The sequence below is a fragment of the uncultured Paraglaciecola sp. genome (assembly GCF_963977085.1).
Classification (GTDB): Bacteria; Pseudomonadota; Gammaproteobacteria; order Enterobacterales; family Alteromonadaceae; genus Paraglaciecola.
Genome location: NZ_CAXBNC010000013.1, coordinates 57672 through 115342 on the forward strand (window position 1 = coordinate 57672; position 57671 = coordinate 115342).

Annotated in this window: 53 protein-coding genes and 1 pseudogene (1 of these 54 only partly in view); 38 read left to right on the forward strand and 16 right to left on the reverse strand. The window is 40.3% G+C overall.

All coding sequences use genetic code 11. The features are described from left to right. Nucleotides 1-102, forward strand: the end of a protein-coding gene (locus AAC000_RS15015; RefSeq protein WP_339723679.1) for an SRPBCC domain-containing protein. Its footprint begins 318 nt before the window's first position; the window shows 102 of its 420 coding nt (coding positions 319-420); the start codon falls outside the window, past its left edge; its stop codon occupies nt 100-102. A 261-nt stretch (nt 103-363) separates the two neighbouring features. Here AAC000_RS15015 and AAC000_RS15020 read toward each other — a convergent pair whose 3' ends face one another. Together AAC000_RS15020 and AAC000_RS15025 are read right to left on the reverse strand one after the other, a co-directional pair. Further along, a complete protein-coding gene (locus AAC000_RS15020) occupies nt 364-1575 on the reverse strand; it encodes an acyltransferase family protein (RefSeq protein ID WP_339723683.1) in 1212 nt (403 codons plus the stop codon). A 76-nt stretch (nt 1576-1651) separates the two neighbouring features. Next, nucleotides 1652-2278 (reverse strand): CIA30 family protein, encoded by a 627-nt coding sequence (locus tag AAC000_RS15025; RefSeq protein ID WP_339723685.1) that lies wholly within the window; start codon nt 2276-2278, stop codon nt 1652-1654. A gap of 227 nt (nt 2279-2505) precedes the next feature. On the opposite strand from AAC000_RS15025, the gene AAC000_RS15030 reads away from it, so the two are divergent. Together AAC000_RS15030 and trpS are read left to right on the forward strand one after the other, a co-directional pair. Next, entirely contained in the window at nt 2506-4107 is a 1602-nt protein-coding gene (locus AAC000_RS15030; protein WP_339723687.1) for a sigma-70 family RNA polymerase sigma factor, read from the forward strand. A 228-nt stretch (nt 4108-4335) separates the two neighbouring features. Beyond that, a complete protein-coding gene (gene trpS, locus AAC000_RS15035) occupies nt 4336-5394 on the forward strand; it encodes a tryptophan--tRNA ligase (RefSeq protein WP_339723689.1) in 1059 nt (352 codons plus the stop codon). A gap of 18 nt (nt 5395-5412) precedes the next feature. Here the strand turns inward: trpS and AAC000_RS15040 are convergent, their stop codons facing one another. After that, nucleotides 5413-6651 (reverse strand): saccharopine dehydrogenase NADP-binding domain-containing protein, encoded by a 1239-nt coding sequence (locus AAC000_RS15040; RefSeq protein WP_339723690.1) that lies wholly within the window; start codon nt 6649-6651, stop codon nt 5413-5415. 119 nt (nt 6652-6770) lie between these two features. On the opposite strand from AAC000_RS15040, the gene AAC000_RS15045 reads away from it, so the two are divergent. Next, nucleotides 6771-7883 carry a DUF2855 family protein gene (locus AAC000_RS15045; RefSeq protein ID WP_339723692.1) on the forward strand — a complete coding sequence of 371 codons (1113 nt, stop codon included), beginning with the start codon at nt 6771-6773 and terminating at the stop codon, nt 7881-7883. A 53-nt stretch (nt 7884-7936) separates the two neighbouring features. On the opposite strand, the gene AAC000_RS15050 is transcribed toward AAC000_RS15045, so the two are convergent. Beyond that, a complete protein-coding gene (locus AAC000_RS15050; RefSeq protein WP_339723694.1) occupies nt 7937-8416 on the reverse strand; it encodes a DUF4920 domain-containing protein in 480 nt (159 codons plus the stop codon). Nucleotides 8417-8704: 288 nt separating this feature from the next. On the opposite strand from AAC000_RS15050, the gene AAC000_RS15055 reads away from it, so the two are divergent. After that, nucleotides 8705-9343, forward strand: coding sequence for a hypothetical protein (locus AAC000_RS15055; RefSeq protein ID WP_339723696.1), 639 nt, complete (start codon nt 8705-8707; stop codon nt 9341-9343). A gap of 252 nt (nt 9344-9595) precedes the next feature. Here the strand turns inward: AAC000_RS15055 and AAC000_RS15060 are convergent, their stop codons facing one another. Further along, the gene (locus AAC000_RS15060; RefSeq protein ID WP_339723698.1) at nt 9596-10567 is read right to left on the reverse strand and encodes a hypothetical protein; all 972 of its coding nucleotides are present in this window, start codon (nt 10565-10567) and stop codon (nt 9596-9598) included. Nucleotides 10568-10977: 410 nt separating this feature from the next. Between AAC000_RS15060 and AAC000_RS15065 the strand changes: the two genes are divergently transcribed. Further along, complete coding sequence (locus AAC000_RS15065; protein WP_339723700.1) at nt 10978-11880, forward strand: redoxin; 903 nt, start codon at nt 10978-10980, stop codon at nt 11878-11880. A gap of 221 nt (nt 11881-12101) precedes the next feature. Then, nucleotides 12102-12998 (forward strand): formate dehydrogenase accessory sulfurtransferase FdhD, encoded by an 897-nt coding sequence (locus AAC000_RS15070; protein WP_339723702.1) that lies wholly within the window; start codon nt 12102-12104, stop codon nt 12996-12998. Nucleotides 12999-13019: 21 nt separating this feature from the next. Here AAC000_RS15070 and dsbB read toward each other — a convergent pair whose 3' ends face one another. Next, nucleotides 13020-13553 carry a disulfide bond formation protein DsbB gene (gene dsbB, locus AAC000_RS15075; RefSeq protein ID WP_339723796.1) on the reverse strand — a complete coding sequence of 178 codons (534 nt, stop codon included), beginning with the start codon at nt 13551-13553 and terminating at the stop codon, nt 13020-13022. Next, entirely contained in the window at nt 13553-15130 is a 1578-nt protein-coding gene (gene nhaB, locus AAC000_RS15080; RefSeq protein ID WP_339723704.1) for a sodium/proton antiporter NhaB, read from the reverse strand. The genes dsbB and nhaB overlap by 1 nt, the downstream gene beginning before the upstream one ends. 225 nt (nt 15131-15355) lie before the next feature. Here nhaB and fadR point away from each other — a divergent pair, with 225 nt between their 5' ends. The 3 genes from fadR (at nt 15356) to AAC000_RS15095 (ending at nt 17472) form a co-directional block, all read left to right on the forward strand. Continuing rightward, nucleotides 15356-16066, forward strand: a complete 711-nt coding sequence (gene fadR, locus AAC000_RS15085) for a fatty acid metabolism transcriptional regulator FadR (RefSeq protein ID WP_339723798.1) — start codon at nt 15356-15358, stop codon at nt 16064-16066. A gap of 214 nt (nt 16067-16280) precedes the next feature. After that, complete coding sequence (locus AAC000_RS15090; RefSeq protein ID WP_339723705.1) at nt 16281-16634, forward strand: hypothetical protein; 354 nt, start codon at nt 16281-16283, stop codon at nt 16632-16634. A gap of 106 nt (nt 16635-16740) precedes the next feature. After that, a complete protein-coding gene (locus AAC000_RS15095; protein ID WP_339723707.1) occupies nt 16741-17472 on the forward strand; it encodes a hypothetical protein in 732 nt (243 codons plus the stop codon). Nucleotides 17473-17675: 203 nt separating this feature from the next. Here AAC000_RS15095 and AAC000_RS15100 read toward each other — a convergent pair whose 3' ends face one another. The 4 genes and pseudogenes from AAC000_RS15100 to AAC000_RS15115 form a co-directional block, all read right to left on the reverse strand. Beyond that, on the reverse strand, nt 17676-18422 hold the full coding sequence (locus tag AAC000_RS15100) for a TMEM175 family protein (RefSeq protein ID WP_339723709.1): 747 nt from the start codon (nt 18420-18422) through the stop codon (nt 17676-17678). Between the two features lie 21 nt (nt 18423-18443). Beyond that, complete coding sequence (locus tag AAC000_RS15105; RefSeq protein WP_339723710.1) at nt 18444-18719, reverse strand: hypothetical protein; 276 nt, start codon at nt 18717-18719, stop codon at nt 18444-18446. Nucleotides 18720-18850: 131 nt separating this feature from the next. Further along, a pseudogene (locus AAC000_RS15110) lies at nt 18851-19162 on the reverse strand (GNAT family N-acetyltransferase); the annotation flags it as partial. A gap of 102 nt (nt 19163-19264) precedes the next feature. After that, a complete protein-coding gene (locus tag AAC000_RS15115) occupies nt 19265-20737 on the reverse strand; it encodes a DUF3336 domain-containing protein (RefSeq protein WP_339723711.1) in 1473 nt (490 codons plus the stop codon). 259 nt (nt 20738-20996) lie between these two features. On the opposite strand from AAC000_RS15115, the gene AAC000_RS15120 reads away from it, so the two are divergent. Beyond that, a complete protein-coding gene (locus AAC000_RS15120; RefSeq protein WP_339723713.1) occupies nt 20997-22214 on the forward strand; it encodes a DUF445 family protein in 1218 nt (405 codons plus the stop codon). 64 nt (nt 22215-22278) lie between these two features. After that, nucleotides 22279-22818 carry a CIA30 family protein gene (locus AAC000_RS15125; RefSeq protein ID WP_339723715.1) on the forward strand — a complete coding sequence of 180 codons (540 nt, stop codon included), beginning with the start codon at nt 22279-22281 and terminating at the stop codon, nt 22816-22818. 23 nt (nt 22819-22841) lie between these two features. Here the strand turns inward: AAC000_RS15125 and AAC000_RS15130 are convergent, their stop codons facing one another. Continuing rightward, nucleotides 22842-23609: a ParA family protein gene (locus tag AAC000_RS15130; RefSeq protein ID WP_339723717.1), complete on the reverse strand. Its 768-nt coding sequence runs from the start codon at nt 23607-23609 to the stop codon at nt 22842-22844. An 83-nt stretch (nt 23610-23692) separates the two neighbouring features. Between AAC000_RS15130 and AAC000_RS15135 the strand changes: the two genes are divergently transcribed. The 3 genes from AAC000_RS15135 (at nt 23693) to AAC000_RS15145 (ending at nt 27602) form a co-directional block, all read left to right on the forward strand. Continuing rightward, nucleotides 23693-24382 (forward strand): TetR/AcrR family transcriptional regulator, encoded by a 690-nt coding sequence (locus AAC000_RS15135; protein ID WP_339723718.1) that lies wholly within the window; start codon nt 23693-23695, stop codon nt 24380-24382. A gap of 39 nt (nt 24383-24421) precedes the next feature. Continuing rightward, nucleotides 24422-25885, forward strand: a complete 1464-nt coding sequence (locus tag AAC000_RS15140) for a wax ester/triacylglycerol synthase domain-containing protein (RefSeq protein ID WP_339723720.1) — start codon at nt 24422-24424, stop codon at nt 25883-25885. 262 nt (nt 25886-26147) lie between these two features. Further along, nucleotides 26148-27602, forward strand: a complete 1455-nt coding sequence (locus AAC000_RS15145; RefSeq protein WP_339723722.1) for a hypothetical protein — start codon at nt 26148-26150, stop codon at nt 27600-27602. 6 nt (nt 27603-27608) lie between these two features. Here AAC000_RS15145 and AAC000_RS15150 read toward each other — a convergent pair whose 3' ends face one another. After that, nucleotides 27609-28325 (reverse strand): hypothetical protein, encoded by a 717-nt coding sequence (locus AAC000_RS15150; protein ID WP_339723724.1) that lies wholly within the window; start codon nt 28323-28325, stop codon nt 27609-27611. A 264-nt stretch (nt 28326-28589) separates the two neighbouring features. Between AAC000_RS15150 and AAC000_RS15155 the strand changes: the two genes are divergently transcribed. The 3 genes from AAC000_RS15155 (at nt 28590) to AAC000_RS15165 (ending at nt 32622) form a co-directional block, all read left to right on the forward strand. Then, nucleotides 28590-30206 (forward strand): choline dehydrogenase, encoded by a 1617-nt coding sequence (locus AAC000_RS15155; RefSeq protein WP_339723725.1) that lies wholly within the window; start codon nt 28590-28592, stop codon nt 30204-30206. Between the two features lie 107 nt (nt 30207-30313). Continuing rightward, entirely contained in the window at nt 30314-31489 is a 1176-nt protein-coding gene (locus tag AAC000_RS15160) for a hypothetical protein (RefSeq protein WP_339723726.1), read from the forward strand. 11 nt (nt 31490-31500) lie between these two features. Further along, nucleotides 31501-32622 (forward strand): DNA alkylation repair protein, encoded by a 1122-nt coding sequence (locus AAC000_RS15165; RefSeq protein ID WP_339723728.1) that lies wholly within the window; start codon nt 31501-31503, stop codon nt 32620-32622. Nucleotides 32623-32661: 39 nt separating this feature from the next. On the opposite strand, the gene glpQ is transcribed toward AAC000_RS15165, so the two are convergent. Continuing rightward, nucleotides 32662-33642 (reverse strand): glycerophosphodiester phosphodiesterase, encoded by a 981-nt coding sequence (glpQ, locus tag AAC000_RS15170; protein WP_339723729.1) that lies wholly within the window; start codon nt 33640-33642, stop codon nt 32662-32664. A gap of 10 nt (nt 33643-33652) precedes the next feature. Next, on the reverse strand, nt 33653-34036 hold the full coding sequence (gene gloA / locus AAC000_RS15175) for a lactoylglutathione lyase (RefSeq protein ID WP_339723731.1): 384 nt from the start codon (nt 34034-34036) through the stop codon (nt 33653-33655). Nucleotides 34037-34326: 290 nt separating this feature from the next. Here gloA and AAC000_RS15180 point away from each other — a divergent pair, with 290 nt between their 5' ends. Continuing rightward, on the forward strand, nt 34327-35070 hold the full coding sequence (locus AAC000_RS15180; RefSeq protein ID WP_339723733.1) for a peptidase: 744 nt from the start codon (nt 34327-34329) through the stop codon (nt 35068-35070). Between the two features lie 88 nt (nt 35071-35158). Here AAC000_RS15180 and AAC000_RS15185 read toward each other — a convergent pair whose 3' ends face one another. After that, a complete protein-coding gene (locus AAC000_RS15185; protein ID WP_339723735.1) occupies nt 35159-35701 on the reverse strand; it encodes a GspH/FimT family pseudopilin in 543 nt (180 codons plus the stop codon). A 242-nt stretch (nt 35702-35943) separates the two neighbouring features. Between AAC000_RS15185 and nadE the strand changes: the two genes are divergently transcribed. The 19 genes from nadE (at nt 35944) to AAC000_RS15280 (ending at nt 57544) form a co-directional block, all read left to right on the forward strand. Next, a complete protein-coding gene (nadE, locus tag AAC000_RS15190; RefSeq protein ID WP_339723737.1) occupies nt 35944-36774 on the forward strand; it encodes an ammonia-dependent NAD(+) synthetase in 831 nt (276 codons plus the stop codon). Between the two features lie 39 nt (nt 36775-36813). Continuing rightward, nucleotides 36814-37152: a nitrogen regulatory protein P-II gene (gene glnB / locus AAC000_RS15195; protein ID WP_339723739.1), complete on the forward strand. Its 339-nt coding sequence runs from the start codon at nt 36814-36816 to the stop codon at nt 37150-37152. Between the two features lie 149 nt (nt 37153-37301). Continuing rightward, nucleotides 37302-37616, forward strand: a complete 315-nt coding sequence (locus AAC000_RS15200) for a hypothetical protein (RefSeq protein ID WP_339723741.1) — start codon at nt 37302-37304, stop codon at nt 37614-37616. Nucleotides 37617-37690: 74 nt separating this feature from the next. Continuing rightward, complete coding sequence (locus tag AAC000_RS15205; protein ID WP_339723742.1) at nt 37691-38554, forward strand: DUF692 domain-containing protein; 864 nt, start codon at nt 37691-37693, stop codon at nt 38552-38554. Then, a complete protein-coding gene (locus AAC000_RS15210; protein ID WP_339723743.1) occupies nt 38554-39315 on the forward strand; it encodes a putative DNA-binding domain-containing protein in 762 nt (253 codons plus the stop codon). Before AAC000_RS15205 ends, AAC000_RS15210 begins: the two co-directional genes overlap by 1 nt. A 270-nt stretch (nt 39316-39585) precedes the next feature. Continuing rightward, complete coding sequence (apt, locus tag AAC000_RS15215; protein ID WP_339723745.1) at nt 39586-40122, forward strand: adenine phosphoribosyltransferase; 537 nt, start codon at nt 39586-39588, stop codon at nt 40120-40122. 9 nt (nt 40123-40131) lie between these two features. Next, entirely contained in the window at nt 40132-42678 is a 2547-nt protein-coding gene (dnaX, locus tag AAC000_RS15220; RefSeq protein WP_339723746.1) for a DNA polymerase III subunit gamma/tau, read from the forward strand. Nucleotides 42679-42719: 41 nt separating this feature from the next. Beyond that, on the forward strand, nt 42720-43049 hold the full coding sequence (locus AAC000_RS15225; RefSeq protein ID WP_339723800.1) for a YbaB/EbfC family nucleoid-associated protein: 330 nt from the start codon (nt 42720-42722) through the stop codon (nt 43047-43049). Nucleotides 43050-43132: 83 nt separating this feature from the next. Further along, entirely contained in the window at nt 43133-43735 is a 603-nt protein-coding gene (gene recR / locus AAC000_RS15230; protein WP_339723748.1) for a recombination mediator RecR, read from the forward strand. A 284-nt stretch (nt 43736-44019) separates the two neighbouring features. Continuing rightward, nucleotides 44020-46011, forward strand: coding sequence for a metallophosphoesterase (locus tag AAC000_RS15235; RefSeq protein WP_339723749.1), 1992 nt, complete (start codon nt 44020-44022; stop codon nt 46009-46011). Between the two features lie 492 nt (nt 46012-46503). Then, on the forward strand, nt 46504-46761 hold the full coding sequence (locus AAC000_RS15240; RefSeq protein WP_339723750.1) for a DUF3081 domain-containing protein: 258 nt from the start codon (nt 46504-46506) through the stop codon (nt 46759-46761). Nucleotides 46762-46956: 195 nt separating this feature from the next. Continuing rightward, entirely contained in the window at nt 46957-48912 is a 1956-nt protein-coding gene (locus AAC000_RS15245) for a DNA topoisomerase III (protein ID WP_339723751.1), read from the forward strand. A 485-nt stretch (nt 48913-49397) separates the two neighbouring features. Next, nucleotides 49398-51338, forward strand: coding sequence for a molecular chaperone HtpG (htpG, locus tag AAC000_RS15250; RefSeq protein ID WP_339723753.1), 1941 nt, complete (start codon nt 49398-49400; stop codon nt 51336-51338). Nucleotides 51339-51528: 190 nt separating this feature from the next. Next, on the forward strand, nt 51529-52173 hold the full coding sequence (gene adk, locus AAC000_RS15255; protein ID WP_339723755.1) for an adenylate kinase: 645 nt from the start codon (nt 51529-51531) through the stop codon (nt 52171-52173). Nucleotides 52174-52253: 80 nt separating this feature from the next. Beyond that, a complete protein-coding gene (locus AAC000_RS15260) occupies nt 52254-52643 on the forward strand; it encodes an MAPEG family protein (RefSeq protein ID WP_339723757.1) in 390 nt (129 codons plus the stop codon). Between the two features lie 406 nt (nt 52644-53049). After that, nucleotides 53050-54270 (forward strand): efflux RND transporter periplasmic adaptor subunit, encoded by a 1221-nt coding sequence (locus AAC000_RS15265; RefSeq protein WP_339723759.1) that lies wholly within the window; start codon nt 53050-53052, stop codon nt 54268-54270. Nucleotide 54271: 1 nt separating this feature from the next. After that, complete coding sequence (locus AAC000_RS15270; RefSeq protein ID WP_339723761.1) at nt 54272-55015, forward strand: ABC transporter ATP-binding protein; 744 nt, start codon at nt 54272-54274, stop codon at nt 55013-55015. Nucleotides 55016-55046: 31 nt separating this feature from the next. Continuing rightward, entirely contained in the window at nt 55047-56285 is a 1239-nt protein-coding gene (locus AAC000_RS15275; protein ID WP_339723763.1) for an ABC transporter permease, read from the forward strand. Between the two features lie 14 nt (nt 56286-56299). Continuing rightward, complete coding sequence (locus AAC000_RS15280) at nt 56300-57544, forward strand: ABC transporter permease (protein ID WP_339723765.1); 1245 nt, start codon at nt 56300-56302, stop codon at nt 57542-57544. Nucleotides 57545-57671: the final 127 nt, after the last annotated feature.

The window sequence follows — 57671 nt, forward strand, 5'->3', positions numbered from 1 at the left end:
ACCTTTGAGGCTGAAGACGAATTTTCGGCCGAGCAACAGCGGTTAGGTTGGTTAGGTATATTAAGTCATTTTAAACAGCATGTAGAAAGCAAGCATCATTAACACACAGCCAAAGGAGTCTAGTTAGTTAAGTAAAACATTCCCCTTACAAGGGTGGGGAATACTTGATACTTTTCATAGAATAAAAAGCATAGTTATTTTTACATGCATCACAACATCTTGAAGGCACTCTCTTTTTAAATAACGCTACTGAATATTTTTGTTTATCCATACTGAGCAGGATTAGGTCAGGTTAAACAAGCCTTTGGGCTAAACCTGTTTTAATAGGCTTGTTTAACAGTGACATGCTAAAAAGCAAACATTCTAATGCTGTTTATCAAGGTTAAATATTAATCGAGATTGGCGCTTTCCATTTAAGGTTGCACCTATAAAGGTTGAGCGCACAAACCCGTCATAAACTAGAATTGAGATGAGTATTGTTATGGCAACTATGCACACAAGTTTAATTAACCAATACATAGCCAGTTCTGCGAAGGCTATTTGCAACCCTATTACTAAAGGTAAATGAATAAGGTAAAGCCAGTAAGACGAGTCGGCAAGGTAACGAATATACTTATTAGGAGCGGTGAATACCCGCTTGCATAACCCTATAGATATTGACACGAGCAACCACATCATCAAAGCGTAGCTCAGCATATAGCCAGCTTTAAATAACATAAAGTTAGGATGGCTCAGTTGCATTTCAAACGCAGACAGTTTAAGTGTCACCAGTATTGAGATTACGCAGAGTATAAACTTGAGCCAAGTTAACTCAGAAAAACCTGCCATTAAGGATGATTGGCGCTGCAGTAACCAGCCAAACAGGAAGAAACCAGCATACAATAATGCAACAGGAATAAGTGGTACTAGCGATTTATCAGGAGTATCTATGCCCCAATGTTGCATAAACCAAAGACAGGCTGCTGTAGGTAAACAAAGCACCACAATCGAAAATTGCGAGTGGCAGAACCAAGTTATCGCTTTATCAGCTAGTTGTGTCATTCGGGTTTTAAGTGATGGAAGTAATCCTAATAAAAGCCGAATCAAAAGTACGCCGGCGCAGATTAACAATAGGTAATATAAAAACCATAGATGTGTACCAATCAGCAACCCACTTGGTAAGTCGCTTAAACTAGTTATAGCGGCAGAAAATGCGCTCTTAAATTCGACTTCACCACGCATACTCTGGGTACCCATGGTCCAACATAATACCAAAAGCGGACGCAATAAAAACCAGCCAATAACCAAGGGAATGCCAATTCTAACTAAGCGTGATTTAAGAAAACCATGGGCGCCTTGTTGATGAAAGGTCATGTGGCTAAAAAATCCGGCAATGAGAAAAAACAATGCCATTCTAAAAGAGTGACTAACCAACATAAAAATAGGTACGGCCTCATTGGTGGAAATGTCCATCACTGCCCATCCTATGAAAATAGGCATAAATGAGATGCTGGCATGAAAGACAATCCCCAGCAGCAAGGCAATCGCCCGAGCAGCATCAAGGTAATCAAGCCTAACATTATTGTGTGTTTGCATATTTACGCTCCAGCTTTTAAAGGAGTGAGTGAACTAGGGCTTGCCTATACAAGCCCACTTTTTATGTTGTTGTGGATCAATAAAAGCTGACTTCGTCTACTGCAAAGTCGAAGTTGGCTTTTTGTAGGTCGAAGGCTACGATGCTGACACCATTAATTGTTTTAGTGTTAAGCGACGTTTGCTCAGACCAAGCCCGCTTCATTGAATCAAAAGGTATTTTTACCTCATGAAACTTACCATCTGCTGCCACTGGCACTTGCGCTGTGTGGTAATCAAAATTGGTCACTTCAATGCTATTGGCAGAAATTGAAATATTACCGGCGTTGACCTTAACCAAGAGTCGAATACCAGCAAACTCGCTGGCATCCATAGGTTGGCCTTGTGGATCTAAAAGTAGAACAGAGCTCGCCCAACCTGGCTGCCCACGGGCGGGAGCAATTTTACCTTTCAGGTGCATTACACCGTCAGCCACATTCAGTTCAGTTGTGGTATTTCCGCCTGATACTGTGTCATTAAAAAACTGGCGTGGGATGCCATAGGTGTTATTGCTTGGGTCGTCAAAATTGTCAATCATAGCGTTTGAACTAGTGCTGCTTGCTTCTGGCATAGCGGGTGCCGCTATGCTTAAGCCAGAGAAGGCAAGAAGTGAGGCTATGGCAAAATAGCTTGGTAGCTTAGATATTTTTTTAAATTGAGTATTCATTTGTCTCTTCCTAATTAAATAGTTGTGGGTAATCCACGAGTTGTTTTACATTGAACACCTTAATGCAGTGTCTACCATTAAGTGCCTAGCCGAGATGAATAGGTGACAGCAAAATTGCAGATATTTTAGAAAAAACAAAAAATTTAAATTTTCTAAAAAAAGTTGTCACCTTTACGTAAAAACAGGGCACTTATTAGTTTGCCGCTTAAAAATTGAAAGCTATCGATATGTTTAATAAGAGAAAAAAAAAGGTTAACTGTGACGACACGTTTTTGGTGATGGCCTCGTTGGGAGGCGATCGCGATGCATTTTGCGAAATTGTCAGTCGCTACCAGAATTTACTGTGTTCATTGGCTTATTCGTCAGTGGGCGACATCAAACACAGTGAAGACATCGCTCAGGAAGTGTTTGTTGAAGCATGGAAGAAACTCGATTCGTTACTCGCCCCAGAAAAATTAAAATCTTGGTTATGCGGCATATTGCGCTTTAAGTTAAGTCATCATCGTCGAAAAGAAGAAAAGCAACCTTTAAAAGACGCAGATGAAATAGAAAATGCCGACTTCCAAGCGAAGGATAGCGAAATGGACAATGCTGCTATCCGTGAGCAAGAACAAGCACTCCTTTGGAAAGCCTTAGATAAGATGGATGACATCTATCGTGAGCCGCTTATTTTATTTTATCGAGAGCAGAATTCTGTTGAACATGTCGCCCTAGAGTTAGACCTATCTGAAGATACCATCAAACAACGGCTGTCTAGAGGTCGTAAGTTACTGCAAAAGTCGATGATCAAATATGTGGAAGATGCATTGGTGAAAAGTAAACCTGGCGCAGGGTTTACCGCTGCTGTGTTGTTAGCGATTAGTGGCATTGCTCCCCCAGTCAAAGCGGCGGCCTTAGGGGCCGGAGCTGTTAAAACAGGTTCTTTATTTAATTTGGCCAGTGTGTTGACTTTGTTGGTGGCGTTTTCGGGTGTAATAAGTTCATTTTTTGGTCTCAAAGCGGTACTTGTGCAATCGCGAACTCAACGAGAGCGGCAACAAGCCATAAAAATAGTGGTGCTATTTATGTTGTTTGCTGTGGTTTTTGTGATTGGCATGATGATTTTGAAAACCTTGGCGTTGAGTTATTATGACTATGCCAGTGCTTTCACAATTGCTGCACAACTGCTGGCACTGACCTTTGTCGCCAGCTATTTAGCCTTAGTCGATTATATGTTTAAGGCGATGCGTAAGCTTAGATTTCAAGAGCGTTTGCTGTATCCCGAAGCTTTTCTTGGGCAAGCTGATCAAAAAAATGCCAAACAGCGGGAATTTAAAAGTCAATTCATGTTATTTGGTATTCCTTTATTTCACTTTCAATTTAGTAAGCCTGAAATGGGCGATAAACCCGCATTTGGGTGGATTGCAGGTGGTAACGTTGCTTATGGACTGATATTTGCGTGGGGCGGAGTGGCTGTCGCACCTGTTAGTGTGGGGATTATTTCTTTTGGAGTCATAAGCATTGGTGGCTTAGGTTTTGGGCTAGTAGGCATAGGTGTCGTTGCAATTGGTGTGATTGGTTTTGGGGCGTCAGCCATAGCCTACAAAGCGTACGCTTCACTGTCAGCCCTAGGTTGGGAAAGTGCCTTAAGCGGCGGTTTTGCCACAGCAAAAGAGGCCGCAATAGGCGCCATTGCTCAAGGTGTGCAAGTAAACAACGAAGCTGCTGCTCAAATCACTAATTTGACTGGGTTGAACCAAAACTATCTATGGATTTTAGCCGTTATCGCTGCACTCGTTATCATTCCTGCTGTATGGCATTCACATAAAGTGCGTCAGCGAATGAAATAACAAAGAGGTGCCACTCTATTTTAATTATAAAAATTCTACTTGCGTGAATGAATGCGGCTTGATATTTTGACCACAATGAAACTCGTACTTATTTTTACACTTATCACAAAATCTTGGTGGCACTCTCTTTTTTAAGAGCGGTGTTGAATACTTTTGTTCATAGATCGCCGGATGGCAGCTTATGAATAAAGTATGAATGTCTCCGGTAATATTTTTAGGAGATACCCAATGGAAAACGTTAGCACACTTCAATTAGAGCCCTTAGCCAATTTAAATCAGACGATTGAAAGTAAGGAAAAGATCCTCACTGGTGATCGAGCTACAGGTTCCTTGCATCTAGGGCATTTTGTTGGTTCGCTACAACAACGTGTGAAACTACAGCATCAATATGCGCAAACTATCTTAGTTGCGGATATGCAGGGTTTGACTGATAACGGTCATAATCCGCAAAAAGTATCTGCAAACATTCTCAATGTTGTGGCCGATTATCTAGCTGTAGGTATTGATCCGCTAAAAACCACTATCTGTTTACAGTCTGCCATTCCTGCGCTGGCAGAGCTGACTATGTATTATGCCAATTTGGTGTCTATTGCCCGTTTAGAGCGAAACCCAACGGTTAAAAATGAGATTAAAAGTAAAGCGTTTGGACGTTCAATTCCTGCAGGTTTTTTAACTTACCCCATTAGTCAGGCTGCAGACATTACCGCTTTTAAAGCGACCTTAGTGCCTGTAGGCGAGGATCAATTGCCTATGTTGGAGCAGACTAATGAAATTGTCAGAAGGTTAAACCACATCGCCCAGCAAGATATTTTAATTGAGTGTAAGCCATTATTAAGCAAGGTTTCTCGTTTACCTAGCGTTGATGGTAAAAGCAAAATGTCAAAATCTATGGGCAATACTATTATGTTAAGTGCAACTGAAAAAGAGATCAGCAAAGCCACTAAAGCCATGTATACCGATCCGAATCATCTACGTGTAAGCGATAAAGGGCAAATAGAAGGCAACGTTGTATTTACCTATTTAGACGCGTTCCACCCAGATCAGGAATATGTAGCTAACCTAAAAGGGCAATATACAGCGGGAGGGCTAGGTGACGGCAGCATTAAGAAAATCCTAGAAGAGTGTTTGCAGGATTTATTAAAACCCATCCGTCAACGAAGGGATGAGTTCATATCCGATCCTTCGCAGTTAATTACTATATTGAAAGAAGGAACTGAGCGTTCCCAAGATGAATCAAATGATGTCTTATATCAGGTGAAAAAAGCCTTTGGTTTAAATCTGTTTTAAACCAAAGGCTCAGCAATATTATTCAAGAAGTTCAAAGGTTAACCCAGCATGACTTTCTAATCGTGCGATGAGTTTAGAACCAAAGATACTGGCGGGTGTCCAGAATCCGCCGGGTACGTTTTCTTTACTGATATCTTGAGCTAAACACGCAGCGGCTTGTGCTAACATTTTGGCGGTAGAGCCATAACCTGGGTCTTGATCGCCTGTGACTTTAACGCGAATTTCTTGACCACTATCGGTTTTGCCGTAAAAACGTAAATCGTAAAAGCCTTTTTCTTGGGCATTTTGGCTTGGTCCTTCACCGGGTTTAGGTAATAGAAACTTTTCCATTGCCCAGCGGGTAGGGGGTAGAACTGCCGCCATGGCAAAGCCACCTAATCCTGCACCTACACTTGCTGCCATACCGCCGCCAATTAAGCCTTTTCCGGTTAGCATGGCTTCGTTGTAATCAAAATGAGGACTATAACCACCTTCTATTAGGGCATTGCTTCTATGTACTATACGAGTGTTGATGACAGCCATTACAAAAGGCGCGACCCAGCTATTGAAGTCGTGGTCATATTGAGGGCGGTTCATGTTGTTTTGGCGCACTTTATTGCCATGGTTGGGCGGACAAATCGCGTAAGGGTTAGCTAACAGTTTGCGCAGCGCAGGGTTAATTGCTACCTCTTTAAATATATTGGTCATGCTAGCCACTGTGCCCCCAGACGCTGCACCTTTCATTTTTTTGACGCGCATTTTGATACTGCTACAGGCTTCGCCAAATTTTTGTTTGGCATGTTGCTGTAAAAAATATACCCCTAAATCAGAAGGCAAAGAGTCAAAACCACAACTATTCACAATACGCGCACCGCTGACTTTAGCTTGCTGTTCGTACTTTTCTAACATTTTGGCTATCCACTGTACTTCGCCGGTTAAATCGCAATAATCAGTGCCTAACGCCACACAGGTTTTCACTAATGACTCACCATAAAGTGCATAGGGTCCCACTGTTGAAATAACCACACGAGTCGCACCACATAACAAACGCAAGCTAGCTTCATCGGCTGCATCGGCGACCAAAATATCTAGGGGTTCGCCTGCAATACCTAAAGAGTGTTTTAGTTCCGTTAATTTGTTTTGGGAACGCCCTGCAATCGCCCATTTTAATTCGCCATCTACAGCGAATTGCTTGAGCATATAGCGCGTTAATATTTGTCCAACAAAACTGGTGGCGCCAAAAATCACAATATCAAACTTAGGGGGAGTATTTTCCATAGTGGCTTTACCTCTGAACTAATCATTTGGGTTTATTTCACAGCATTCAAAATCGTGATGCCGTATCAAGAGCTTAAGTATTAATCTAACAGAATAAATTCACTTTAGGGCGAAACAAAATGAGCGATGTACATAATGTCACCGAAATTTGGATTGAAAAATCCAATGTGGCCAATACCAAAATTTTTGAAAAAAACATAGATAGCACACAATTAGCGGCCGATGAGGTGTTGCTTAAAATCGATACTTTGGGGTTTTCAGCGAATAATGTGACCTATTCGGTTTTTGGCGACAAAATGGGCTATTGGGGTTTTTTCCCGGCGGATGACACTTGGGGCATAGTCCCTATGTGGGGGTTTGCCACTGTTCTTGTGTCAAACCATGCTGATGTGAAAGTAGGCGAAAAAGTATTTGGGTATTTACCTATGGCAAGTCATTTAGTGATCACTGCAGGTAAAATATCACCTACTCACTTTTTTGATGTCAGTGAAAAGCGTAAAAGTATCTCACCTGTGTATGATAACTATGTGCGCTGTGCCACTGACCCTGGTTATCAAGCAGATCGCGAAGCATGGCAGTTGAATTACCGCCCATTATTTATGACGTCTTTTGTATTAGATGATTTTGTTGGTGAAGGATTAGTGGCTGCGGAACAACCCATAAAACAAGTTATATTAACCAGTGCCTCTAGTAAAACGGCTTATGGTGCAGCGCACCTGTTAAAGAAACACAAAGCCGAACGGGGTTTAGACTACCAAGTGGTTGGCCTCACTTCTGCAGGCAATAAAACCTTTACTCAAGACTTAGACTGTTATGACCAAGTACTCAGTTATGACGAGATAGCCCAACTTGGTAACGCTACTAGCAGTTGGGTGTTGGATTTCGCAGGCAACAAAAGTTTACTGCTGAATTTACAAAAACAGTTTGCTGACAAGCTCGACAAGTTAGTTCTTATTGGATCAACAGATGTGGATGCTCAGCAAGATAAACCTGATGGGCATTTAGACAGTGAGTTTTTCTTCGCGCCTAGCCAAGTGAAAAAACGTACCGCTGAATGGGGGCATGCTGGTTTTGCTGAGCGTTATGCAACAGCTTGGCAAAGTTTTGCGGTACACATGAATAACAAGGTGTCTGTGGCTGAATATTCTGGCGTCAAAGCGATAGAGGCGCTTTATCATACGGGCCTTGAGAATAAGTTAAATAACTTGGAAATTAATGTACTGAAGTTTTAAGTCGAATAAGCGGACTATGCCAAAGTCGGCAATGTCCGCTGTTAATCATTTTATTAAGTTCGTGGAATTCTGACACTGTCAGCCACAATTTCGTAAACCACACCTGGTTTCAGTATTTCTGTATCACTTTTTAGGTCAGCTTTAAAATGGGCTGCTTGTTCTGGGCTGAGATCTTTTTGTATTAACTCACCTGCAAGGATAACGGTTTTGCCACTGCTGTCTGTAGGGATAAAAAAACCATAATCGCGGAATGAAACTCGTAATACATGTTCGTCTTGTTGCGCGATAAAAAAGCAGCCTTTCTTTTGGCATACTTTGGCAATTCTGGCTTCTACTTGAAATGTTTTAGTGAGGTGGGCAGGAGAGTCTGTAGCTAGGTCTGCCATACTCAATTGGGGCAATGATGTGTCGAGCATAACCCCAAAGGTTTCGGTTTCACTATCCTGGGAGACAGGTTCTGATAACCTGACTACTTTTGCGCTGATGCTTAATGTAAAAATAAGGCCAATTACAATACCCAAAGTGCGTTTCATTTATTTCTCCTTGATGCGTTTTACGAATAATAAAAGTCATACCACTTTAAGCTACAAAAGTGGATGGCGCCAGTTAGCGTATTCTGATTATGTTAAAAGTGACATTTACGGCCTTACACACTATTACTGGCAAGTTCTTGCCCCAGTAAAATTGATCTAGTGGGTTTTATATAAAGTACACGTTTCGCTAAGCCCCTTAGTTACTTGAGTTGATTTGTTTTTTTAATTTGATAAATACTGGCGTGTTAGTTGCTTCGTGAGTGTTAAATTTTTTAGGCGGTTATTATTATGGAAATTACTAACAGTTCTTTATCCTTATTTAATTATATCGGCGACAATAGCAGCCAGGCTGATGCTGTGCTCGAAAAATTGGCTCAAGGTGGCAGCAGGAGTGCGGATGTTGGAGGTGGACTAGACGTGCTTGAAAGTGGCTTAAGCCGAGGCGAATTTGAAGAAACCCTACAGTTATTGGAAAAAGGTGAAATCGACATTGATCTTAATCTTGTCGAAAACTACCTGCAGTTCAACCAGCAAAAATTAAACCGAGAAATTGCCCAATTGGCAGAGAGTTTTGAACTTGGATCTGAAGTTATGGTGAGCATACAAAATGGCGAATTGTTGGTTGAAGGAGAGTCTGATAACACCAAAGCCTTGCAGCAATATCTTGATAAAGACAGTCGGCTTAACACGCTAGTGCAACAAACCGCAAAATTATCACAGTTTGTGGAGTGGGGCTTAGCAAAGGAGCAAGCTGCGGTATACCAATCTGAGGATATGCCTGAAGATCAACTGATAGACTTTCTAAAAGATGCCCGATTGGTGGTGACGCAAGACAATGAGTTTTATATGTCTGACAAAGGCTCTGCTTTTTATTCTCAAGGCCACACCCAGTTCTTAATCGATAAAATTGCGCAGGAAACGGAATAAAACAGTTAAAAAGTGTCAATTCTATGCTTGGCTTATTGAGTTGTTTGAAAAGGTAACTGACAACAAATAATTATAATTGGAGTTTTTCAGTATACAACCTGAAATTGTCCAAGAACAAGGTGCGACCAATCTTGACTGTTGCCCATCAGTTATTTAGCTTCATTTGTATTGGTTATGGTGTTTTGCAAGTTCACATACGAAGCGGGAATGCTGATTCTTGATTATTTTCTCACTCAGACCGATTTCAATATTTTATGCTTGTGTGTTTCTTACTGAGTCTTTTAGCAAAAGGCCAAGCATGCTTAGCATAAGCAAGGCGAATATTCTTGGCTCACTAACTTGTACAGGTAAGTTTATTTGGGCAAGTGTAGAATAGCGTGTTCTTTGATCCATAGTAATGGTTTCACCTGCCTGTAACGTGATCCCTAGTATATATCCCATTCGGCTTGCTCCAAAGGCATTACCATTGCTTGTACTAGAATAGCCTGTCATGTTTAAGTGACCTGTACTAGAAACATTGGTTTCTCTTTCAATCGACACCATTGAACCTACGTCAGTATTATCTTCATTTAAAATATAGGGTTCGATATCAGCATACTGAATGTCTAAAATATGTGAAGACTCAAAGAACAAGTCTAAGAATGCATAACTTTCAGTAAAGGCATTTACGCCACTTGCGATTGAAAATATATTCATTTCAAAGATGCCTTGTATGGCAAACGTTATAGCGTTTTGATTATCATTGGTGATCCTGAAAGAACTGGTGTCTACTACATTGCTACTAGCTGAAGTCTGATAAACGTCAGAAGTTAAAGAAGCAAGAGCTGAAGCTTCGCCGTTTACCACGCGTTCGTTAGTGTCACCGGCTTCCCGCTCCCTATACATACTGTGGTTGCTGCTTGTTATCCCACCTTCGCTGCCTAAGTTTCGAGTGGCACTGCTTGTTTGATAAAAAATAGAAGGGTTGGCCGCATTAAAACCTGCATCGGTTGTAAGAGAGTCTTCAAAGGGTATCGCGTCGGGGGCGTTTAATACACTCTGTCCTTGGTTACTAAAAATAGCCCCTGTGAATTGAGAGTCTAACAATGCTGGTAACGCCCCTCCGCCAGCTACAACAAAGGTGTTGCTCACATCAGCACCACTGAATGCGCTGACAGGAATTGCAGTAGCAAAATTACACCATGCAAGACTTATAAAGGTAGCAGCGCATATTAGATTTTTCATGAGGAATCCTTTTTCATTTTCAGTTAACTTAAGGTAAGTATTGAACTGAATAAATACATGAGTAAGAACACCTATTTTTGGTCGTTTTAGTACCTAATTTTAATTTAATCGACTCTTTGAATAAGTGGGTAGAACTGATGAAATGCATGCTTTGAATCTGGAGTTGACAATTAAGTTAAAATATCAAACAACACTTCAATACAGTTGTAGGCATCGAACAGATGCTGAAATAATCCAAACAATACTATTTACCTAGCCACCCATAATAAAATTCTGACTCTAACCCAAATATTCAATTTCGATTTTCAGCATACAAATGGCTTGGATAGTAGCCTCAGTTAAAGGCTTGTTTGATTGCATCAATTGGGTGTGATAGGTTTTGAATGTAATTTGGAGCAACAAGGACAGTTATGAAAAGTTTTATCGGGCTGATTTTTATATTGTTTTCTAACATATTACCTGCCTCAGAAATCAATGTAGAAAATTGGTTACTGTGGCATCAATCCGAAACACATTTACCCTTTGCTTCGTCATTGACTATTTATCCTCCCGTAAACCTTTACGCTGAAAACGGAAAATTAAGGGGCTTTATCGCTACCCCTTATGAATTTGCTGGCGAGAATGATCTACTCATCTCCGAATTCCTCATTATTGTGATAGACAGTGCAGGGCGCTCTCACTTTTTGAAACCCAGATTAGAGTCTGTAGGTTTTGTGGAGGAGCATGGTATTGGTTTGTCGTCACTTTATTCAGAATCTTTTAAAAAAGGTGAGGTGATTATTCAGCTATACAAAGCAAATACTCCAGAAAACAGAAAAATGCTGGAGGATTTTGCAAATCAAAACGCAGAACGAAAAAGTGCTATTGTAAAAACCTTAACTGCTATGGCTATTCCATTACCTAAGCGGAACGAAATATGGGACATCAAAGCGCATACTACAGATGGCAAAGACATCGATGACATCATAGTTGGGTCTGATTGGACTATATTTCAACTTTATAGCCCGTATTGTGGCTTTTGCAGAAACGCTATCCCAGCTATTAATACCTTGGAACGGAAGGATAACATGAGTGTTATTGGTATAGCTGGACCTCTAAATAACGTTGAGTTTAGTGAGCACATTAACAAAAATAATATTCACTACCCTTTCATCACATTTGAAGGAGAGCATACTGAATCTGCTCTTTTAAAAGCGGTGGGTCAGCTAGGGTTTCCTAGTTACCTTGTAGTCAATAATCAGAAAAAAGTGACAGAAATATTGGTTGGTACTGCTGCGCTTGATAATTGGCTTAACGATTTAGAACGCAACTAGAATGAGTCCTAGTTACAATTCTTCCTTGAAATTCGGCTGTGTTTTCTTTTTTTAGGGCGAGAAGGCGGAGATTGAATTAACAATCGGTTGTTGTCTTTCACCTCCCAAAACCGAAAAGACGTTTTTTACACGGCGAATAGTTATTTTTGGATCACACCTTTACCCTTGTATTCGCCTGAGGTAGCTTATGCGTTAGTCTTTACTGTTATAGCCTTTTTTTCTTGCAATCAATTAAACCTTATCCAGTTGTTAATATTTCTTACTCTAACGAGCAAGGTGCAATACCAGAACATATTGAGTGTGACGACCTAGTCGTAATCGAAGAGCCATTAGAAATATGGTTGTCAGGTTATTCGTCTTCCCATTCAAAAGTCTCACCAGAATTACTGTTTACGACTATGCGTACCCCTGGCGACGATTTAAATTTGGTGAGAGGCTGGTTATATTCCAGTGGCGCTTTGCCAGACTTCAACAAACTAAGGTCAATTACTCATACAGGCACCGGGCGCTTAAAATCCCAATCGACAAACCGCGTGCAGGTAAATTTGGCCCCTGGGGCAAGGATTGATCTGGCAGCATATCAACGAGTGGAAGTCATGAATTCGGCGTGTGGTGTGTGTGGCCAACAGAGTATCGACAATATATTAGACAAATTACCTCAAACCCCAATTACCAATGGGCACATACCTTTATTGCCGATAAGTGCGATTCAGTCACTAACGCAGCAATTAAGAAGCAAGCAGCGGTTGTTTCAGCAAACAGGGGGGAGTCATGGTGTGGCGTTGTTTAACCAAAATATTCAAATAGTCGATGTACGAGAGGATGTGGGTAGACACAATGCGTTCGACAAATTAATAGGGGCCAATTTATCAAAACTAACGGCAGAAAATCAGCAGGGAGAGGCAATATTAGGTGTGGTATTAAGCTCAAGAGCCAGTTTTGAACTGGTTCAAAAGGCGGCAATGGTGAATATTCGCTATATTGTTGCTTTAGGGGCTCCCTCTAGTTTAGCCATCGATTTAGCGAAAGATTGTGATATTTGTTTGCTGGGTTTTGTAAAAACGACTGACGGGCAAAGCAAGTTTAATGTTTATTCAAGCCCCCAAATGTTGACCTGAATAAACGCTAATTATAATCCGTTACAGACTACGTTTGAGCAATACTCTGCTGAGTAAAACTACGACCCAAATTGCAATGTAAATAGCAAAAATGACTATCATCCATTGGGGCATGCTCATATCAAAAAATGACCAGTCGATATCACCGCAATCCCCTGTTGCTGCGAATATATTCGGAAGCCATTCATGTAAAGGTGCCCAAGAAGGGAAGTTGGGTACAAATTCGCAAGTGGCAAAAAATGGGTTGGCGGCAGTTTGAATATCCACATGTTCAATGGCTATGAGTAACCCCCAGATTGCCGATATTCCCCAGCCAATATAGCCAATTAATCGGGTGATAAGGTTATTCACTAACATTGCTGGTATTGCCGCGAACATTATGCCAAAAACAGCGGTTCGCTGATAAATACACATAATGCAGGGGCGCAAATCCATAATATGTTGGAAGCACAACGCAGCTATTTCCAAGCACAATGCAGAAACAAATAATAGTCCCCAGGCACGCTTGTCAGTAGCTAATAAAGATAGTTTATTTAGCAATGTTATGTCCTTAATTAATGAGGGGCTGCGCCGGGTATTATTCCAGAGTGGTGCTCTACAAAGTGCATCTCATACAACCATTGTGTTAAGTCATACAATCCGAAGTAAGTGGCCGCCAAGCCAACTAGCGTCAACACAACTGTGTAAGGTAATGCCATGTACACCATAGTGCCGTATGACAATCTCAGTAACGGAGCAATGGCTGACGTTAATAAGAATAAGAAGGCCGCTTGACCGTTAGGGGTTGCTACACTTGGTAAGTTAGTACCGGTATTAATAGCCACGGCCAACATATCAAATTGGTCACGTGTGATAGCGCCATGGTTAAGTGCAGCTGTGACCTCAGTAATGTATACCGAACCCACAAAAACATTGTCACTGACCATAGATAACAGCCCATTGGCTAAATAAAACATCACTAACTGAGTTTTTCCTTCAAAGGTTAATACCCAGCTGATCACTGGACTAAACAACCCTTGATCAATTATCACTGCGACTACACCAAAAAAGACACATAACAAGGCAGTAAAAGGCAATGCTTCTTCAAAGGCCTTGCCTATAGAGTGTTCATCAATTACGCCACTCATAGAGGTCGCCAAGACAATAATAGACAATCCAATTAATCCTACTGCAGCAAAATGGCCTGCTAAACCTATCACTAACCAAACAGCAATTAGGCCTTGTACGGCTAAGCGAACTTTGTCTTGGGTGGTTAGGTTGGCTTCGATATCTTTATCATAATCAGTCAATATTTGTCTTACGACAGCTGGTAATTGTGCGCCATAACTAAAGAGTTTAAATTTTTCCACGACAAAAGTGGTGGTCAATCCAGCAATAAACACTGGAATGGTAATAGGAGACATTCGAATAAAGAACTCTACAAAGTCCCAGCCAGCTTTGTCAGCAATAATAAGGTTTTGTGGTTCTCCCACCATAGTCATTACGCCACCTAAAGCGGTACCTACACCAGCATGCATCATGAGATTACGTAAAAATGCTCTGAAATCTTCTAAATCATCGCGCTTTGGGGTAGGCACTTCATCGTCATGGGAATGATCGTGATCAGAATTAAAATCTTTACCTGATGCTACTTTATGGTAAATGGAGTAGAAGCCTAAGCCTACGGTAATGATTACGGCTACCACAGTTAATGCGTCTAAGAATGCTGACAAAAATGCACATGCCGCAGCGAACGCCAATGATAGGGCAATTTTGTTTTGGAGCTTTATCAGTAATTTAGTGAAAAGGTAAAGCAATAACCCTTTCATAAAGTAGATACCGGCCACCATAAAGACTAACAGTAAAATGACCTCAATATTGACCACCATTTCATGCTTCATATGTTCAGGCGATGTCATGCCAATAAACATTGCCTCCATCAACAAAAGTCCGCCAGGTTGCAGTGGATAACATTTTAATGCCATGGCTAAGGTAAAAATAAATTCTACAACTAAGGCCCAACCTGCAATGTAAGGGTTAAATATGAATAAAATTGGGTTAATGACAAGAAAGGCAATAACAGCCTGTTTGTACCAATTTGGGGCTTTTCCCAAAAAATTGGCGGCGACTGCTTGAGGTACTGACATTTGCATAAGCAAAGTTCCTTGCTGAATATTATAATTATTGCGTCAACGTTAACCAGATTGTACCCACAAATTATTGCAAAATCCCATACTAAGCTCACAATAAGGTAAAATTTTTCTGGTTTTCAGTAATACTTTGTTAACATTTCAAAGTTTCGTTGTTACCTACAAAAATCATCTGGTACAATCAGTTTATAATATTGATAAAAACAATAACAATGAAGTGAGTGGTTGATGATATACAAGGCACAAAGCCCTGCAGGATTCGCTGAAGAATACATAGTTGAATCTATCTGGAGTGGACGCTTCCCTCCAGGCACAATTCTACCAGCAGAACGTGAATTATCTGAACTTATTGGTGTTACTCGCACCACTTTGCGGGAAGTGTTACAACGTTTAGCTCGCGACGGTTGGTTAACTATCAAACACGGTAAGCCTACTAAGGTAAATAATTTCTGGGAAACTTCGGGACTTAATATTCTAGAGACTCTGGCTAGACTTGACGAAGATGGGATCCCCGAACTTGTAGATCACTTGTTGGCTGCTCGCACGAATTTAAGCGCGGTGTTTATTCGTGGAGCCATCCGTAATCAGCAAGAGAAAACCATTGAAATATTAAATAATCATAGTGATATTCCTGATGATGGTAAAATTTTTGCTCAGTCAGATTATCAACTTAATCATGATCTCGCTTTTGCCTCTGGAAATCCTGTTTATGTATTGATGATGAACGGCTTTAGAGGACTGTACTCACGAATTGGGGGCTATTATTTCTCGAACCAAGATTCTAGAGATTTAACTCGCGGTTATTATAAGCAATTATTAGAGCTTGCAGAGAAGGGCGATTACGAGAAAGTACCCTTAGTCATCAGAGATTATGGCATTGAAAGTGGTAAAATTTGGCAAGAGTTACGTGCTGATATGCCCAAAGGGTTAGTAGACTAAACAATAAATTCAGGTTTTATGCGGCTGGCAGCTCTGTCAGCCTTCACAGCATTCAAAAAAGCATCTAAAAATAAAATCGATATATATCAATAGCATGTAATTGGTTTCCAGTTTAATTAAAACTATTCGTTCAATTAGTATGCGGTTTCTAATTCATTTCTTTAATCTTGTTAGTCATCCAGACAGGCTCATTTATTTAAACGAGGAAACACCCATGACTAAATTAGATACAATCAAAGGTAAAGTGAACGAAGCTGAAGAATTTGCACGTAAAATTTGGCTTGCAGGTTTGGGCGCATACGGTAAAAGTTTTGACGAAGCGCAAGGTCGCTACGAAAAAATCAGTGTTGAAGCGAGCAAATTGTTCGATGAGCTAGTGGTGAAAGGTTCTAAAATTGAGACTGAAGCCAAAGACAAATTTCAAGTAAAAGACAAAGTAGAAACCCGTGTAGCAGAAGTGCGTAAGAAATTAGGCTTAGATTCTGTCAGTGCCGATCAAAAAGTGGAAGAATTATCAGCAAAAATTGATGCCCTTACTGACGCAGTCGCAAAACTCGCTGCTAAGTAATTTTCACCATACCCAACATAGGTTCAGGGCAATCACTGCAAGACTGTGTTGGGCTCTTTTTATTCGCACTGTATTAGTGTGAGCTAAGATAACTAGGAGAATCAATTTGAATTCAGCTAAAAAAACTCTCGCAATGGCACACCAATCATGGCTAGTTGCAGTAGGAGCTTACGACAGCGGGCGTGAAAAAACCGTCGATAAAATTGACCAACTATTTGTTGAAGGCTCACAATTTTTCAATGATTTGCTAGAAAAAGGCGAGTCAATTGAATCTCAAATACAAGCAAAACTAGAGGCCAGAAGTATGTTAAAAGACAAAATTTCAGCATTAAAAGCAAAACTTGGTTTCGGCAACGAAAATCGTGACCAACAAATCGATGTGTTGACTCAACGTGTAGATAGCTTAATTGAAGTGGTGGCTAAACTCGCCCAACAAAAAGCGGCTGAGCAAAAAGCAACCACAGCAAGTGCCACTAAAAAAGCACCTGCCAAGAGAGCGACTAAACCTGCAGCCAAGGCAACTGCAACCAAAGCACCAGCTAAATCGGCGGCTAAACCTGCAGCCAAGGCAACCGCAACCAAAGCGCCAGCTAAAACCGCGGCTAAACCTGCTGCTAAGGCAACTGCAACTAAAGCGCCAGCTAAAACGGCGACTAAACCAGCAGCTAAAACAACCGCAACCAAAGCGCCAGCTAAAACCGCGGCTAAACCTGCAGCCAAGGCAACCGCAACTAAAGCGCCAGCTAAAACGGCAGCTAAGTCAGCAGAAGAAGCGACAGCAACCAAAGCTGTAACCGAGAAACCTGCGAGCGAAGTGCAAGCAGACACTAAAGATTAACGAATGAGATTTTAAACCCCTTCAATCTCAATGTTGTTAATGAAGCCGCTACTTTAGTGGCTTTTTTTTAGAGGTGTTTTTTGTTCAAAGTAGTGGAAGTCATTGCCGCGAGTAGGGAGTTAATTTTTAATGGCATTCAAAATGCCATAGTGACTCAAAACCATCCAACTACGCTAGAGCACATAATAAGGTTTTGCTTATGCTCAAGCATTTTCGTTACTGGAGCTGGATAAGTTTGCCTGTATTTGTCTTCTTGTTCGCAGTGTGATCAGAGGAATAACGATAGGCGTGAGGCTGTAAGCAAGGCCAGCTAGGTACCCCAAAGATGACATAAACATTAAAGCAAACAGGGCAACCAAAAAGCCCAATATTGCCTGTGCCATCCACAATATTAGTTCTTTTTGTATCAATAATTGCTCCAACTCACTTAAGCATAGCTCGTCTGCTTTTGATTTTGCTCTTTGGTATAAACCAAAATGAATTAAAGCAATTAAGAAAAAACCGGCGCTGAATATCGCTAGCAGCACCGCGACTTCGGCGGTACTGGAAACTTGGAAATCGGCGGGAAACCAGCGCTGAGAGAACGCATAGAACATCAAATCCATTATTAGCTTGAGCGGATACACATAAACAAGAACGACAAAAATCAGGGCTAGAGTTAAAAAAGTCGAAACACCGTCATCCAGTCCAAAACGTTGGCTCCAGCGTCGATGAGATATCCAGATTAACATCATGACAGCAAAACTTGCGGCAAAAGATGGGATCCTTTGTAATGCAGTTAATAACTCTTGATAGTTCTGGGGAATTGTACTGAGTGAAATAACCAACATGGTAACGGCAAATGCAAATGCGGCATCAGAAAAAACCTCGATTCGAGTCATGTTTTCTCCACGCAACCTATATCCATTCTCTGTGGTTAATGACGAAAGGGATTGTTCAGTCCATCTCATTTTGTGCACCTTCTAAAAATCTTAGTTACCCTTGCCACAAACAATGGTCTCTTCACCTATATGGTAAATATTGTTGATTGCCACGTATGCTCCAGATACCACGCCAGTGATTGGTAGCAATAATAATCCACTGATTGAATAGTAGGTATTGGTCGCTTTAAAACCATTTATTATCCGCAATGTTTTACGATCACTAGAAATTTCACATTTGTTTACGGATGAAAAATCAACTATTGGCACCACCACACAGCCTGAAATAGACACTAAAGAGCATAAAACGCTCAGTATAATTTTCAATTAAAACTTTCCATTTTCATTATCCTTTTAGAAAACATAACATATCTATAGGGAGAGAAGGCTCTACAACGCCCTGATATTTTTGTTTAATCAATCTGGGTATTTTATTGGTAACTCGTTTAGTCTTTGGCTCAACGCTCTAATACCTGCCTCATTTTACGACCACCAACAGGCTTTAAGCCATTTCTTTGATAAAAATGTAATGTTCGCTCAAACTCTGGCAAAGGAGGAGTACATAGTTCAATGCATGACCAAGCATGCTCACTGCCGAAATTTTGAATTTGTTTTACTAACTTTGAACCCACGCCGGTAGCCCTGAACTCAGGAGAAACATAAAACTCTTGGATGACGCCGATTTTACCAGCAGCATAGAGTGCATAAGTTTCAGACATAGTAACAACAGCAATAGGCGTATTTTCGTAGATTCCGATAATTGCAGAGTAGTGGCCTCTCTCTAGGTAAAATGATACTTGTTTAAGAACTGTACAGTCTAGATTTTAGTTTTATCTTTTGCATGTATCTAATGCTTAACGCTATTCAGCATGCTAACCATTTACCACGCGCAATCCATTGTGCTCACTGAGTAACCTCGCTTCTCTTTGTTTTAACTTGGTTAAGTAGTCTCTGATGGTTTTGCTGATCATGGTATTGCGTTTAATTAAGTCGAGCTGCGGCCAAGTGGCGCGTTCGCCATGTTGGATGAGTTCTTGGATGCTTTTTAAGCTGGGGTTTGAACCTATGTGTTTTAAATTAGCCAAAGTGGCGCTAGGCAAAATATTGATATCACCTACGTATTGTTGATCAACAATAGAACGCACTTTGTGAATGCCTAATCTGGCGGCGCGGTGGCTAATCAGATTTTCAAGTATATCAAAGGCATAAATGCTGTTCACTTTGGCAATTTTGGCTGCGTAGCGCCAGGTTAAGCTAACTAATCCAGTGGTGTCTCTTTTGTCCCTGGCCAAAAAGGGCACTGCAATTAAGTTGGTTTGACTGACAATACTGTGGTTGACGCCGTATAGTCGGGCTAATCGGTCAAAGGGTAGGTCGGCCATAATAGAGCCGTCTGCAAAACGTCGGTTGGGAATATAAGGCACAATTTCACCTGCTCTGTTTTTGGCTTTTAATTGTACTGGTGTAAACAATAGAGGTATCGCAGTTGAAGCTCTGACCGCCTGAGTAATAATGGCGTTGGGTGAAGTTTTAGCATTTAACAAACGTGAATGTTGATGCAGGTCGGCCGGAGAAACCGTGATGGTCATATGTCTGCCGGTTTTTTTGAAGGCTTCTTCAAAAGTAGTGAGATCAAACAATTCAATCAAGGCGTTTTCGAGATTACTACTGTCGAGCAAACTGTTTTTGCCAAAGCCTTGCCATAATCGCCATTGTTTGAACTTTTGCTGGATAAACTCTGGTTTAATCACCTCTAATAACTCTTCATTGGTGCGTGTGCCAACGAGCGCTGCAATAATAGACCCCGCACTGGCACCCGATATCACTTTGGGCAGTAGATCATGCTCTACTAAAGATTTAATCACACCACAATGGAAAAAACCAAGGCCTGCACCGCCACTTAACATTAAGCAACTGCGGCCAAAAGCTTGTGCCGTTTCCTCAAAGAAAGATAATTTTTCGTAGAAGTCGATTTCATTTTCATCGGCTTGGTAGATAAAATCTAAGGCACCGCAGACTTCTTGGATAAATTCTTCAATTAGCTGTTTGGTGCCAAGCTTAGCGTGTTGATTCAGTGCAGATGAGGCAATATTACCTAAGTTGCCGTGTAAACCTTCGTGTAAAATATACATCAAACCGGATGCGTCACCGCTCACTCGGGCTTGTTTTATGCGTTGTACTCTTTTACGGATGAGTCGGTAATCATAGTCCTTGCATGGATCTTTGGCTTTCCATTCTTGGGCGCCAGACAATTCGTCATGAGCTAATGCTGCCTCGTAATACTCTTCGTAAGAGCGGGCGTGTTTCATGATATCTTGTAATTCAGAAAGGGTATGATTTGCCATGCAAGTCTCTCATTTTACTAGTCTGACCAGATATAACCGTAAAAAATTAGAAATTGCTACCCAAAATTAAAGATGTTTGGCTATGACAGTTATAAACAAAATTGTTTTCTGTGCTAACTGGTTGTATTTAAAAAGGGTTTTATTTGGATAATTTTCAAGCTAGGGTATTTTTAGATTGACCATTCTAATTCCAATAGTTAGCCTCGTAGGTGGCTGATGTAAGCCACAAAATAATAATGAACAGGCGCAACTGCTTTATATGGAATTATTTGATCAACTCATTGCTCATCTCCCTTTGTTATCTATCCCTTTTATTAGCGCGATAGTGGGTTGGTCTACTAATTTTTTAGCTGTTAGAATGATGTTTTATCCCATCGAATTTATTGGCTTTAAGCCATTTTGGGGTTGGCAAGGTTTAATCCCAGCTAAACGCCGAGAAATGGCAGAAATTGAAGTTGAACTAGTGCTGGGTAAATTACTCAGCGTACAAGAATTAGCCGATCGCATTGATCCTATAGAACTTACTAAAGCCATACAACGACGTCTTAAACAAACTATTCGCGTCATTATCAATGATGTAATGAAAGAGTCAGCCCCCCAATTGTGGGCCTCGTTGCCAGTGCATGGGAAAAATCTCGTGTACGCGAGGGTAGAAGCCGATATTCCCAATGTTGTGACAAAAATGGTGGATGATTTTAAATATAACATTGAAGAAATAGTCGATATTAAAGAGCTGGTGGTAGGGCAGTTAGTGAATGCTCCTGAACTTATTAACGAAATTTTCTTAAAGTCTGGTGAGAAAGAATTTCCCTTTATTGAAAAATCTGGCTTTTATTTTGGTTTTCTATTTGGCTTACCTACCATGGCAGTTTGGCTGTTTTATCCTACTTGGTGGGTATTACCAGTAGGTGGTTTGATTGTAGGTTATGCCACAAACTGGATCGCTTTAAAGATCATTTTTGAACCTAAACACCCCGTTAAATTTATGGGTTTCACTATTCAAGGTATGTTTTTAAAACGCCAGAAAGAAGTCTCTCGGGTGTATGCAGATATTATTGAGGCGAAATTAATGACCTCAAAAAATATTATGGAAATTGCGGTACACGGTTCTGGCTCAGGGCAATTGTTGGAGTTGATTGAATTACATGTAAATGATGCAATCGAACGTTATGTGGCTATCGCACAGCCCTATTTTGCCTTAGGAGTGGGTTCTGACTCTTATTATAAAATGAAAGCTCTGGCTACTCAGCGTATTTTTGAGGATTCAGAAAAGTATTTAGCTTATGCCTATGAATACACCAATAAAGCCCTAAGAATTGGTGATGACCTATGTGAGCGCATGCAAGCGTTAACCCCTGAAGAATTTGAAGGTGTGCTACGCCCAGCCTACGAAGCCGATGAGTGGAAGCTGATAGTAACGGGGGCTTTGTTAGGGATGGGCGCAGGGTTTATGCAGTTGTATCTGGTGTTTATGTAGAAAAATCGCCACAACTCAAAGTAAAAAGTTAATCTATTTTTATACGCTTTGCGTAGACGTCGGTATGAAAACCATTTTACTTGTTCTTTTTATCATGCAATGCGCAAATGTATCAGCTCAGATGAAAATTGATTTTTCTGATCCTCAGGAACTCCTCTATTGGTATCGAGTAAACGATAGCGTTATGGGCGGAGTGTCTCAGTCGAATTTACGATTAGAAGACGACCAAACATATTTTGAAGGAAACCTTTCTTTAGAAAATAATGGTGGTTTTGCGTCAGTTAGGCGGGTGGGGCCTCTTTCCCTTGGAAGTGGCAATAAGCCTATTTTGCTGGAAATTAATGGTGATGGACGAATTTACCAATTGCGTCTTAGAACCAATAAGACACTTGATGGTGTCGCTTATGTAGCAAAGTTTACGAGTAAGGTCGATGAATGGCAAACATTGACGTTCACTGAAGATGACTTTGTGGCTCAATTTCGTGGACGTTTGGTTAGTCGAGCTCCGTCATTATTATTTACTGATGTTAAACAATTAGGCTTTATGCTTGCTGACAAACAAGCTGGAGACTTTCAATTGGCCATAAGAAGCATAAGGCAATAGGACATAGTGCTTTCGCACCTAGTTCAATTTTTATCTAAGAGTGCAAATATACCTATCAAGGATTGTGTCAGTTTATGTTTAGGCGCCAGCAAGATAAGAGGTTTTTTAGCTTGGTGTGATTCGCGCATTTTAACCGACTGGCCAATATATTCAGGTAACACTGGAAACCCTTCGGCGATTAACTCATTGATGATTTGTTTGGGTAAGTTGGCGTTTGTCATGTATTGGTTGGCAATGATCCCTTCAATTTCCAAGCTGTCATTATGATCTTCTTTTATCTCTGCTATTTTTTGTTGCAGGCTATATAAGCCTTGTCTAGCGAAGTCGTCGCAATCAATAGGTATTAAACATCGTTGTGCTGCAATTAGTGCCGACATACTGTAAAAGTTGAGAGCAGGTGCTGTATCTATAAATATATGCTGGTAAGTGTCTTGAAGCGAATCCAAGGCTTCTCGTAATTTATAAATTTTATGCCTACTGTCTAACTCACTCTCTAACTCGGCTAATCGTTCTGAGCCGGCAATAATATCGAGATTTTCAACTTGTGTTGCTTGGCAGAAGTCACTGGCAGGACGTCTATGTAAATGAAAGGTAATGGTTTGCTCAAATAAATCCGCAATAGTAGAGTCTTTGGGCATATCAGTCATATTCAGATAGGCAGTGCTATTACACTGTGTATCTAAGTCAATGAGTAAGGTTCGGTATCCCTGACTAGCAGAGATGGCCGCTAGATTAACGGCCAAGCTAGATTTGCCGACACCGCCTTTTTTGTTGAACAGTACTCTAATCATAGTTTGTCCTAAATAGTGGTTCTATGCCTTAAAAGACAAAAGCTTTATTTTCAAACACTTGCACTACATGCTCGCAGTGTGGAATGATACAACATGCTCCATCACTTTTTGGTGATAATAAAATGAAAACGGCTCAGCGTATATTAGTCACTGCCTTGGATATTTTTAATCAGCAAGGCGAGAACAACGTTAGTAGTGTCGAGATTGCAATGGAACTAGATATCAGTCCAGGCAATTTGTATTATCATTTTAAAGGTAAAGAAGTAATAGTGGCAGCACTGTTTGAGCTTTATCAACAACAAATGCGCGCCATTTTAGATGCGCCTAGCAATCAAACTGATACTTTCCTTAGTATTGAAGATTTTTTTTATTATCTTTACCTCATTATCGAAAAAAATCACTTGTTTCGATTCTTATATCGTAATCCCAGTGACTTAACCGACAAATACCCTAAAGTGGCCAAGGGTTTTATTAAGTTGATGGTCGCCCAGGAACGCTGTGTGACCGAACTTTTGGCGAAGTTTGTCGAGCAAAAATCTATTACAGCGTCTGCTGGCCAGTGTAAACAAATGGTTGAAATCATAGGCTTAGTATTTAGTCAGGCTGGCAATTATTATACTTTGAAAGGCCATGATATTAATGGTGACGAGTATTTATACAAAAGTTTGTCAGCCATTTTGTTTGCGTTATTACCTCATATTAATATTGAACCGGGTGAGTTACATCATTTACAAGAGGCCATTGTCAATCGAGAATTCTCTAATGAAGATTAATGGGTATTTGCCTGAGTTTGGGTTTAAAAGGATGACATTATGAGTAAAAAGCTAACCTTTCTTGATAAGACTTTTTGGCTCACCGAGTCTGAAGATAACCCAAAACATGTAGCCAGTTTGCAACTTTTGAAAATGCCTGCTGAGGCCACAAAGGACTATGTAGATGAACTCGCTGCAGAAATGCGAGCCAACGACCAAGCTCGTGCACCCTTCAACTGCAGAGTAAAAACGTTTTTGGGGTACCCTTTAAAGTTTGTCCCTGTGAAACAATTAGACATGGATTATCATGTTCAGCTGCATTCAATCGAAGATTTAAACGATAAGCCTAGCTTACATAAGTTTATCGCCAGCTTACATGAACCCTGGTTAGCCAGAGACAAACCACTTTGGCAATTTCATTTAATTAAAGACAACAATACTCAGCAATTTGCGCTGTATATTAAAATTCATCATATGTGTGGTGATGGCAGTACGCTTATTCGTTGGTTTCAGGCAGGCTATAGCCCAGAACCGATTGTCACAGGTTTTGTGCCCGTTTGGTCAATGGACAGAACTCAAAGAAAACGTAATAAAGTCCACTGGTTTAAAGCTGCCTTTGGTGGCGTGTGGGGATTTTTTATTGCCACTAAAGATCTTATTTGGATCATATTTAGGTTATTGCTCAAGTTGCTTAGAGTGAACACAGACTACATGCCGTTACCCTTTTCAGGTACTAAAACTGTATTGACAGGGCAAGTAAAAAAAGGCCGTGCAATGGCAACCTTGGATATAGACTTTGCACGTATTAAAGCCCTAAGTAAACGCTTAAGAGCGTCGGCAAATGAAGTGATGTTATGTGTATTCGACATTGCGGTGCACCGTCAGCTTAGAGACTATGGGCATACATTTAAGAAAGCGTTATATACTAATATGCCAATCAATTTACGTAAGCCAGGAGAAACCACCTATGGTAATAAAATTGCCATAGTGCCAGTTGAACTCGCTCATGGGCATACTGATCCCTATCTTAGACTCAGAGAAATTATTGAGAATCATCGCAAAGTTAAACGGGCAGCAAAAGTTTCTCATCCCGCTTCGTTTAGTTATTACACCTTACTCATTCAAACTTATGCCATCATCTTTGAAATGTTGGGCTTATCGAATTGGGTCAAACCTATCGCCAACACTTTGGTATCCAATATGCCTGGGCCCAAGAAAAGAATGTACTATAAAGATAGTGAATTGCTTGCTGCCTACCCTGTTTCTACTATTACCCCAGGTGGTGGGGTGAATATCACTATGGTCACTTACAATGGGCAGGCCAACGTTGGCCTGGTGTGTTGCAACAATAAGATTGATAGTTTAGAACCTTTAAGGCGTTACTGCCTAGAAGCCTTTGAAATGTTAGAAAAGTGTGTGGATGATCCAAGTTTAAGTATTGCAGATATTGGTGAGGAGATTGACCAAGACGATGTGTCAATTGTTGACGATGAACCTTTTATCGACAAAAACAACAATAAATAAAATTGGGGGGCATATATTTCAGAAGTCGCAGTGAGCCCCCTCAACAACGCTGTTTTAAAAACTAATGGTGTAGATATATAAGAAACCTCGCATATCAGGGGCGTTTATTTACCTTTATTCGTTGTTCATCTTTGGTTTACAATGGAAACACTTCAATAAATTCTCCTCAGTCATGCACTAAGTGACCACAGCCTCGGTGATATATGCAATTTCCACAGCCCTTACATTTTAACAATCCAAGTCATTTTTTGGTTGAATTATAGTGTTAAACAAAAATACTCACTCTAGCTACAGCATTTCGGTAGATAGAATTGTTAATGGGATAAGTGGTAACGAAGACGGAAAGCCTTCTCTTTATCAACAAGCTGAAGATTACTTCAAGCAGCAGCCTTTAAACAAACAAAAGTTACAGCTAATAAAAACCGAAATTCAACAGGTTGTAGCGGCCAAAAAAGCGCAATCAGGCCCAAAAACGACACAACTCGATGAGCATTTGTTTTTACTTAAGAAAAAGTATCACCACGAACTTAATGTACAAAAGAACGCTAGGATTGCCAGACTAAACGATGCGGTAGATATGTGTCTTAACCTGCTGTCTTTGAGTGAAGGCCAAGACTTTGATGACACACAATTAAAAAGCGCTAAGTTTTTATCTACATTAGTACTTTTTTCACCTGGTACAGGTAAAAAATTAGCTGAGCTTCACCATAAATTAAAACCAGCCTATAAAGCCGTTTTAAGTTTGCGAGTACTAGACAAACTGGTGCTTGATGGCGTGGTAAAAAATGCCTATATGATGAGAAATTATGACCCAAAAATACGTTATGAACCTCAGGCAAGTGATTATATTTGTTATACCCAGTCGGTCATTTTGCCGATTATGCTTGCGGCAATTTTTCAGGATGTAGGTCTTAAACATCCTAACTTAATCGAACTTTTAGAAGGTGAGAACGGCGAAAAAGACCGGTTCCGTCTATTAGAAAAAGACGAGCGTGAAAAAATGTTGCGCTTGAATTATGACTATACCATTGATTATTTACAAAATGGTTTAGGTTGTCAGCAAGCCAGCGCGGATACAGCGGAAGAACAGGCTGCTTTTGATGAGTCTGAAAAGCAACGACTAAAATTTCAGCTTGGTTTAGTGATAGATGCGAATTGCGCAAAACAAGGTACCAGTGAAATCATAAAAATTCCGCAAATTTATGCATCTATTATTTTTTCAACCAAACGTGGCTTCCAACGAAAAAGTTATCCCACCGCTTCTATTTTGATAGAACAACTGGCTATCAAAAAGGTGGTCAGCAAACAAATCGCCAAGGTATTTGTGGATATTGTAGGTCATTTCCCGCTGGGTTATGGCATTGTTTACATACCTAAAGACATGAGAGGAAATGAATTAGATTTATACGAATACGCCATAGTGACCGAGTTAAACCCTAAGGTGTTAGATGAACCTATATGTCGACCAGTGACAAAAAATTTAATGTTCTTAACTTTTGGTAAAACGTTGGTTGTGGATAAAACTATCAATCTGCATTATCCGATTGCTCGTAAAAAATTAATGAAAATTGATCCCAAACGCTTAATTGAAATCATGGAAAAGTTAACCTACGACTTCAAGCCTGAGGAAAGTAAGGCATTTGTTCCTGACTACTGGGAGCCTTACAACTATTTTTGTGTAGAAGGTAATCAAAATTTATGGAATCGCAGTCGCTGAGTTTGCTCAGAATTTGAATCTCAGGTGCCCCTTTTCAACAACCACTTTTTTACCATATTGAATAAATAACCCTTCTTCAAAGTCGTTACTATCCAAACTATATTGCATGTCTTCACTGGCGGCTAATTTAACAATGATACTTTCAATTTGGGGTTTATGGTATTCCAGCACTTTTTGTTTGCTGCCGCTTAAATACACTTGTAAGTAACTCTGGGCTTCTTTGGCTGTGGTCCCAGTCATAATATTGAAGGCGGTTTTCATTGTGCCTGCGACCATAGATAAAACTGGGCTAGGCACAAAAAGGCTAATAAGATGGGTGGTATCTTTTAGAATCGCATATTCATCGTTTAACATCTGAATATCGGTAATACTTATGTCAGTTAACAGTACATTCTTTGTGTTGATATCATAGTAAGGTTTGGCTTGTACCACTAAAATAACGTGTGCGCGATAAATGGGGTTGCCAAGGTAAGTCACTTCAATGCCACCCAGTAATTCGCCTTGAATATAGTTAGAGTTAAATGGCATAGTAATTTTGGCTTGTGACAGGGTAAAACGCCCGTCTCCTCTGGGTACAGTAATAGGAAACGAAGTCGGTAAGTGAGGTTCAATTAACTGACTTATATCCTCTACTGAATAATCCACGTGTTTAAGTCGTTTTAGGTAGATAAGACACTTAGCTAGGAGCAAGCGAAATGATGATTTGATAGATTGCGAACTCAAACTAATGCTTCTCCATAAATATTTGTGATAATACTGTGCCCTATATGCATTTTATAACTAATTGAATTTTATTGTATAAAGTTATCTTGTTTGCAGGTCTGATAGATTATAGGAAAGTAACATTAAGATGGCTTTTTTGATACACTAACTGGTAGGACATCAGATGAGTGTTGTTAGCGCCCTAATAAGTGGTGACGCTGTTTCAAAGGTATTCTTAACAACAAAGATTCACATTATTCTAAGTTTCAAGTAAGTAGTCGATTCATGCAAAAAAATTCTCAAACACAATTCGATTTTATTATCATAGGAGCAGGTTCGGCAGGTGCCACCTTAGCTGCACGCCTGACTGAAAATAGTCAATTTAGTGTGTGTTTGATTGAAGCAGGTGGTGTTGATAAAAGTCCTTTTATTCATATTCCTTTTGGTTTGGCCTTTCTTTCCCGTATGACTAAATTAGGTTGGGAATACGATACCGAGCCACAATCCCATTTAAATAACCGCAAACTTTTTTGGCCTAGAGGCAAGGTATTGGGGGGCTCAAGTTCACTCAATGCAATGTGTTACATCCGCGGAGTTCCTGAAGATTATGATCTGTGGAGTGAGATGGGGGCCAAAGGATGGGACTGGCAATCAGTTTTACCTTATTTTAAAAAATCCGAAAAACAACAACATGGCGCAAGCGAATTACATGGTGCAGATGGTTACCTAAGTGTCAGTGATTTACGCCATACCAATCCACTTTCAAACTCCTTCGTTGCTGCGGCCCAAGACATAGGTCTGGCCACTGTCACAGATTTTAACAGTGCCGAGCGAGAAGGGTTGGGGTTTTATCAGGTAACACAGGAAAATGGGCAGCGCTGTTCAACCGCAAAAGGTTATTTAACCCCCGCCTTAACACGACCTAACTTAACGGTATTCACCAAGGCATTGGTTGAAAAAATTCAAATTAAAGACGGTGTGGCAACAGGGGTCAAACTGCAACTTAATGGTGAATCTATTGAACTGACTGCCAGCAAAGAAGTATTGTTATCAGCAGGCGCAATCAATTCACCTCAGGTATTGATGTTGTCTGGTGTCGGGCCAAAAGCACATTTAGCTGAAAAAGGTATTGAAACCCTAATAGATTTACCAGGAGTAGGGCAAAACCTTCAAGATCACCTCGATGCCATTGTCCAGCATCGCTGTAAAAGTCGCGAAAGTTACTCTATTTCACTGGCACTTATTCCCCGATATATCAAAGCGGCCTTTCATTATTTGTTTAATCGTAAAGGTTTACTGACCAGCAATGTAGCGGAGGCTGGGGGATTTGACAGAACACAAAGTGCAGGTGCTATCCCTAACCTTCAATATCATTTTTTACCGGCAATATTGCTGAATCATGGTCGTTCTACGGCGTTTGGTTACGGGTATGGAGTGCATGTATGTGGCCTGTACCCCAAAAGCCGAGGAGAAATTAAACTACGTTCGAATAATCCACAGGATCTTGCCATGATTGATCCTCATTATCTTGAACATCCTGATGATCAAAAAGTGATGATTGATGGAGTGCGACGAGCTAGAACCATTTTAGCGGCAGCTGCCTTTGATAAGTACCAATCCTGGGAAATTGGGCCGGGTCCAGAAGCACAAACTGATGAGCAAATATTAGCCTTTATCCGTAAAAAAGCCGAAACTATTTACCACCCAATAGGCACATGTAAAATGGGAGATATTGACGATGTGATGACAGTGGTAGCCCCTGATTTAAAAGTAAAAGGGGTAAAAGGTCTAAGAGTAGTGGATGCTTCTGTGATGCCAACCCTAGTTGGCGGAAATACCAATGCGCCTACCATAATGATTGCTGAACGTTGTGCAGATTTAATTAAACAACAATATCAATAACGCAGCTTTGGGCTTTAGGTGACATTCATAAAACTTTTGAATGGCATAGTAAGTTTGCGTTAAATTCGATATCTTTTGATTTATTCAAATGCCAAAAGAAGTGTCAAATGATGTGGGCTGTTAAATGGTTAGGTGTGTTGTTTTTATTTTCATTACTTTCGGGTTGTGTTGCATCAAATAAAACAACTTTGTCGGTCATGAGTGACCTAGAAAAGCCTAAAGCGAGTCTACAATGGCGCAGTGACTTATTTGAGTCAATTGACGTGCCATCCATTAATGATATCTTTAAATTAAGTGAAGAAAGTCAACACCACTTCTTAGATTATTACTATGCACAAACCAATCAAGCAACTGAAGGTCATATTCGCTTATATAACTACATCGATAACTTTTTAGATGGGTTTGATTACAAAGGTAAAACCTATAACGCCCATTTAGCTTCTACAGAGCGAGCGGGTAATTGCTTGTCTTTAGCTGTGTTGACTAAAGCCTATGCATCTCTCGTCAACCTCGATATTGAATTTAGAAAAGTCAATTCTGCACCCATATACCAGCGAAATGTAGGCGTGATGACCATATCATCGCACATACAATCACATCTTTATGCTCCCCAAAAGGCCAAAGAAAACAAACACAGTATTAATGTGCTTCGCTCAAAAATCATTATTGATTATTTTCCCTCGTCAAACAGATATATTGGTGGAGTAGTCGAGGATGTGGATTTTATCGCAATGTATTACCAGAATTTAGCCGCTGAAGCGATAGTGGAGGGGGAGTTTGACTTGGCCTATTCTTTGTTATCTGCAGCGATGGAGTTATCGCCAAATAATAGTGAGACTCTGAATACATTAGCGGTGTTACATAAGATAACAGGAAATAAGTCCCTTGCAGAAGTCATTTATCTAAGTGGAATTCAAGGCTCTCACAGTTCTGTCAGTATGCTCAGTAATTATATCTTGTTATTAAAAGAACAGAATCGTCTCGAAGAAGTAGCCTTAATGAAAGCTAAATATAGTGAAATTCGAGATGATAATCCCTATAGATGGTTCGATTTAGCAAACCAAGCCTATGTGCAAGAAAATTATTCACAAGCTCTAATATATTATCAAAAGTCTATTCAAACAGCTCCTTACTTACATGAAAGTTTTTTTGGACAGGCAAAAACCTACTTTCACTTAGGCATGCGACGTAAAGCTAAAATTTCCATGGAAAAGGCAGCAGAGTTGGCTTTCAAACCAAGTGATGAAAAGCTCTATTTAGCGAAGCTAAATTCCCTAATGTAAAATAACAGTGAGTGATAAAATTGGCAGAATTGCTGAAAAATAAATACCCATTAGCTGTCGCCGAAAAAATCAGTAATATGATTTTAGCAGTACACCCAAGTTTTGATGTAGAAGGTTTTGTTAATCATGTGCAGCTAGGTTATGACCAGTTAGAGTTGATGGACAGAGGTCGAAAAATTGCAGCAGCGTTAAAGGTGTTTCTTCCAGATAACTTTGAGCAAGCCGTCGGAATTTTATTGGCGTCTGTAGAGGTAGCTGTTGAGCAAGATGAAAACAACAGTTTAGCGTCATTTATTTTTATGCCTCATTGCATTTTTGTGAGTGATAATGGTTTAGATAATTTTGATCTTTCCATGCATGCACTTTACTTGCTCACCCAAAAATTCACTTCCGAATTTGCCATTCGGCCTTTTATTCAACGTTACCCAGAAAAGTCTCTAGCGCTTTTGGCATTATGGGCTAAAGACGCCAACTTACATGTTAGGCGCTTGGTTTCTGAAGGCACGCGTACTCGTTTGCCATGGGCGTCTCGATTACCTGAGTTTATTCAAGATCCATCAGCCGTTATTTCATTATTAGAGTTATTAAAAGACGATACCGAGATGTATGTTAGGCGTTCAGTGGCCAACAATCTTAATGATATTGGCAAAGATCACCCAGTGCTTTTAGCTGAAATAGCTAAGAACTGGCTCAACAATGCTTCTAAGAATAGAGTGTGGTTAGTGAAACATGCACTACGTGGTGCGATTAAACGTGGTGAGAAGGGGGCTTTGGAAGCTTTAGGTTATGGTAGTTTTGCTGATGTTAAAATAGAAAATGTTGGCATAACACCAGAACAAGCCCAAATCGGAGGTAGTGTTCAAGTGAGTTTTGAACTGCTTAATCAAGGCCATAAAACAACTGCGTTAATGGTCGATTTTTCGATTCACTTTGTTAAGGCCAATGGCAAAGCTAATCCAAAAGTCTTTAAGCTTAAAGCCGTGGAACTGGCGCCTAATCAATCCCTGATGTTTTCTAAAAAAGTGTCATTAAAACCTATGACCACACGTACATTGTATTTGGGAGCACATAAGGTTGAGGTGGTTATTAACGGTCAAAATACCCAGCTTGGCGAATTTCAACTTAAGAAATAATCCGTAATTGCAACATCCGTGTCGTCAAAAAATATAGGGTTACTGATTAGGTAAATAATTAACCACAGTGTCTGTGAAATCAGTGAACAGTCCATCTATTTTTAAGTCATTAAATAAAAATTGAAGTGTTTGTTGTGTATCTAGATTGTCTGGTAAGGCGTCTTTGCGGAATGTATAGGGATGTACTTGGAGGCCAGCAATATGTGCCTGTTTTACATAACCTGTGGGCTGCATGGTTTTAATATCAACCAGTTGTGGGATCCAAGGACCTATCCCTTGGGCGACTTTGGCTATTGCCGATAATCCTTCTGGTGTTTTCAAAATGTCATAATCTGTAGGTGATTCTAACCAATCATTTTCTGCAATCAGTTGAATGAGTTTAACCTTTGCACCTAAATCATTGCGTAGCCGCTGGGTTTCTGCAAAGTCAAAACATTGCACATAGATGTTCTTATTTGCATCATCTAGGTTATGTTTTCGCAACACAGCCATCACCAATTGGCTGATGTCCACGCCTTGCTCTTTATGCCAAGCGGGTGACTTAATCTCAGGATATAAGCCTATATTTTTGTTGAATTGCCGATTAAGTTGCTGAATTAATTCAATTTGGTCTTCAAATGTTGCAATGTGAAACGAGCTGTTGCCTTGGTAACGTTGAGGGAATACTTGGTTACCCTTTGCATCTTGTCGCTCATGCACAGTTAAGGTTTTTAACTCAGCTAAAGTAAAATCTAACGCGTAATATCGCCCATCTTGGCGTTTTCTAGTTGGGAATACTTGTTCCACATTAGTGACAGTTTCAAGATGAATATCATGTAACACTATTAATTGTGAATCTTTAGTGGCTACCAAGTCTTGTTCAATAAAATCGGCCCCTTGAGAATAGGCTAAAGTCACCGACTCGAGTGTATGCTCAGGTAAATAGCCAGGCGCACCTCTATGTGCAATAACTAAAGGTTTTGCGGCACTCACTTGACTGGTAAAACTCATCATCAGCAGTCCTAATACATATAGTTTCATAACATTCACTTTATTTACGTTGAATTAATTCTATGGCATAACCATCGGGATCACGCACAAAAGCGATCACAGATTGTCCGCCTTTAACTGGGCCAGGTTTACGGTAAACGTCGCCACCTTGTTGTTCGATAAAGTCGCAGGTGGCGTAAATATCATCCACAGCAATAGCGATATGACCAAAAGCCTCACCCATTTGATAGCTGCTTTTACCCCAGTTGTAGGTTAGCTCCAGTACAGTTGTATCTGACTCATCACCGTAGCCGATAAAAGCTAACGTGTATTGATATTCGTTATTTTCACTTTGCCTAAGTAGTTTCATACCCATAAGGTGGGTGTAAAAATCAATTGATTTTTGTAGGTCCCCAACCCGCAACATGGTGTGTAATAAACGCATAAGGTTTCCTTTTCGAACAAATCTCTAGGCCACGAGTAAATAGACTTAGGCGTAAAAAAGCAAGAATAACGCAGTAATATGACAATTAGACACAATCTTATTTTTTAACGCAATTTACCGGTGAATAATATGAGTAGTCACCGCTACCTGAGTAACTTGTGGGGTTAACACTTTGTAATTTGGACTAAAAATTTGTTTGTTTTTCAATGATTACCGATTCAAACTAGAGCACAATTAAATTTCATTAAGATGCAAGAAATTCTGGTCTTGTTACTTCTAAGAGAGATACTTTGACATATTGTTTAGCGATAAGTTTGAATAAAGGTGTGGTGCTTGCTTCTGATTCTCGAACTAATGCGGGAGTCGATTACGTTGCAACCTATAGTAAAATGACTAGCTTTGTATTTGAAGGTAATCGTTCACTGGTACTTCTGACCTCTGGAAGCCTTGCTACGTCGCAAGCGGTGATCAATGCAATCAATAAGGACTTGGATGATCCTACTGCTAAATTTGATATCAGCAAAGGTAAATATCTCCATGAGGTGGCCGAGTATATTGGTTCACTTAGTCAAAAAGAACAAAATCGTCATGCCAAAGCAATGGAAAATTCAAAGTCCTCCAGTGAATCAAGTTTCATTTTAGGCGGGCAGATCTTAGGCCAAAAAAGTGGCATTTTTTTGATTTATCCACAAGGTAACTTTATTACGGCTTCCGACGAAACGCCTTATTTACAAATAGGTGAAAATAAGTATGGAAAACCTATTTTAGACAGGTTTATCACCCGTAGTACTTCACTAGAAGATGCGGCGCGCTGTGCGGTTGTGTCGTTAGATTCCACGATCCGCAGTAATATTTCTGTTGGTCCACCTATTGAACTGGCTATACATAGTGAAGGTGTAATTGAAAAGCCTTATCACAGCGTATTAACCAGTAATAGTATTATGTATAAGTCGATTCAGAAACAATGGAACGAGGGGTTAAAAAGAGCATTTAAACGGCTTCCTCGTTTTGAGTGGGAAAAGCCGGTAAAGTAAAAGCTGTTTTGTTAGCTGATTGTAAAAGCTGAGTAGTAAATTTCCCTGAGACCATGACAGAGGTCCTCCCACTTTTTAGGGGATAGTTTTAGCAAGATAGCGCTGTTCCAGCAGCATTTTCGTTAACACCATCATTGTCACTGTCGGTGCTCATTTTAACTCTACCTTGTAAGGTTACAGACAGTGAACGGGCGTATTTTGCGGCTTTGTCTTTGTGGCAAAGTAAAATTTCAGTGGCTAGATTGACTTCTCCGGTTTCGGAAAACTTAATGATGTCGGTTGTGTTCGTCATCAGAGTTGTTGCAGATGTGGCGCTCACTGACGCTAATAATTCTTCATCTGCACCTCGAATATCGTCCTCGTCGTCGTCGATAAAGACGATTTTCGGATTATTCCAGTCTTCAGAACAGACAGAGTAATCGGCCGAAGGGCAAACAACAATTTGGGTTTGTTCGTCTATAGCATGGTGCCTTGCATACTGGATTATCGAGCTTATTTCGTTGATTTCAGCCACAATTCGGTTTTTTATTAAGATGCTCTGAATACTTGGGGCAACAAATGCAAGTATTATTGCAACTATGGAGACAGTGACCATTAATTCCACCAAGGTCACACCTTTCTGTTGTTTCACTTTAAACGCTCCAGTCATTAGATAAGTACCAATAAAGAAGTGAACACTTCTTTATTGGTACACGATAATCTATTTTTGATAAATTAGGGTATGAAATAGTTATCAAAGGTTAGGATTAACATACACATGTTGCTAACATTAAGCTGTAGCTATTTTTTGTGTGAGCAGTAGGCTAAAAATAACAGTGGGAATTATCAGCCTAGTTGGCGTTTTTAATTAGCATGACATTAATGAGGGAAAAAATGCAGACGAGTACTGTGATAGAACAAATGCGGGTGTTACCTGAAATTGATGTTACATATGAAGTTGAGCGTCGAGTCAATTTTATTAAATCTCAACTTATTAGCAGTGGTTGTAAAACCTTAGTACTGGGGATAAGTGGGGGAATAGATTCCTGTACTTTAGGTCGTTTAGCCCAGATTGCTGTGAATGAGTTAAATCAGCAACAAACACAAGGGTATCAATTTGTAGCAATTAGATTGCCATATAATGAGCAAGCAGATGAGGCTGATGCCCAAGCATCAATCGGTTTTATTCAGCCTAGTCAACATCTTGCAATCAATGTGCAACCTGGTGCAGATGCAATTGACCAAGAAACTCGCCTAGCGTTAGATGCTACTGGTTTGCTTCCGAGTAGTGAAGCTAAATGCGATTTTGTAAAAGGTAATGTTAAAGCTCGTACTCGCATGGTGACACAGTATCAAGTTGCCGGACTTCTTGATGGTTTAGTGTTAGGTACAGATCATTCGGCCGAAAATATTACTGGTTTTTATACTAAATACGGTGATGGTGCCTGTGATCTTGCGCCGCTATTTGGCTTAAATAAACGTCAAGTTAGGCAAGTTGCGGAGTTTTTAGGTGCACCACATACAATTATTTATAAAGCCCCCACTGCTGATTTAGAAACTTTAGCGCCACAGAAATCAGACGAACAAGCGCTTGGCATGACTTATGACCAAATTGATGATTTTTTAGAAGGTAAGGCTGTTGCCGATGAAGTTGCCGAAAAACTGGTCGCAATTTTTGAAAAGACCCAACATAAGCGGGTCCCAATTCCGACCATATACGATTGATAATTTTGAATTAACAAGCCACATTAATTGAGACTGAAAATGAAAAAAATAGAAGCTGTAATTAAACCCTTTAAAATGGACGATGTACGTGAAGCATTGTCAGAAATTGGCGTAAGTGGCATGACTGTCACAGAGGTAAAAGGTTTTGGTCGCCAAAAAGGCCATACTGAATTGTATCGTGGCGCTGAATATAATGTCGACTTTTTACCCAAAGTTAAAGTCGAATTAATAGTCGCAAATGATCAAGTAGAACGTTGTATCGAAGCCATAATGAACACTGCAAAAACTGGAAAAATAGGTGACGGTAAAATATTTGTATATGATGTAGAGCGTGTCATACGTATTAGAACGGGTGAAGAAAACGAAGATGCTGTTTAACTGAATTAATATGTTGTTTGTCGATAATCATCACGTTTTAAAAATAAACTGAAATAATTATAACGACCCATTGGTCTTATGCTTTGAAACCAGACAATAGTATTTAACAAACAATTTTTATTGATTACTCATTTTGAAGGATACCCTTTATGCAACATATTAAAAAAACAACTATCGCTACTGCACTTGGTGCAGTTGTTATTGGCTCTTTAGCTTCTCTTAGTGTGCAGGCTAATACTAACCCTTTTACTGTTCATTCTTTAGAATCTGGCTTTATGCAAAGTGTTGATGAAGGCAAGTGCGGTGAAGGTAAATGTGGTGGCGACAAAGCTGAAAAAGCAGCCAAAACCATGAAAGAAGGCAAGTGCGGCGAAGGCAAATGTGGTGGTGACAAAGCTGAAAAAGCAGCCAAAACCATGAAAGAAGGTAAATGTGGTGAAGGCAAATGTGGTGGCCAAGCTTAATCACTACATTCGTACTAATTCATTTTTGTTAAAGGTCGACTCTTGTCGGCCTTTATTTTTAAGGAGAAGGGGATATGAGTCGTAAACATCTTTCCGGGGTTGGCCTTGGCTTACGTCGAGAAATGCTCAACGAGCTATTGCCTGATATTCCTGACTCTGTTGATTTTTGGGAAGTGGCTCCTGAAAACTGGATCCTTCTTGGTGGTAAATATCAGAAAAACCTCACACAATTTACTTCTGCTTGTAACTTTGTTAGTCACGGATTGTCTTTGTCTATTGGTAGCCCCGAACCTTTAGATATCAACTTTGTTAAAAGCGTTAAAGAATTTTTAGATCAACATCATATTTTGTATTACAGCGAACACCTAAGTTATTGTTCTGGCCAAGGTCATATGTATGATCTGATGCCGATCCCTTTCACCGAAGAAGCCGTTAAACATGTAGTGGCACGGGTAAAACAAGTGCAAGATATTCTTGAACGGCCATTGCTGTTAGAAAATGTGTCTTATTATGCCGCACCAGGGCAAGAAATGACTGAGCAAGAGTTTACATTATCTGTACTGAATGAGTCTGGTTGTTTAATGTTATTAGACGTCAATAATATTTATGTGAATTCAATCAATCACGGGTATGATCCTCAAGCGTTCTTAGCCGCCATGCCCACAGGTAAAATTGTCTATGGCCATATTGCAGGGCATTATGACGAAGCAGAAGATCTAAAGATTGATACTCACGGTGCTGACGTGATTGAGCCTGTTTGGCAATTATTAAAAAAGGCTTATGAAATTCATGGTGTGTTTCCCACTTTGTTAGAAAGAGATTTTAATATTCCACCTATTAATGAATTATTATTGGAAATGGAAAAAATTAGAACCATTCAGCAGCAAGTGCAACAGCAGCAGATGACGTCGACGCAACCTAAGAAACTTCGCGCTTAATGAAATCTTTTATAGAAACTCAACATGCTTTTATTCAGCATATTAAAGATCCTCAAAGTCATCCATTCGAAGGCGGAATCGAAGACAGGCGTTTAGCAATATATCGGGAGCTGTTTTTTAATAATATTTTAGGGTTTTTAAGTTCAGGGTTTCCTGTACTAGAAAGTTTGTATTCTGAGCAACAATGGAAATCACTGGCACGAAAATTTTTTAGTGAACATGAATGTCGCTCACCCTACTTTATTGATATCAGTAAAGAATTTGTCGAATACTTAAGCAGTGAATATGTATTAACTGAGTCAGACCCGGTATTTATGTGTGAATTGGCACATTACGAATGGTTGGAATTAGATCTCAGTGTACGTAAAACCACTCAAACGGTTAAAGCATGGGATGGACAATCCCAGATAACAGAAGTCTGTATGTCAGACTTAGCCACTTTGGTTAGTTACCACTATCCTGTTCATCAAATAAGTTCTGATTTTTATCCCACTGAGGCCGGTGAAGTCGTGTATTTAGTGGTTTATAGAGATTCCAGTGATGAAGTTAACTTTACTTTGATCAATGCGGTATCTGCGCACTTATTAAACACTATCTTGCAACAAGGCGTGGTAAGCGTTAATTCTCTTAATAAAATAATGATTGCCGCTATGCCACAAGTTGAATCTCAACAAATTATTGAATCAATTCAACAAGTGCTGCAGACCTTGCTAGATAAAGAGATTTTATTTCCTGCTAACGAATCTACATTAATCGCCTAGCTTTTTAGGGCTATCAATTTATTGAACTTTGGATTAACATCTCGCCTTCAATTTAGTTGTTAAATAAGGGGGCGTCCCCTTAAAGCTTGGAGTGCAATAATGCAAGATGAAAACTGTCCACAAGACCCTTTTAATTGGGTTTATTTGATTGTCGCCATAGGTACCCTGCTAGCGTTGCCACTCATGCATGTCATTTTGGGTTGGTTCGTTTTTTACCTTTAATACCCGCAACTTCTCTACTTTTCTTATTCTTAAATTACGGGGAAATTCGTGTCCGCCGAATATATAAAATCGGTTATTAAAACCGTTCCTAATTATCCAAAGCCAGGGATCATGTTTCGTGATGTGACTTCTGTTTTAGAAGACCACAAAGCTTACTCGGCTACCATTGAACTATTATTGAAGCATTACGCACCAATGGGTTTTGATAAGGTTGCCGGTACTGAAGCGCGAGGATTTTTGTTTGGTGCTCCTTTAGCCATTGAACTTGGTATAGGGTTTATTCCTGTGCGTAAACCAAATAAGTTGCCTCGTGAAGTGATAAGCGAAAGTTATGAACTAGAGTACGGCACTGATTGCTTAGAAATTCACAAAGACTCAGTGAAACCCGGTGAAAAAGTATTGATGTTGGATGACTTATTGGCAACGGGTGGCACGATGATCGCCACAGCCAATTTAATAAGAAATTTAGGTGGCGTGGTTGAACACGCAGGTTTTGTGATTTCTTTACCGGATCTCGGCGGTGAACAAAAACTTATCGATTGTGGTGTGACGAGTTTTTCAATTTGTGAATTCGAAGGCGAGTGATCAAATAATATGGGTTATCAAGTATTAGCAAGAAAATGGCGACCTAATCGTTTTGGCGAGTTAGTTGGACAAGAACATGTTGTCACCGCCATTTCCAATGCTCTTGATAACGATAGATTACACCATGCTTATCTGTTTACTGGCACCCGAGGTGTAGGTAAAACCACTATTGCGCGTATTTTTTCAAAAAGTTTAAATTGTGAACAAGGCTTAAGTTCTATGCCTTGTGGTCAGTGTAGTACTTGTAAAGAAATAGAGAATGGTAACTTTATTGATTTGCTAGAAATTGACGCCGCGTCTCGTACCAAGGTGGAAGACACCCGTGAGTTATTAGATAACGTACAATACAAACCTAGTCGTGGGCGTTACAAAGTCTATTTGATAGATGAAGTACATATGTTGTCTAAGCATAGTTTTAATGCTTTGTTAAAAACCCTTGAAGAACCGCCGCCCCATGTAAAGTTTTTATTGGCGACCACAGATCCACAAAAATTACCTGTTACGATTTTGTCCCGTTGTTTGCAATTTAACCTGAAGGCATTGTCGCGAACCCAAATTAGTCAGCAATTAGATTTTGTGCTTGGCGAAGAGGGGATTGTGCGTGATAAAGAAGCCCTAAGCCAATTAGCTAGAGCTGCCCAAGGTAGTATGCGTGATGCCTTAAGTTTGACAGACCAAGCCATAGCTCAAGGTAACGGTGTGGTTGGCTTGCAAATAGTGACAGATATGCTCGGGCTGATGGATAAGAATCTAGTGCTCAAACTGGTGCATGCTGTGGTTCAAAAAGACAGTCACAAAGTGATGCAACAAGTAGAGATGATGTCTGAGCAAGCACCTGATTTTGGATTGGTGTTGTCTGAAATTATGAGCCTGCTACATCAAATTGCATTAACTCAGTTTGTGCCAGATGCCTGTAAACTAGAAACTATTTCTGCTAGAGCCATTTTTCAACTTGCCAAATCTGTACCTGCTGAACAAATTCAATTGCTTTACCAAATTGCTCTGACAGGTAAAAAAGACTTACCCCACGCAGCTGATCCAAGAACAGGTTTAGAAATGACCTTGTTGCGTATGTTGGCATTTTGTCCGAATAATTTAAAGTTAGATGCACTGGATATTGCAGCTCAAACGCCAGCCGTTGAAACAGCTGCTGGACCAGCCACTGAAATAATTACGCAACAAGAACAAGCTGCAAACACTGATAGTCTGGCAGAAAACCTTGATACTAACACCAGTTTAGCGCCTGAACCTGTGGCTAATGCCACTCATGAAGTCGCCCATCAAAATCAAGCTTATGTAGAACAGGATAGTCAAGAAAACCCAACTGTTGCAGTGCCGCCTGAAAATAACATGCCGGCCCATAATGCAGTCAATATTGAGCCCGAACAAAATCAAGTAGCACAACGAGTAGAAGCTGAATCCGCTTCATCAGAGCATGATGTGAATGCGCCACAGCAAGATTTGCAAGCGCCCCAGCATGGTTTAGAAACGCAACAACAAGACTTAAATGCGCAACAACAAGATATTATGCGCCAAGCAGAGGATTATGGTCATCAACCAATAGATTATGACCAATACCAACCCGTTTCAATGGAAGAGCAGTCTTCAGAAGCCTTTACTGGTGAGTATCAAACCTCGCACTATGAAAACGCCACAATGCCACAACTGGCTCCGCAGGATTTGCCTAATCAACAAGGCGCAGCGCAGCCTAATACCTCTACAGCTGATTTAATAGCACTACGAAACAAGCTTAAAGAAAGTCAACGTAATGAGGGGGAAGGGGCTGAACAGGTAAAAAAGTCTGAGAGCTCTACGCCACTTAACCTAGCTTCGATCCGCAAACAAAATCAAGACGTAGAGGAAAAAAACGTTGTTGATAATGTCGAAATCCTAAGTCAGGCGTCTGAAACTCTCACTTTAGCAACGCCTGAGTTACCAGTTGATAAAGGCACTGAGCACCTTGCCAACAATACACCGCCATGGTCAGTTGAAAATGAGTTTCAAGGCACAACAGAGGTTTTACCCACAGATGCACCAATAGTCAGCCCGTTTTCAGCAGAAAAAACAATTGAAGAAGCCGAGACCTTTGATTCAAGTGCTCACTTAGATGAAGAAAATGTAGGTGACGTAACCCTAGAAATTTCTGCTTTTTTACCAAATAAACAAAAAGTACTAAAAGCGTTCCAAGTGGATGAGTGGAGTAAATTAATTGAAGTTATGCAAGTCACGGCGTTAACTAAACAGCTGGCTTTGCACTCTGCTTTTAAGCAACAAGGTAACACCATCAAATTAACTCTTTTAGAGGCTAAAGGGCACCTGATTTCAGATACTGCGCGGCAGCAGCTCAAAGAAGCACTGTGTTTAGCACTTAATGACTCTATTGAACTTGAAATTGAGCTAGGACAACCCATTAACACTCCTTATGCTTTACAACTTAAAGTTAACCAAGTGCGTAACGAATACGCCAGGGAAGTGGTAAAGAATGATCCTGGCATCCAATTGTTGCAACAACAGTTTGCGGCCAAGGTTGACGAACAAAGTATTCAAGCTAGATAAGCAACTAACAAACAATAGTTATCAAAGAAAAAGAGAGACAGATTATGATGAAAGGTGGAATGGGTAACATGATGAAGCAGGCGCAGCAAATGCAAGAGCGCATGCAAAAAAATCAAGAAGAATTAGCGAAAACAGAAATTACAGGTGAGTCAGGTGCCGGTTTGGTTAAAGTCACTATGACCTGTAATCATGCAGTACGTCGCGTTGATATCGATCCAAGTTTGATGGAAGACGACAAAGAAATGATCGAAGACTTAGTGGCTGCAGCCTTCAATGATGGTGTAAGACGTGTACAAGAAACAACAAAAGCAAAAATGGCTGACGTAACCGGTGGAATGCCTTTGCCTCCTGGTTTTAAAATGCCTTTCTAGTATTTTTAGAAACTAGAAACTAGAAACTAGAAACTAGAAACTAGAAACTAGAACAAGTAATAAACAAAAACCGTAGGTGATGGATGCAGTTTAGCCCCTTAATAAAAGAGTTGATTGATGCTTTTAAGATCTTGCCTGGTGTTGGCCCTAAAAGTGCTCAACGTATGGCGTTTCATCTCTTAGAGCGCAATCGTCAAGGGGCGTTGCAGCTAAGCCATGTATTACACAATGCCATGGAGCACGTTAAACATTGTGAACAGTGTCGTACTTTTTGCGAAAATAAGTTGTGTGAAATTTGCGCAAATCCTAAGCGGCAAGAAAACCAAATATTATGTGTAGTAGAATCGCCTCAAGATATGTTGGCGATTGAACAAACCTCTGAATTTAAAGGCCGTTACTTTGTATTGATGGGGCATTTGTCACCTATAGACGGTATTGGTCCAGCGGATATAGGGCTGGAGCAACTATCACAGATATTCGAAAATGACGATATTAACGAAGTGATACTAGCGACTAATCCCACTGTCGAAGGTGAGGCAACCGCACATTACATCGCGCAAATGTGTAAAACACAAAATATTCAAGCGAGTCGCATCGCTCACGGTGTGCCGGTTGGTGGTGAACTAGAATTTATTGATGGTAATACCTTGACCCATGCGTTTTCAGGGCGAAGGAATCTCCTTTAGCGACTTATTTAAACTTGTATCTAAGGGACGGTTTGCGCCAGTTCAACTCAGTGAGCAGTTAATCTAAACCATACTGTTTTATTTCAATATTTACGCTTTTTAAACTTTCATACACACCACTATCTTGTGGCCAAATTAGTAACTCTGATGGGGTATTCATTCTGGTGAAGTATTTTTTCTGTCAATAAAATTTAATAAATTATTCATCAATGTGGATGAATTTTGTAATAGTTAATTGCTTATATAGTTGTTCTTTTCTACTCCAACAGAGATTAACTATCACAATGAATACCCCCATTAAAAATATCCCTATGGTGCAAAGGACTATTGCAATGATATTTGCAGTCACCTTCGTTGCTTGTGGCTCTGATTCTAATCAATCTGCCACTACGCCAGTTGTCACAACACCCTCTGAACCTGTTGCAGCACCTGCTCCTATTTCAAAGTTTACTATAGGTTTATTACCCGATACCCAAGGAGGTAGTGATGCAACAGGGCAGGCTCATGTGGCAATACATCCCATGAAAAATGTGCTCACCCACCAAGAGAATGCAGGTGTTGATATGGTGCTGGCGTTAGGGGATTTAACTGATGGCGGCAGTACCGAAGAATTTGCCGAATGGACCTCTGTTGCTAAGCAATATAAAGATCGAGGCATTGAGTTTTTACCTGTTATGGGGAATCACGAAACCAGCTATGCCTATACAGTTGAGTGGATAGACAACATGAAAAACTATATCCCCGAAGATGCGGTGCATATGCCGGGGTATGAGTGGATCAATTATTATGTGGTGCGCGAAAATGTCCTTATTTTTGGTTTGGCTTATTACAACTTACCCGTTGCGTTTGAATGGATAAAAGAGACAGTTTTGGCTCAAAGTGACATTAAACACATAGTTGTCGCCAGTCATGATGGCTTAGTTGGTGCCAAATATGGGCAAACCCTAGAGCAAATTGTAGATGGTACAAAAGATGACGATTGGGTTTATGACGTGCAACCCAAAATCCGCCAGTTTTTTTCAGACTATGATGTGATTTATGTGCAAGGCCATGAACATCAATATCAACGTTCACTTATTACAGCCAAAAAAACCTTAGAAACCCTGCCTTCTAGCTCTACACCTACAGGTGGTAATTATCGAATGGGCGCCTATACCCAAATTATGTCCGGTAATGCCTCCTATAAAGGTTACGAATATCGTTACGGCGAACGAGAGCTTGTACAAATGTTGGTATCACAAAAAAATGCCACTTACAGTGAAGGTAATAATTCTGATCACTATGATGTGAATTCCGCTATTTTGACTTTCCAAGGTGAGCAGGTTGATTACGCCGCTTATTATGCGGAGCACAAAGCAAAAAGTAATGACGAGAGTGAAGACTTTAGCGCCGACTGGAAACTAATGGATAGGTTTTCACGCACTACAAACCGCTGTGAAACTATGATTTATCCGAACTCAATTAAAGACGATACACGTCCAGTCATGGTGTTTCAGACTCATTATTTAACCAATGACTGTTATGGAGATGATGGCTCATTTGCGCGCTTGGTGGGCGGGACTAATGATACCTTTAATCGTACTGATACTCGCACCAGAGATTTTAGCTTTACCCCAGGATTTAGCCGCGCTGAAACCTTGATGGACCTCACTCGTCTTGCTTATCAATGGCTATTTGTATATCACGAGAACTGGACTCCTAATCTCAATAGTCCATATCGAGCGATTCCTGATGAAGGAGCCAATGAATTAATTATTCCTGAAACCACTATTGACCTCAAAGAACATGTCACCTTAAGTTGGTTAGCCGCAAACGAGACCGAGTCAGATATTTTAATCGTCAGTGGTACCCAGAACCAAACAGGTATGTATCAAAATGCCTATGGTGGTGGAAAAGACATCACTGCTGTCACAGGTTTAGCTGCGTCTCAAACCGACGGAACGGCTAAGGCTGCTGTTAATTTACCTACCACAGCAACACAACAGTGGGATCTCAGTAGTGCCCTATCAGATAGTTACGCAGTGCAATTTACCGGTGTAGCTAGTATAGATGCCAGTACAGTTAATCTGGGTTATGAGGTTGATGGAAATTGGCAAGCGATCACTAGTGTGGAGTGTATTGTTGAATTACCTTTCTCTGATACCATGCTGCAGCAGACTCCTAGTCGACCAGACAGCTGTGGGAATCAACCCTTAGTTGGTTTAGATACAAATTATGGAAACCGCTGGTGGGCAGTACTGAATCAAGATACAAAACTCGCACTTATTGCACGATAATTCCTATTGTTTATATCTCATGAAGCAAGGAGTCTAGCGACTCCTTGTTTTTGAGTTAGCGCATGATAGTGTGGCTATGTTTGCCACTGTTAATTAAATTTGGAACTGCTAACTATTTTTGATTAGAGCGTTAGCGACAGAACTTGTTCTTTTTAAAAAGTCAAAAAGCAGTAAGTTTTTCAGCAGCAATTAGTTTCAGGTCTGCTTTAATAACGCCATAAGATACAACTCAGGTACCACCAGACACGCCCGTGCCACCCATGCCAGTTTCCGCCCTGTATCCACAAAATAAACATCTTTCCTCTAGAACACGAGTGTTTGTTAAATGGCTTTCTGAGATATTTGAAAAGCATGCTATGAGTCGCTAAGGTGGCAGTGTTTTTTAACATTAAAAAGTTAATCTATGTCGCATAATAGGCAACTAAAACGTCAATAGATGCGTAGTAAACTTTATCTTAGAATGACTAATAAAGGTAATCATAGAGAGTCGCAATGAAAAATGAAATAGACAGTAAATTTGTGTTGTCGGTATTTGAAAAAATGCGCCAACATGGCGAAAAACAACAAGAGACCTACATTTTAGGTGGATTACAGGCATTGACTGATTTTGATGGTTACACTTTGTTTATCGAAGATGCGCTAGTGAAGTTACGTTTTGGTTTTCACAACCAGTATGATTTTGAGTATGCAAAGGAAGAGCACTTCGAGCAGTTTATTAAAAAAATGTCAGCAATTGACCAAAACTACTGATCTGTCCCAGAGATACATATTCAGCTGGCCTCATCTTAAATCATAATATGATGCCCAGCAGGGCATCTTTGATAATAGTTGTCTCCTATATTTATGTTTTTCAAAGCCCTGCAATCCAAGCTTGCGACTTACAATTTCTCTTGCTGTAAATACGAATATACACTACTGTATAAAAAAACATGCAAATTAACTTATATGCGCCTTTTTATTGCTGAAAAACCCAGTTTAGGACGTGCTATTGCCGACGTGTTACCCAAGCCACATAAAAAGGGTGAAGGGTATATTAGCGCGGCCAATGGCGATACTGTGAGCTGGTGCATCGGTCATTTACTCGAACAACAACAACCTGAGGCCTATGATCCCGCTTTTAAAAAATGGAGCCATGAACACCTGCCGATTATTCCACAACAATGGCAGCTAGGGGTTAAAAAACAAACCGCAAAACAATTGGCGGTGTTACGTAAGTTAGTTAAACAAGCTGATCAGTTGGTGCACGCGGGCGATCCCGATCGTGAAGGTCAGTTGTTGGTTGACGAGGTGATAAATTTTTTGGGTGTCACTGGGGCTAAAAAAAATACCATTCAACGTTGTTTAATCAGTGACTTAAATCCTTCTGCGGTAAAACAATCACTGAGCAATTTACGCAGTAATCGAGAGTTTATTCCATTGTCTACTTCCGCTTTGGCCCGATCTCGGGCTGACTGGTTGTATGGGATCAACTTAACTCGTGCTTATACTTTGCAAGGTCAAAAAGCAGGGTATAACGGGGTGTTGTCGGTTGGCCGTGTTCAGACACCTTTATTGGGCTTAGTTGTACGCCGTGATAAAGCCATTGCAGAGTTTGTGAGTAAGGCGTTTTTTGAAGTGTGGGCTAGTTTAGAAACCGACCAAGGGCAGGGGTTTAAAGCAAAGTGGCAGCCTAGTGAACAATGTGCCAAGTTTCTAGATGAACAAGGACGTAATTTGTCTCAGGCGTTGGCGCAAAATGTCGCTAAGCGAGTTAGTGGACAACCAGCACAAGTTAAAAACCTAAAACGTGAGCATAAAAAACAAGCACCGCCATTGCCCTATAATTTGTCATCTTTGCAAATAGATGCCAGTAAAGCCTTTGGTATGAGTGCCCAACAAGTGCTGGATATCTGCCAAGCTTTGTATGAGCGTCATAAATTAATCACTTACCCTCGTTCAGATTGCCGATATTTACCTATGAGTCACTTTGTGCAGGCTAAAGAGGTACATGCGGCTGTGATGGCTAATAGTCAACATTTAGGGCCGCAGGGTAAGTTGTTAAGTCAGGCTCAGGTAGATTTATGCCGCCAATCAAAAGCGTGGAACGATAAAAAAGTCGATGCCCATCATGGCATCATTCCTACCCAAAAAGTTAACCATAGTTTGACTGGTAACGATGCCAAAGTGTATGGCTTGATATGCAGAAATTATGTGGCGCAATTTTTAGCTCACCATGAATTTTATGGGGTACGGGTTGAGGTCGAGATTGCCTCTGGTTTATTTGTCGCAGCGGCAAAAGAGTTAATTACAGAAGGTTGGAAGTGCATTTTTGTGCGGCCACAAAAAACTAATAATCAAGATGATAAAGGTGAAGAGCAGCAGTTGTTACCTCACTTAGAAAAAGGGCAGGCACTTAAATCACTTCAAGCAGAAGTGTTAGAAAAACGCACTTCGCCACCTAAGGCCTACACAGATGCAAGCTTATTAGCTGCTATGACGGGTATAAGTAGCCATGTAAGCGATCCGCAACTAAGGAAAATTCTTCGTGAAACCGACGGCTTGGGTACAGAGGCCACTCGTGCAGGGATTATTGAGTTACTTTTTTCCCGAGGTTTTTTGTCTCGTTCAGGTAAAACTATCACCTCCACTGAGACCGGTCGGAGCTTAATTTCAGCACTGCCAGATGTGGCGACTTATCCTGACATGACCGCTCGCTGGGAAGCTGAGTTATCGGCAATCAGTGAAGGGAAAAGTCAGTACATTAAATTAATGGGTCCACTGGAAGCACAACTGAAAGATTTGGTGGCCCAAAGTCTCAGCGTATTACCTCAAGGTTTGTCTGGATTAGGTAAGAAAAATTTTCGTAAAAAACGTGCAGGTGCTGGAAAACGTAAGTTTACTGCTAAAAAACAGCCAAGTTAATGCAATATTATTTGTAAAGCTAAAGATAATAGTGGTGACGCTAAAGAGTTCCTCAGGCTAATACATATCGGATGTTGTTGCTGTAGCTAACATGGCCTTTCTGGCATCAGCTATCGCTACTCAATGAATTGACAATATGCTTGGGCTTTTTTTCTTTAGGACTGAACACTCAGTTCTCTTGGCACATCTGATTACCTAAGACACTTCTTGATAATGCAGAAGGCTGTCATGTACGGCTTGGGATAACTCTGCTTTTAGGTCTTTTGGTTTTAACGTTTCAATGGGTTAGATATTCCATAACTTTTTCGCAATAGGCATATGACCTCACATGTAAATGGGATTCGGTTTTGATGGCTGTGCGTAAATGAGCCAAGTTTGTTTTCAAATAAATAAAAACAAATTGTTGAATTATCCTTGAAAACAATCCAACCGACCTCATCTCCTATTCGTCATTTTAGCAACCACAACTTAGGAGATACTTGGCTATGGCTGAAGCAGCCCATCAAGAAACTCATGGATTTCAAACGGAAGTAAAACAATTACTTCAACTGATGATCCATTCGCTTTACTCGAACAAAGAAATTTTCTTACGTGAATTAGTATCCAATGCGGCTGATGCTGCAGATAAATTGCGCTTTAAAGCGCTGTCTAATGACAGCCTATATGAAGGCGATGGCGATTTACACGTTAAACTCAGTATCGACAAAGACGCTGGCACTATAACCATCGCCGACAACGGCATTGGTATGAATAAGACTGATGTAATCGAACATCTTGGTACTATCGCTAAGTCTGGTACCAAAGAATTTTTTGGTAAGTTGTCTGGTGACGAAGCGAAAGACTCGCAACTTATTGGTCAATTTGGTGTGGGCTTTTATTCAGCGTTCATCGTTGCTGATAACGTCACTGTACGCACACGTGCAGCGGGTGATGACAAGTCACAAGGTGTTCAGTGGCAATCTGCAGGTGAAGGTGAGTTTACTATCGCCGATATTGAAAAAGCAGATCGCGGAACAGAAATTACCCTGCATTTAAAAGAAGAAGAGAAAGAATTTTTGGATGATTGGCGTTTACGTTCAATTGTGAGTAAATATTCTGACCACATCAGTATTCCAGTAAAAATGTTCAAAGCGGAAGAGCCTGAGCGTGAAGGACCTAAAGGGCCTGATGGCGAAGAAGGCGAGAAGATCCCAGCTGTACCTGCATTTTGGGAAGCGGTGAATAAAGCAACTGCTCTTTGGACCCGTGATAAGTCTGATGTGAGCGAAGAGGAATATAAAGAATTTTATAAACACATTTCTCACGACTTTAGTGATCCATTGACTTGGTCTCACAATAAAGTTGAAGGTAAAACTGAATACACCAGTTTATTATATATTCCAAGTAAAGCCCCTTTTGATATGTGGAACCGTGACCATAAACACGGTCTTAAGCTTTACGTGCAACGCGTATTCATTATGGATGACGCAGAACAAATGTTGCCCACATACCTACGTTTTGTAAAAGGATTGCTGGACTCAAATGATTTGCCGCTGAATGTGTCTCGTGAAATTTTACAAGACAACAAAATCACTCAAGCTATGCGCCAAGGTTGTACTAAACGCGTATTACAAATGCTTGAAAAAATCGCCAAAAATGATGCCGAAAAATATCAGGCATTTTGGACTGAGTTTGGTAATGCATTAAAAGAAGGGCCAGCTGAAGATCACGCCAATAAAGAAAAAGTGGCTGGTTTGTTGCGTTTTGCATCAACCCATTCTGATTCAGAAGCACAAACTGTTTCTCTTGCTGATTACATTAGTCGTATGCAAGAAAAACAAGACAAAATTTACTACATTACTGCTGATAATTATAAGGCTGCAAAGTCTAGCCCGCATCTAGAGATCTTCCGTAAGAAAGGTATCGAAGTGTTACTAATGGCAGATCGCGTAGATGAGTGGTTGATGTCTCACTTAACTGATTTTGATGAAAAATCTTTCCAATCTATTACTCATGGTGCATTGGACTTAGGTGACTTAGATGACGAAGAGAGCAAGAAAGCCCTGGAAGAAGCAGAAAAACAAGTTGAAGGTTTAGCTGAACGCGTGAAAGCTGCTTTGGGTGACAAAGTAAAAGATGTGAAATTCACGCATCGTTTAACTGATTCTCCTGCTTGTATTGTGGCTGACGAACAGGGCATGACAACTCAGATGATTAAACTGATGCAAGCTGCAGGACAACCTGTGCCTGAAGCTCAGTATCACTTTGAACTGAATCCTGAACATCAACTTGTTAAGTTATTAGCTGATGTCCAAGATGAAGAGCAGTTTGCACAATGGACAGGTGTGTTATTTGACCAAGCGGCGTTATCTGAACAAGGCAGTTTAAAAGACCCAGCAAGCTTTGTGCAGAATTTAAACAAGCTACTAGCGAACTTGGCAAAATAAGCGGTAATCAACATAAGTTTGTTAACTAAAAACGGGCTTAGATGCCCGTTTTTGTTTTAACTTGATAAAAGAGAGGGTATTAAGACCTTTGTCGCATATGCAGGGCTTAATATTCTTGTAAGATTAAAGTTGAATGTGTAAAGTTGCGGCTTTACTTTTTTAACTCAATTTATTATTCAGAGGACACAGCATGCGCATTATTCTTCTTGGTGCTCCTGGTGCAGGTAAGGGTACCCAAGCCCAATTTTTAATGGGTAAGTTTGGTATCCCACAAATATCGACCGGAGACATGTTACGTGCAGCAATTAAAGCCGGTACGGAGCTTGGTATAGCTGCAAAGCGCGTAATGGATGAAGGTAAATTAGTTTCAGACGAATTGATTATTGGTTTGGTGAAAGAACGAATTGGCCAAGCTGATTGTGCAAAAGGTTTTCTTCTAGACGGTTTTCCTCGCACGATTCCTCAAGCTGATGCAATGAAAGACGCAGGTATCAAAATTGATCATGTTATTGAATTTGATGTGGGCGACGAAGTTATTGTTGAAAGGATGAGCGGTCGCAGAGTACATCCTGGTTCTGGTCGGGTTTATCATTTACGCTACAACCCTCCTAAGGTTGAAGGAAAAGATGATGAGACAGGCGAAGAATTAGTTATCCGCCCAGACGATCAAGAACAAACTGTACGTAAACGTCTTGGTATTTATCATGAGCAAACTAAGCCACTTGTCAGCTACTATACTCAGTTAGCAGCTACTGGTGAATGTGCTTATCACAAAATTGATGGTACTCAAGCTGTTGCAGTTGTTGCTACTCAATTAGAAACATTATTGAGTTAATACAATTTGATTTATGTATGATTGAAGCCCACTTTTAGTGGGCTTTTTTGTGGATTTTATTATTTTCGAAGAGAGGATTTATGCACACTCCTATTACCGCATTTTATGCAGGATTACTGGGTATCTTATTTTTTTATTTTTCGGTTTTGGTTGTTAAGGGGCGGTTTTCTAAAAAAATATCATTAGGTGATGGCGGGGATCACCATTTTCAGCAAGTGATCAGAGCCCATGGTAATTTTAGTGAATACACACCTATAGTGCTTATTTTACTTTTTGTGGCTGAAGTCAATTCTGCAAATCCTATATTTTTGCATCTCGCAGGCACCGCCTTGTTATCTGGGCGTTTCATACATGCTTTTGGATTACGTCGCCACTCCGGCTCAAGCTGGCAGAGAGTCGCTGGCATGTTATTAACTTTTGCTTCGCTGTTAGGTTTGAGTGTATTAAATATTCTGGTGTTGTATAAATAACTGACTGGATTGTGAATTAGAGAGTCTTCCCTCTAATTAATTGTAACAAGTTACATATCGATTTAATTTTGTAAACTCTATTTTGTATTGCTAGGTCATCCTTCTTAGGTTGGCCTGTTTATTTTTTTATTCGTGGATTTTTTCCCATACCAGCAGGGGCTTGCCAACCTTTGAGTGGCTAAAAAATAGTCTAGGTTTTTCTATAAAAAACGTTTTTATACACCTCTTCTCACCCTACATTTTCAATTTAGGCATAACAATATTTAGATTTATTAACTTTTGTACATGCTTACTTACGTATCTAAATTTCAGTTATCTCTGTTTCTTTATTAAGCTAATTTAAAACAAGTACTCAGATGGAAAGACCACTGAGCCAGTCGTGATCCCTTAAAATTGGAAACTAGAAATGAAAACAAGCACAAAAATTGTCACTACCATTTTTATTTTGGCTATTGCAGGTGTTGTGGTATTTCAACTCACAAAAAAAGAAGAAAACCAAGGAATCGAAGTAGAGGTAGCTAAAGTCGAATTAGCGACCATTATTCAGAAAGTTAACGCCACTGGAAAAATTCAGCCAAAAACTAAAGTCAACATAAGTGCAGATGTCAGTGCCAAGATCACCAGATTAGAAGTAAAAGAAGGCGATTGGGTAGAAAAAGGTCAATTCTTAGTTGAATTAGATCGTGAACAGTATATTGCCAGCCTAGAAAGCCAAGAAGCGAATGTCCGTTCTGCCCAAGCACAAGCCAAGTTAGTGAATGAAAACATGAAACAAACTAAGCGAGTACTCGATAGAGCTAAGGAGTTGGTAGAGAAAAAGTTAGATTCTCAGTCAGTATTGGATAGTGCAGAAGCAGCCTACCAAGTTGAAGTGGCACGTTATGAGTCTGCTTTAGATACGGTTGAACAGGCTAAAGGTATGCTCAAACAATCACAAGATGCGTTATCCAAAACGACCATTTATGCCCCTATGTCAGGGACTATCAGTAAGTTAAATAAAGAATTGGGTGAAATCGCCATTGGTTCACAATTCCAAGAAGATGTGATCATGATCATCGCCAATTTGAATCAAATGGAAGCTTTAGTCAAAGTCGACGAAAATGACATTGTGGCGATTCAATTGGGTCAAGAAGCCGAGATTGAAGTGGATGCATTATTAGGTAAAAAGATTCTTGGGAAAGTAACAGAAATTGCCAGTAGCGCTGTAGATCAGCCATCGGGGAGTAACAACCAGAAAACTGAATTCGAAGTCACCATTAGTATAACGTCAGATGTTAAACAATTACGCCCAGGTATGACAGCTAGTGCCGATATAGTTACTGATACCCGTGAACAAGCCATAAGTGTGCCTTTGCAATCAGTCACAGTTAGAACAGCAGAGCAGTTAAAATCTGCAGGGAAAACCTATACACCGGGTGAAGATGGATTTGTTGAAGTGGTCTTTGTAGTGAACAACAATAAAGTGGAGGCTAAACAAGTCACCACTGGTATTCAGGGTGAAGCACTGATTGAAATTATACAGGGTGTGAGTGAGGAGCAAGATATTGTGACTGGTAGTTATCGCGCTATATCCCGTGAACTAGAGAATGATTCTCAGGTGCGCATTAAGGAAAAAGGGGATAACTAGTATGAGTAGCACTGTAACGTCCTTAGCGACCCTTGTAATTGAAAACGTGGCGAAGACCTACCTCATGGGTGAACAACAAGTTAAAGCGCTAAAAGGAGTCTCTCTTACCATTCATGCCGGTGAATATGTGGCTATCATGGGTCCTTCAGGTTCAGGTAAATCTACTTTGATGAATATGATTGGCTGCTTAGATGTACCCACATCGGGTACTTATTTATTGGAAGGTGAGTCGGTAGGGAAAATGTCCGAAGATCAGCTCGCAGGAATACGCAACGAAAAAATAGGTTTTGTTTTTCAAACCTTTAATTTGGTGCCAAGAGTGAGTGTATACAGTAACGTAGAGTTGCCGCTTATTTATAAAGGCGTGAGCAAATCACAGCGCAGAAAAATCGTCGACAAAGCAATAGAATCTGTTGGTTTGATGTCTCACAAAGATCATAAGCCGAATGAATTATCTGGAGGCCAACGTCAACGTGTTGCTATTGCTAGAGCCTTAGTCTGTGGTCCCTCTATTATTTTGGCTGACGAACCTACAGGAAATTTAGACAGCGAAACGGGTAACGACATCATGGCTTTACTTAATCAGCTCCATGAAAAAGGCAATACCATAGTGTTAGTCACCCATGAGGATGACATTGCTGAGCATGCCCAAAGAGTTATTCGATTAAAAGATGGCCTGCTAGAAAGTGATAAACAACAAATAGCTAAACGCTTTCGTGCGGAGGAAGAAGTTCACGATATTTGATCCTATTCAGCCTATTGAATTGAGATAAATTATGAAAATGAGTTTAGAAATAAGCGAGTCGTTTAAGATTGCTTTAAACGCGCTAACTGTGAATAAGGCCAGAGGCGCGTTGACTGCGCTCGGGATTATTATTGGTATAGTGGCGGTGATAGTTACTATGACAGCAGCAAACGGCCTACAAATATCCTTCCGTGAGTCTTTCGCATCTGTTGGTTCTGATGTGATTTATGTGTCACAACGTCCTTGGGTGCAAAACGGTCCATGGTTTAGATTTAGAAATCGCCCACCTATTACTTTAGAGGCAAGTGAAAGACTTCAGCAGAGGTTGCAAGGCCAAGGAGTGGTGAATCCCAGCATGGGTCAAAACCAGTCACTAAAGAATCAAAACAAAGTCATTGATAATGCCAGGGTAATAGGCACCACAGATAAACAAACCATAGTGTCAAATATGTTGCCAGAAACTGGCCGATTCTTGATGCCTTTTGATGTGGCTTATAAAAAACAAGTTGTGGTGATTGGTTCTGAAATCGCAACGGGGTTATTTGAAAAATTCGATCCCATAGGGCAAGACATAAAGGTTGGGCGTTATAAATTTAAAATAATAGGTGTGATGGAAGAACAGGGAGGGAGTATTTTTGGTGGACCAAATTTTGATCGCCAAGTATTTATTCCTATTACCACCTACAACAAAGTGTTTGGTAACAGTGGCGGCAGAGCCAATGTAGATATTGCTATTAAAGCCCCATCTCCCGATGCCATGGAAGACTTTGAATACCAAGTTATTGGTGAGATGCGCAAAATTAGGGGGTTAAAACCCATAGAAGAAGATGATTTTGCGATTAATAAATTGGGAACCTTATTAGATGCTTACAATTCAATTATGGGCGTTGTGGTAGCTGCAGGGTTAGGTATAACCAGTATTTCGTTATTTGTTGGTGGCGTGGGGGTGATGAATATCATGTTTGTTTCAGTTACAGAACGCACCAAAGAAATTGGCATTCGTAAAGCTATAGGTGCGAGACGACGGAACATACTCATGCAGTTTTTATTTGAAGCATTATTGATTTGTTTATTTGCTGGGATCCTTGGTTTGTCTATAGCGGCAGCTATTACTGAAGTGATCAATCAAGCTTTTTTACCTGCTAGTTTATCGCCAGCCATTATTATTGCTGCCTTGGTTATTTCGATGTTTGTGGGGATAGTTTCAGGGTTTGTTCCAGCCTATAGAGGTGCAAATCTCGACCCTATAGAGGCCCTTAGATATGAATAGCCGGAGTCAATAAAATGCGCTTATTCGATACATTTGTGATGTCATTAGGAGCCATTCGCAGTAATAAATTACGCTCAAGTTTAACCTTATTCGGTGTAATTCTCGGTGTGGCGTCAATCATTGGCGTGATGACAGCAATCTCTGTGGTGCAGAAAACGATGGAAAAGGAGATGACAGTTTTAGGTACTCAAACCTTTCAGGTACAAAAATGGCCTAATGGGTTTTCAAGTGATGAACAAAGGCGAGCCGCGATGAAATGGCCCGCAGTAACTTTAGATGAAGCACAAGCTATTCGGGATAAAGTTCAATCAGTGGATTTAGTGGGGACTGAATTTTGGGATGGTGGCAAGGTTGCGACATTTAATGGCTACAGCACCGAACCTATGGTGGCGATGTGTGGTGGCTCACCAGAATATGCGGAAAATAATACCCATTATATAGCTAATGGTCGCAATATCTCTCATATGGACATGGCCGCCCACAGAAAAGTGGTGGTAATAGGAAGTGCCCTGGCTAATGAGTTATTTCCGTTTACTGATCCCATTGGTCACAATATAAGGGTAGACGGCACAAAATATGAAGTGATTGGTACTTTTGTACCCAAAGAGTCAGCTTTTGGTGGCCCCTATGAGGTGTTAGCGCTGATCCCTGGCACCACTTATACACAAATCTACGGCTTTGTAGATGGTCGTGGTTTTCAGCGTTCCGCTAATGTCACTATTCATTCTCGTACCCCAGAATTATTAGACGATGCCATTGAAGAAACGCGTAGTGTGCTTAGGCGTATTCGAGGGTTGAAACATAATGATCCAGATAATTTTTATTATTTCACTAGCTTGAGTCAAATTGATCAATTTAATGAGTCCACCAAACCCGTCAAAATAGGTGCGTTTATTATGGGCACTGTGGCTTTAATAGTGGCGGGCGTAGGTATCATGAATATTATGTTGGTATCTGTAACTGAACGTACCAAGGAGATTGGAATTAGAAAGTCATTGGGCGCCAAAAGGAGTAATATTCTTACTCAATTTCTAATTGAGGCCGTTGTACTATGTAATTTAGGTGGGATCATTGGCATATTGCTTGGTTTCGGATTGGGTAATATCACCTCGGCAGTCACTGGTTTTGACACCAATATTCCCTATGAGTGGGCGTTGCTTGGCATGGGCTTCTGTAGTTTTATAGGTATTACATTTGGCATGCTACCGGCTATTAAAGCGTCTAAGTTAAATCCCATTGAAGCGTTAAGTAACGAATAGTCATTCGCTTATACAGTGTCATCTCAAAGTGTAAGCTTATTGCGTTGTCATCCAATCCACTCCTTTAATATGGAAATCAAAGCTTTGCTTTTTCTGTACTCTGTGTGGTGCAATTTTTTATTTAGTT

Coding starts and splice junctions, on each gene's coding strand:
- dnaX (WP_339723746.1), top strand. CDS start 40,132: ATGGGTTATCAAGTATTAGCAAGAAAATGGCGACCTAATCGTTTTGGC.
- AAC000_RS15265 (WP_339723759.1), top strand. CDS start 53,050: ATGAAAACAAGCACAAAAATTGTCACTACCATTTTTATTTTGGCTATT.
- AAC000_RS15050 (WP_339723694.1), bottom strand. CDS start 8,416: ATGAAACGCACTTTGGGTATTGTAATTGGCCTTATTTTTACATTAAGC.
- AAC000_RS15160 (WP_339723726.1), top strand. CDS start 30,314: ATGATGTGGGCTGTTAAATGGTTAGGTGTGTTGTTTTTATTTTCATTA.
- nhaB (WP_339723704.1), bottom strand. CDS start 15,130: ATGCAAATGTCAGTACCTCAAGCAGTCGCCGCCAATTTTTTGGGAAAA.
- AAC000_RS15130 (WP_339723717.1), bottom strand. CDS start 23,609: ATGATTAGAGTACTGTTCAACAAAAAAGGCGGTGTCGGCAAATCTAGC.
- gloA (WP_339723731.1), bottom strand. CDS start 34,036: ATGCGTTTATTACACACCATGTTGCGGGTTGGGGACCTACAAAAATCA.
- AAC000_RS15200 (WP_339723741.1), top strand. CDS start 37,302: ATGCAACATATTAAAAAAACAACTATCGCTACTGCACTTGGTGCAGTT.
- fadR (WP_339723798.1), top strand. CDS start 15,356: ATGATATACAAGGCACAAAGCCCTGCAGGATTCGCTGAAGAATACATA.
- AAC000_RS15025 (WP_339723685.1), bottom strand. CDS start 2,278: ATGAATACTCAATTTAAAAAAATATCTAAGCTACCAAGCTATTTTGCC.
- adk (WP_339723755.1), top strand. CDS start 51,529: ATGCGCATTATTCTTCTTGGTGCTCCTGGTGCAGGTAAGGGTACCCAA.
- AAC000_RS15210 (WP_339723743.1), top strand. CDS start 38,554: ATGAAATCTTTTATAGAAACTCAACATGCTTTTATTCAGCATATTAAA.
- AAC000_RS15125 (WP_339723715.1), top strand. CDS start 22,279: ATGAAAACCATTTTACTTGTTCTTTTTATCATGCAATGCGCAAATGTA.
- htpG (WP_339723753.1), top strand. CDS start 49,398: ATGGCTGAAGCAGCCCATCAAGAAACTCATGGATTTCAAACGGAAGTA.
- AAC000_RS15155 (WP_339723725.1), top strand. CDS start 28,590: ATGCAAAAAAATTCTCAAACACAATTCGATTTTATTATCATAGGAGCA.
- AAC000_RS15045 (WP_339723692.1), top strand. CDS start 6,771: ATGAGCGATGTACATAATGTCACCGAAATTTGGATTGAAAAATCCAAT.
- AAC000_RS15100 (WP_339723709.1), bottom strand. CDS start 18,422: ATGAGATGGACTGAACAATCCCTTTCGTCATTAACCACAGAGAATGGA.
- AAC000_RS15040 (WP_339723690.1), bottom strand. CDS start 6,651: ATGGAAAATACTCCCCCTAAGTTTGATATTGTGATTTTTGGCGCCACC.
- AAC000_RS15090 (WP_339723705.1), top strand. CDS start 16,281: ATGACTAAATTAGATACAATCAAAGGTAAAGTGAACGAAGCTGAAGAA.
- AAC000_RS15055 (WP_339723696.1), top strand. CDS start 8,705: ATGGAAATTACTAACAGTTCTTTATCCTTATTTAATTATATCGGCGAC.
- AAC000_RS15020 (WP_339723683.1), bottom strand. CDS start 1,575: ATGCAAACACACAATAATGTTAGGCTTGATTACCTTGATGCTGCTCGG.
- AAC000_RS15030 (WP_339723687.1), top strand. CDS start 2,506: ATGTTTAATAAGAGAAAAAAAAAGGTTAACTGTGACGACACGTTTTTG.
- AAC000_RS15135 (WP_339723718.1), top strand. CDS start 23,693: ATGATACAACATGCTCCATCACTTTTTGGTGATAATAAAATGAAAACG.
- AAC000_RS15140 (WP_339723720.1), top strand. CDS start 24,422: ATGAGTAAAAAGCTAACCTTTCTTGATAAGACTTTTTGGCTCACCGAG.
- recR (WP_339723748.1), top strand. CDS start 43,133: ATGCAGTTTAGCCCCTTAATAAAAGAGTTGATTGATGCTTTTAAGATC.
- AAC000_RS15245 (WP_339723751.1), top strand. CDS start 46,957: ATGCGCCTTTTTATTGCTGAAAAACCCAGTTTAGGACGTGCTATTGCC.
- AAC000_RS15270 (WP_339723761.1), top strand. CDS start 54,272: ATGAGTAGCACTGTAACGTCCTTAGCGACCCTTGTAATTGAAAACGTG.
- AAC000_RS15120 (WP_339723713.1), top strand. CDS start 20,997: ATGGAATTATTTGATCAACTCATTGCTCATCTCCCTTTGTTATCTATC.
- AAC000_RS15065 (WP_339723700.1), top strand. CDS start 10,978: ATGAAAAGTTTTATCGGGCTGATTTTTATATTGTTTTCTAACATATTA.
- AAC000_RS15235 (WP_339723749.1), top strand. CDS start 44,020: ATGAATACCCCCATTAAAAATATCCCTATGGTGCAAAGGACTATTGCA.
- AAC000_RS15280 (WP_339723765.1), top strand. CDS start 56,300: ATGCGCTTATTCGATACATTTGTGATGTCATTAGGAGCCATTCGCAGT.
- glpQ (WP_339723729.1), bottom strand. CDS start 33,642: ATGAAACTATATGTATTAGGACTGCTGATGATGAGTTTTACCAGTCAA.
- AAC000_RS15115 (WP_339723711.1), bottom strand. CDS start 20,737: ATGGCAAATCATACCCTTTCTGAATTACAAGATATCATGAAACACGCC.
- AAC000_RS15240 (WP_339723750.1), top strand. CDS start 46,504: ATGAAAAATGAAATAGACAGTAAATTTGTGTTGTCGGTATTTGAAAAA.
- glnB (WP_339723739.1), top strand. CDS start 36,814: ATGAAAAAAATAGAAGCTGTAATTAAACCCTTTAAAATGGACGATGTA.
- nadE (WP_339723737.1), top strand. CDS start 35,944: ATGCAGACGAGTACTGTGATAGAACAAATGCGGGTGTTACCTGAAATT.
- trpS (WP_339723689.1), top strand. CDS start 4,336: ATGGAAAACGTTAGCACACTTCAATTAGAGCCCTTAGCCAATTTAAAT.
- AAC000_RS15060 (WP_339723698.1), bottom strand. CDS start 10,567: ATGAAAAATCTAATATGCGCTGCTACCTTTATAAGTCTTGCATGGTGT.
- AAC000_RS15205 (WP_339723742.1), top strand. CDS start 37,691: ATGAGTCGTAAACATCTTTCCGGGGTTGGCCTTGGCTTACGTCGAGAA.
- AAC000_RS15260 (WP_339723757.1), top strand. CDS start 52,254: ATGCACACTCCTATTACCGCATTTTATGCAGGATTACTGGGTATCTTA.
- AAC000_RS15275 (WP_339723763.1), top strand. CDS start 55,047: ATGAAAATGAGTTTAGAAATAAGCGAGTCGTTTAAGATTGCTTTAAAC.